A 57144-nucleotide genomic window follows, 5' to 3' on the forward strand; every position below is an offset into this window, starting at 1 on the left:
ATGGCTGGCGCGGCGCCGAGATCGACAACATCCTCCGCTTCGACAAGGACTTTCCCGGCGCCACCATCATCCGGCTGGAACGCAACTACCGCTCCACCGCGCATATCCTGGGTGCTGCCTCTCATCTCATCGCCCACAATGAGGGCCGCTTCGGCAAGACGCTGTTCACCGACCGCGACGAGCCCGAGGACGACAAGGTGCATGTCCACGCCGCCTGGGATTCCGAGGAGGAAGCCCGCGCCGTCGGCGAGACCATCGAGGCCTACCAGCGACAAAAGCATAACCTCAACGACATGGCCATTCTGGTGCGCGCCTCCTTCCAGATGCGCGAATTCGAGGATCGCTTCGTCACGCTCGGCCTCAATTACCGCGTCATCGGCGGCCCGCGTTTTTACGAACGCATGGAAATCCGCGATGCGCTGGCCTTCTTCCGCGTCGTCGCGCAGGGCGCCGACGACCTCGCCTTCGAGCGCATCGTCAACGTGCCGAAGCGCGGTCTGGGCGAAACCACCATCCGCCAGATCCACGACACGGCGCGCGCGCTCCGCGTGCCGATGCTGGAAGCCGCCGCCAAGCTCGCCGAGAGCGACGAGTTGAAGCCGAAGCCGCGCGCCTCACTGCGCGAAGTCGCCGCCAATTTCGAGCGCTGGCAGAAGGCGCTGGAAACCACGCCGCACACCGAACTCGCCGAGACCATCTTGGAAGAGAGCGGCTACACCGACATGTGGAAGAACGACCGCTCGGTCGAAGCCCCCGGCCGGCTGGAGAACCTCAAGGAGCTGATCCGCTCGATGGAGGAGTACGAGTCGCTGCGCTCCTTCCTCGAGCACGTCGCGCTGGTCATGGACGCCGAGCAGAATGCCGAGCTCGACGCCGTCAACATCATGACGCTGCATTCGGCCAAGGGCCTCGAATTCGAGACTGTCTTCCTGCCCGGCTGGGAGGAAGGCCTGTTCCCGCATCAGCGCGCGCTCGATGAAGGTGGTCGGTCCGGGCTGGAGGAAGAGCGCCGGCTTGCCTATGTCGGCCTGACCCGCGCCAAGAAGAACCTGCATCTGTGGTTCGTCTCCAACCGCCGCATCCACGGCCTGTGGCAGTCGACCATCCCGTCGCGTTTTCTCGACGAACTGCCGGAAGCCCATGTCGAGGTCGCCGAAAGCGGCAACAGCTACGGCGGCTATGGCAATTCCTATGGCGGCGGTTCCTTTGCCTCCGGAAGAGGCGGCCGGCAAAACCCCTATGGCGCCTCGCGCTTCGACAATGTCGGCGCCAACACCGAAAAATCCGGCGCCTTCTCCAACACCTACGCAACGCCGGGCTGGCAGCGCGCGCAAGCCAACCGCACCGAGGCGACCGACCGCAACTGGGGCTCGCGCTCCGGCCATCAGGTCGAGCGCATCGGCTATGGCGAGACCGACTCCGGCTATGGCGCCGGCCGCACATCCGTCAAAGGCCGCACCATCGATGGCGAACTGGTCGCCAAATCCGTCGCCGACAAGCCATCACCCTTCAGCGTCGGCGACCGCGTCTTCCACCAGAAATTCGGCAACGGCAACATTTCCGCCATCGAAGGCAACAAGCTGACCATCGACTTCGACAAGGCCGGCCAGAAGCGCGTGCTGGACGGGTTCGTCGCGGCGGTGTGAGCATCCCACCTTCCCGGTTGTCCTACAAGCGACTCGCCCGGCTAATATCTCCGCCCCTCACCGATACCGCGCCTGATTCCATTTGTGGCCGAGCAGCGACAGGATGATGATCAACCCGTTGAAGAACTGGACGTAGAAGCCGCTCAGTCCCGCCGCCACGACGCCGGTCTGGATGAACGACACGGTGACGGCGCCGATGGCGCCGCCGACGACGGTGCCGATGCCGCCCCAGGTCGGCGTGCCGCCGACAAACACCGACGCCAGCACCGGCAAGAGATAGCCGTCGCCGGCAGTCGGCCACCAGGTGAAGTTGATCATCACCGAGAAGCTGCCGGCGATCGCCGCACCAATGCCGACGAAGACGAACACTTTCACCCGCACGCGCTTGACGTCGATGCCCATCTGCTGGGCGCTGTCGGGATTGTCGCCGACCACCCTCACCTGCGCGCCGAAGCGATGCCTGTTGTAGAGCAGCGCCGACAGCACCACGAAGGCGATGGCCCAGAAAATCTGCACCGGGATGCCGTAGAGCTGGCTGGAAAAGATCGTGTAGGCCCGGCTGTCGGCAAGGCTGGTCAGGGCCATTGACTTGCCCTCGTTGATGATCTGGATCAGGCCGCGCAGCAGGAAATTCATGCCGAGCGTAGCAATCAGCGACGACAGCCCGCCATAGACCACCAGCGACCCGACCAGGAAACCGAGCAGCATGCCGGTGACAAGTGCGGCGGCAATGCCGAGGAACGGATCGTAGCCGGCCTGCACGACCAGCGCGAAGACCCAGGAAGCAAAACCCATCGTCGCCGGAAACGATAGGTCGATCTCGCCGCAGGTAACGACGAAGACCAGCGGCACCACCACGAACAGCGCCACCGGCAGCGTGGTCAGCACCGAGCTGTAGAGATACCAGGTGGTGAAGACGGTCGGGTTGGCGATCATGAACACCGCCATCATGACGATGAACACGCCGAGCGTGCCGAGCGAAGCGCGGTTGTCGAGGATGAACCCCCGCATCCAGTGGTCGGATGGGTGTTTCCACTCTTTCTGTGGGCCGGGACGGGGAATGGCGGCGGACGGCTCGCGCAGGTCGGGCTCCATGGTCTTGCTCATCGTGTTGCCTGCTCCGCGTCGCCGTCGTCGTGCAGTCCGGGCAATCCGCCTGGATGTGCGACGTCTTCCATGAAGTTGATGAGGTCTTCGGCCGACTTGACCTCGCTACGGTCGGCGGTGAGCGCGACCTTGCCGCGATCCAGCACCACGAAACGGTCGGCGATGTCGAAGACGTGGTGGATGTTGTGGCCGATGAACAGGATCGAACGGCCGCTCGCCCGCACCTGGCGCACGAAGTGAAACACCTTGGCGGTTTCGGTCAGCGACAGCGCTGTCGTCGGCTCGTCGAGGATGATCAGGTCGGCCTGCTTGTAGATGGCGCGCGCGATTGCAACGCCCTGGCGTTCGCCGCCCGACAGCTGGCCGACGATCGACTGCGGCGTGAACACTTTCGAGGTGAAGCCGATCTCGCGCATCAGCCGGCTCGCCTCCTCGATTTCCTTGTTGACCTTCAGCCAACCGAGAAAGCCGGTGAGCTCACGGCCCATGAAGATGTTGCGCACGATGGTCTGCTGGACGGCGAGCGCCCGATCCTGGAACACCGTTTCGATGCCGGCCTCGCGCGAACGCGCCGCACTCCATCCGGTTACCGGCTTGCCGCGAATGAGGATCTCGCCGCTGGTCGGCTTGACCACGCCGGACAGGATCTTGATCAGCGTCGACTTGCCGGCGCCATTGTCGCCGATGAGGCCGACCACCTCGCCGCGGTCGACGCTGAGACTGACCCCGCCCAGTGCGTAGACGTGGCCATAGGACTTGCTGATATCGCGCAGTTCGATGATGCGTTCGGCCATGGCGGTCCTCGCTTTGTTTTCCAGTGCCGGCGGTGCTACCGGCCGGGTTTCCCGGCCGGTAGCCGAGGTTACAAATCAGCGCAGCGCCTGCTTGGCGAGTTCGGCGACGATCTCGTAATTCTGCGGCGTGACGAAGCCGGCACCGGTGTCGACATTCATCGGCGCCAGACCCAGCACCACCTGCTGGCAGAGGCTGAGGATCGGCAGATAGCCCTGCAGAAACGGCTGCTGGTCGGCCGTCAGTTGCACCCAGCCGCCCTTGAAGCCCTCGACGATCTGCGGGCTGGTGTCGAAGCCGAAGTTGAAGATCTCGCCCGCCTTCCGTCCCGCCGCCTGCATGTAGGTGGGGACGTTGCCGAGCATCTGTCCGCCGGGATAGCCGACCGCCTTGACGTCGGGATTGTTGAGCAGTGCCGCGGTGATCACCGGAATGGCCAGGTTCGGATCGGACGCCCATTCGCCACTCGGCGGTGACGACAGCTGGATCACCTCGACGCCCGCTTCCTTGAGCGCCGCGACCGTGCCGCGCTCGCGCGCGCCGCGGTTCTCGTTCTCGAACGGGCCGATCATGATCGCCTTGTCGCCAGCCTTCAGCTTGGCCAGCTTGAACGCCTCGGCGCCGAGCGCGCGGCCCTGCTGCTCCTGCTGGGCGCCGACATAGCCGCCGCCGAACGCCGCCGTCACCGTCGGCACCGGCACGTTCTGGTACATCATCTTGATGCCGTCCTTATGCGCCTGTTCGGCCAGCGGCATGATCGACGCGTCGCCGGGGTGGCCCATCATGGCGATGCCGCCAGGCTTGACCGCGACCGCTTCGCGCAATTGCTGCACCATCTTTTCGACGTCCCAGCCCGAGAAGATGTAATCGACCTTCGGTCCGAGATCGGCCGCCGCCTGCTTGGCGCCATTGTAGACGATGGTGCCGAAGGCGTCGCCCTCGGCGCCGCCGACGAAGAAGCGGATGTGGACGTCCTTGCACCATTGGGCGTCGAGCGCCTGCGCCGGCAAGGTGGAGATCGCAGCGGCGAGCGTCGTGGCGGCGGCCACGATGGTCGAGCGCAGAAGTGTCCTTCTCATCGTCATGCTCATGCACTTATCCTCCCTTTTTTCCCTGGCTAGGCCCAGGGGTTTTCGACGATCGCTTCGGCAGTGCGCCGCAATCTTGGCTGGCCGGCACCTCCCGCCGGCCCGCTCTCACACCGGATTAGGCAGGTAGCTGGCACCTCCCCGGCATTGCTTCAGATACTCCAGCGCGTGTACTTGGCCGGTAATTTCCAGGTCGCCGCGATAGACCGGGTCGTGCCAGCCCTCGATGTCGATGGCGCCCTTGTAGCCGGCCAGCCGCAATTCGCTGATCACTCGCGCCCAGTCGCTGTCGCCAAAGCCCGGCGTGCGCATCTGCACGAACGGCAAACGACCGAACACGCCATGTTCGCGGATCACATCCCAGCGCACCGTCGCGTCCTTGCCGTGGACATGGAAGATGCGCGGCGCCCATTTGCGGATCTGCGGCAGGGGATCGATCAGGTAGACGAGCTGGTGGCAAGGCTCCCATTCGAGGCCAAGATTGTCATCAGGCAATTCGTTGAACATCAGCTCCCAGGCGTCCGGATTGTGGGCGATGTTCCAGTCGCCACCAGCCCAGTTGCCGTCCATGGCGCAGTTCTCGAAGGCGATGCGCACGCCATTGTCGGCGGCGCGCCTGGCCAGCGGGCCCCAGACCTCTTTGAAGCGCGGCAGGCTTTCGGGCAGCGGCTTGCCGCGGAGGCGGCCGGTAAAGCCGCTCACCATCGAGGCGCCGAACAGATGCGCGTTGTCGATCACCGTTTCCCAGGCCGCGAGCACGCCGCGATCGACATCGCCGCCCTCCAGCGGATTGCCGAACACACCGATCGAGGACACCGTGACATCGGCATCGGCGATCGCCTCGCGGATCTGGCCGGCAAGCCGCGGCAGGTCCTTGCCGCCCAGCGTCTGCCAGAAGAAGGGCTGGATGCTCTCGAAGCCGAGCGGCAGGATCGCCTTGATATAGGCTGCCGGGTCGTCGAGGTTGGCCCGCACCATGGTGCCGATCCTGATGTCGAGAAGCGGGTTTGGCATCATTGTCCTTCCCTCGAGATCGTCACCCGGCGTCCGGTTTCGGCGCTCTCAATGGCACCGAAAACCATGGCCAGGCTCTTGATGTTGTCGGCGCCGCGCGTCTCCGGCTCGGTGCCGGTCTCAATGGCGCGCATAAAATCCTGGATGATGCCGAAATGGCCGCCGATACGGTCGGCGGCATCGAGCGGCGGCACGGCGATCGGCTCGGTACGGTCGAACAGGCCATCACGGGCTGGCAGGACGACCTCTGCCTTCAACTCGTCATTGCCGTCCCAGACCAGGCTGCCGCGCTCGGCGACGATGCGCCAAGTGCTCTCCCAGCTGGTGCGGAAACCGGCGGCGCACCAGGAGCCGGCATAGGTGAAGACCTTGCCACCGCCGAGGTCGAAGACGGCGCTGGCCGATGATCCCTGCCGGTACCAGGAACTCGCCGGCTCCCATTCCTGGCAATAGACGGCGGCCGGCTCGCCATTCACCATGTAGCGGGCGGCGTCGAATGTGTGGATCGCCATGTCGAGCAGCAGGACGTGGGCCATCTCCTCGCGAAAACCGCCGAAATGCGGCGCGACGAAGAAGTCGGCATGGATACTGGTCTCGGCACCGATGGCGCCGGAAGAGAGAAAGCGCCGGATGCGCCTGACATTAGCGACGTAGCGGCGATTCTGGACGACAGCGTGGATGCGCCCGGCGTGGCGGGCGGCCTCGACGATGGCGCGCGCGTTCTCCGGACTGTCGGCGAGCGGTTTTTCCGTCAGGAGATGGCAATGATGGGCAAAGGCGGAAAGCGCAACCTCGCGGCGGGCGGCGGGAACCACCACGTCGAACACCGCATCGGGCCTGGTCTGGTCGAGCACCGCGTCAAGACTGGTGCCGATGACGGCGCTGGTGAGGTCGTATTCGCGCGCCCTCGCCTTCGCCCTGTCGGCGTCGAGGTCGACGAGGCCGACAACGGAAAGCCCGTCGAGCTGCCTCACGGCATCGAGCCACTGCTTGCTCATCGCTCCGCAGCCGGCCAGGACGACATTGATCATCCAGCACTCCTCCTCCGCTCGGTCCCTCCAGACCGATCGTCACGGCATTCACGGCATGACCGTAAACGTTTTTCCGTAAACGTTTACGAGAACACACCCGAAGGCGTAGAATGTCAATTGGCCGCTCACGAAAAATCGTCTTGTCGCCTTGGCCTGAGCGGCTACCGGTGCTAGCCAAGCAAGGGGAGAACAGTCACTTGGCGTCCAGCATTCACGACCTTGCCCGTCACCTGAACATTTCGATCGGCACGGTGTCGCGCGCCCTCAACGGCCGCGCCGACGTCAATGCCGATACGCGCCAGCGCGTGCTCGAGGCCGCCAGGACGCTGAACTATTCGCCCAACCAGTCCGGCCGCAGCCTGCGGCAAGGCGCTACCCATTCGATCGCCTTCATGCTGCAGCCGCATCCGGGCGACCAGCAATATGGCGAGCCGTTCTTCATTCCGTTCCTGATCGGGCTGCAGGCGAAACTCGCTGAGAGCGGGCTCGACCTGATCGTGGTCATGGGCGCGCCTGGCGACTACCAGCAGGAACGCCTGCGCCGTGTCGTCGAGACGCGCCGCGCCGATGCGGTGGTGCTGGCCTGGACGCGGCGCGAGGACGAGCGCATCGACTATCTCACCCAGGCCGGTTTCCCGTTCGCCACGCTCGGCCGCAGCCGCTCTGGGGCCAAGTCATACCCTTCGCTCGACCTCGATTTCGAAAAGGCCGGTGCGGATGCGGTCGACCGCCTGGTGGCGCGCGGCCACCGCCGCATTGCCGCCATCCGCCCGTCGCTCAATCTCAATTTCGCCTATCTGTTCCTCGACGGCTATCGCAAGGCCTTGCGGCGGCACGGCATCGAGGTCGACCCTGAGCTGATTGCGTCCGGCTTCATCAACGAGGCCGGCGGCTACGAGGTGACACCGCAGGTCATGCGCTCCAAGAACCCGCCGACCGCCATCATCTTCAACAACGACGCTATGGCGCTTGGCGGCTGCAAGGCGCTAGCCGAAATGGGGATCAGGCCGGGCCACGACATGGCGGTGACCGTCATCGTCGATACGCCGCTCTGCCGCTACTTCTCGCCGGCGCTGACCGCCTTTCGCCCAGCCCTGGAGCCGATGGGTCAGCGGCTCGCCGAAATGCTGCTGGCTTCGATCCCGGCCTTCGCCGGTCCACAAGGTCCGCGCATTATGCGCGAGGTCTGGCCATTGGAGCTGATGGCGCGCGACAGCGATTGATCTGGCCGAAGCAGAGCCAGATCGGTCACGACCTATCAGGCCTCAATCCACCTTCTTCTCACCCCTCTCGCCGGCCTTGACGATGTCGCCGGTGGTGAACAGGATTTCCTTCAGTTCCGCCCGCCAATCCTTCTTCTGGCGCAGCAGGAATTCGAGATCCATGCCGAAATGCTTGAACTCCTCGCCCTGCGCATTCTTCATGATGGCGCGGGCCTGCGGGTCCTTCTCCACCGAGATGCGCTGTTCGTACCAGCCTATCGCCTCCGCCTCCTCGATCAGCGAGGTGATCATGCGGGCAAAGGTCCGCACCTTCTGCGACAGTTCTTCAGGCGGTTCGTGATACTGGTCGAATCCCATGTCGTCCTCCTGGGGCCATCTCCATGAATGCCCCGGGACGACGCCGGTTCCGCATCATCGCTGCAATTCCGCCAATGCCCTCTGCAGGGGCGCCGGCGAAATCTGGATTGGACCGGAGAACGGCACGTCCATGTCCAAGATCAGGTAAAGCGCCCCGGCGATCAGCACGGCCGAAATCACGCAGGTCGAAATAGTGATCGCGTTGCGGGGTGCCCTGAACCCGAAGCTGGCGAAGATCAGCACCAGCCACGCAACCAGCATGGCGATCAGCGGCCAGGGGATCGCGCCCTCCGACTGCTCGATCAGAATCCAGCGCAACTCCACCACTTTCTGCAAACGCTGACCGGCATCCTGCAAGAGGGAGCTGCGCGCCGCGTCGGCAGGCACTAGCGCACCCAGCCGGGTGCCGATCTCCGTCAGCAGATGTTCGGACAGCCGGTTGGCGTCGACCGGCGTTTCACCGGTCGGCGAGGCATCGCCCGCCACCCTCTGCACATAGACGACCAGCGGTTGGCGCACCACGTCGGTCTCCGGGCCATACCCGCGCAAGACCCTGTCGAGCAGGATCAGCTCCGTCGCATAGGCGTGCACATTGTGATCGATCGATTCGAAGGTGTTCTTGGCCGAGTTGATCATCAGGCCGAGCACCAGCGAGGTCATGACTCCGAACAGGTTGGCGGCGAGCCGAACCACACTGTTCGTATCGTCGTCGCGATGTCTGACCGGCAGCCTGGGCCATATCGCCATGCTGACCAGCGGTGCCGCTGTCAGGCACAGGAAGATCATCACTGCGATCAAAGCTTCGCGCATGCCGCTCATTTCTGCACGGGACGCGCCGATTGCCAATGACCCCGGCACCGATCACGCCGCGAAAGCTGCGTCAGGCGTCTCGCGCGACTGCCCGTGCCTCAGGACACCGGTGCTGCTCCGCCCTCTTGCGTGCGCCGGACGATGAACTCGTCGAGGGCGCCGGCGGTGGCGACAGCCGAAGCCGGCGCCACGAAATCGGCAAGTGTGCGCCTCCAGACACCTGTGGCGCGCTCGCTCGCGGTCTTCGAGCCGCCTTGCGTCCAATTGCCGAAATTCGACCAGTCGGCGACCAGCGGTTCGTAGAATGCGGTGCGGTAGCGCGCCATGGTATGGCCGGCCGAGAAGAAATGGCCGCCCGGCTGTACCTCGGCGATTGCCTCGAAGCCGATGGAATCGCTGTCGCCGGGCGTCGCGGCGCAGAGTTCAGCCACCGTCTGCAACGCCTCGATATCGGTGACCAGCTTCTCGAAGGAAACGCTCAAGCCGCCTTCCAGCCAGCCGGCGGCATGGATGCACATCGTCGCCCCGGCCAGCACCGAGCCCCACAGCGCGAACTGCGTCTCGTGCGCCGCCTGCGCGTCCGAAATGTTGGCCGCGCTGCCGCCGCCGGACCGCCATGGCAGCCCGGTGAAGCGCGCCAGTTGGCCGGCGCCCAACGTCGCCTTGACATGCTCCGGCGTGCCGAAGGCGGGCGCACCCGATTTCATGTCGACATTGGAGGAGAAGGAGCCATAGACAACCGGCGCGCCGGGCCGCACGATCTGCGCCAGCGTCAGTCCCGCCAACGCTTCGGCATGCTGCAGCGTCAGCGCACCGGCGACCGTGATCGGGGCCATCGCACCCGCCAGGCAGAACGGCGTGATGACCGAAACTTGTCCTGCCCTGGCGAAATCGATGATGCCTTGCGCCATCGGAATGTCGAGCTGGCGCGGCGAATTGGTGTTGATGACCGTGTAGCAATGGGCGCCGTCAAGGAATTCGTCCTCGGAGAGTCCGCGCGCCAACCGGATCATCGCAAAACCATCCTCGACCTGCGGCGTGCCGCGCGCGAAGACGAACGGAAGCTTGTCCGACAGCGTCAGCTGCGCGCGGTTGACGGCATAGTGGCGAAAGCGGTTGTCGACGTCCTGCGGCTCGATGCAGGGTCCCAGCATATGCAGCACGTCGAAATGCTGCACCAGCCGTATCAGATCCTCGAAATCGGCCAGCGTCCCCGGCCGCCGGCCGCGCTCGAGATCGGTGACGTTCGGCGCGCCGCATCCGGCCAGGAAGGTCATCGAACCGAGTTCGAGCGTCAGATCGCGGGCACGAGAACCGGCGTGGACGTGGATCGACTTCGGCGCCGAGGCCAGTGCCGCCGTCACCATGTTGCGGCCGATGCGCACCATGTCGGTGTCCGGATCGACCAGGGCTCCAGCGCGGGCGAAATGCTCACGCGCCTGCGGCAGCAGCACCTTGATGCCGAGTTCTTCCAGCACCCGCAGCGCCGTGTCGTGGATGGCGGCGACCTGATCGTCCGAGAAAATCGGCTGCGGCAGGAACGGGTTCTTCAGCGAACGGTAATCGGGCCGGCGGCTGGTTTCCGAGCCGGCTTCACCCGTCCGTCCACGCCGGCGTTCGCGCCTGCTGTCACGTGCCGCGTCATCGACCATCCGAAATCCTCCTCATTGCCGCATCGCCTTGCCCAGGGGGTCGTAGGGCGAGCCCGCGATGACGTGCGCCGGCCGCTCCATGCCAACGACATGCACCGAGAGCGCGGTGCCCTCGCCTGCGAAGCCGCGGTCGACGAGCGCAAGCGCCAGGCTTTTGCCGACCGTATAGCCATAGCCGCCCGAAGTGACGAAGCCGACGCGCCGGCCTTGATGCCAGACCGGCTCGAAGCCGCTGGCGTCGGCGTCGACGGCATCAATCTCCAGCGTCACCAGGCGCTGGCCGCTGCCGGCCTCTCGCTGTTTCAATGCCGCTTCGCGGCCGGTGAAGTCGCCCTTGCCGAACGCGATGAAGCGGTCGAGACCGGTCTGATCGGGTGTGTAGCCCTGCGTGAATTCACGCGACCAGATGCCAAAACTCTTTTCCAGCCTCAGCGCGTTCAGCGCATAATAGCCGATCTCGGCAAGGCCGAGATCCTCGCCGGCGGCCAGCAGCGTTTCGCGCAAGCTGGCATGCATGGTCACCGGACAACTGATCTCAAAGCCGAGCTCGCCGGCGATCGAGAGGCGGGCAACCTGTGCCTGTACCATGCCGATGTCGAATGCGCCGCAGGCCATGAACGGCAGTGCCGCGCCCGACACATCCTGATGCGTCGTTCGGGCCAAGATCGTCCGCGCGTTCGGCCCGGTCAGCAGGAAGCCGCTTATCGTGTCGGAAAGGTCGGTGACGGTGACGCCCTCCGCCGCATGGCTCTCGAACCAGCGCATGTGGAATTCTCTGAGATAGTAGGAGCCCATCAGCCAATAGTCGCCACCGCCCCAGTTGAAGACCGTGAGGTCGCCCTTCAGCCGCCCGTCATGGCCGAGCATTGGCGCCAGCCTCGCCTGTCCCGGCTTCGGCAGCCTGCAGGCAAGCAACTGGTCAAGCCATGCTTCGGCCCCGGGCCCGGAAACCGCATAGCGCGCATAGGCCGAGATATCGACGAGACCGGCGGCACGCCGAACCCGCAGCGCCTCGTCGCCGACGATGTCGAAGGCGTTGGATCGTCGCAGCGTCGTGTTCTCGCGAAACCCCATCGGCGCGAAATAGGCCGGGATTTCCAGACCCCAGGATGCCGTCCATTCGCAACCCGCCGCCGTCATGCCGTCATAGGCGCCGGGGCGCTTCAGCGGCCGGCCGGCGGGCAGTCGCTCATTGGGGAAGGTCATGACGAAGCGGCGCGAATAGAACTGGCGCGTCGTCTGCCTGAGATATTCGCGATTGGCCGCGAAGGCGCCGTAGCGGGCGATATCCATGCCGAAGATGTCGGCCTGCGGCTCGCCATGGATCATCCACTCGGCCAGCGACTTGCCGACGCCGCCGCCCTGGCTGAAGCCGGCCATGACGCCACAGGCAACCCAGTAATTCTTCAAGCCGCGCACCGGCCCGACGATCGGATTGCCGTCCGGTGTGAAAGTGAAAGCGCCATTGACCCATTTGCGGATGCCGGCCGTCCTCAGGCAAGGAAAGCGCTCATAGGCCTTGGACAGTTCCGGGCTGATGCGGTCGATGTCTTCCGGGATCAGCTCGATGCCGTAATCCCATGGCGCACCATCCATGTTCCAGTGCTTCGGGTTCTGCTCGTAGACGCCGAGCAGCACGCCCTTGCGCTCTTGCCTGAGGTAGGAAAAGCCGTCGAGATCGACCGCAAGGCCGAGTTCCTTGTCGAGGGCGGCGACCTCCGGAATGTCCTCGGTGATGAAATAATGGTGCTCCATCGGCGTCACCGGCAGATCGACGCCGGCCATGCGCCCGAGCTGCTTTGCCCACAGCCCGCCAGCATTGACGACATGCTCGGCCACGATCGTGCCTTGCTCGGTGACGACATCCCAGTGCCCGTCGGCCCGCGCCTTCAACGCGACCACCCGATTGCGCAGGATGACGTCGGCGCCACGTTTCTTCGCGGCACCGGCATAGGCATGCGTCGTTCCATAGGGGTCGAGATGGCCTTCGTTGGAATCGTAGAGACCGCCGAGCACACCGCTGACATCGACGATCGGGCAGATCTCCTTGATCTCCTTCGGCGTCACCAGGCGAGCCGTTTCGATGCCGACCGACTGGAACACGGCCCAGGCCGATTTCAGCCACTCCCAGCGCTGAGGGTCGCTCGCCATGTTGACGCCGCCCGTCATGTGCAGGCCCGCGTTCTGGCCGGATTCGGCCTCGATCTCGCGATAGAGCTTGATGGTATAGTCCTGCAGCGCCGCGACGTTGGGGTCGGCATTGAGTGCGTGGAATCCGGCCGCCGCGTGCCAGGTCGAACCGGCTGTCAGTTCGGCACGCTCGATCAGCGCCACATCGCTCCAGCCGAAACGCGTCAGATGGTAGAGCACCGAGGCGCCAACCACGCCACCCCCGATGACGACTGCGCGGTAGTGCGACTTCAAGGCTTCCCCTCCACGGCTGGTCCGAAGGCTGCACCATATACGCACTAGACATAAGTGTCTAGTGCGATGCGGACACACCGCGCTTCGTCGATTTGAGCCTGACGGAGTGATCAATTCTTTCGTGCGACCACACGTTTTTATCGACGTGTGAAGAAGCCGGCGGGCGGGCATCGCGCGCTGTCACGCAAGCATCATGTTCGCGCCGTAGACCGCTTTTCGGGGAGGCGCGCGCGGCATCATCGATGCTGCACCTCTTTCAGCTTTTCGTCCATCGGCCGCTCAGGCACGCTTTGTCACAAAGAGGATTATCCATGAAACACCTGTACCGAACCGCGTCGCTCGGCGTCGCGCTGGCATTGTTCACCGCCTTGACGCCGGCTCTCGCCGACAGCACCGCGACGGTCGGCGGTACCAGCTTCGTCAACAAGGGACTGGTTGGCGTCGGCCGCATCCCGGCCAGCCAGAAGGACAAGTTCGGCGAGACGTTCGGCTCAGGCTCCGGCATGGCGATCGACACCGCCGGCTGGACGCATGGCGCCGACGGCTACAAGGGTTCGCTCTGGCTGCTGCCGGACCGCGGCTACAATGTCGTCGGCACCACCGATTACCGGCCACGCCTCAACACAATCGGCATCGAGTTCGCGCCGACCGCACCTGGTGCGGCACCCGCGGCCGGCCAGGAGCAGTCCGGCGTCAAGGCGACACTCGCCGACACCATGCTCTTGACCGACGACAAGGGCGCTGACGCCACCGGCCTCGACCCGCTCAACGGCGTGCGCGCAGCAAGCGGCGACATGCCGATCCTGCCCGAGGCCAACGGCAAGCTGGCGCTCGACAACGAGGCGATCGTGCGGCTGCCCGACGGCTCGATGTTCATCTCCGACGAATACGGCCCGAACATCTATCGGTTTTCAGCCGAAGGCCGCCTGCTGTCGGCGACCCAGCCGCCGGCCGCCCTCGTGCCGATGCGCCATGGCGCGCCGAACTTCGCCTCGGACAATCCGGGTCCGGGTGCCGCCGAGCCCGATCCGAAGGATCCCGATACCGGCCGCCAGAACAACCAAGGCCTCGAAGGCATCGCGATGACGCCGGACGGCAAGTTCCTGATCGCCGTGCTGCAGTCGGCGCCCCGGCAGGATGGCGGCGATTCCGGCGCGACGCGCCAGAACACGCGTGCGCTGGTCTATGACGCTTCCGACCTCGCCCATCTCAAGCTGGCGCACGAATATGTCGTGCCGCTGCCGGTGTTCAAGGATGCCAAGGGCAAGACCAAGGTGGCCGCGCAGAGCGAGATCGTGGCCCTGTCCGACCAGACATTCCTGATGCTGACCCGCGACAGCGGCAACGGCCAGGGGTTGAAGGGCGATACCTCGCTGCTTCGCCAGATCAACATCGTCGATCTCTCCGCCGCGACCGACATTGCCGGTGGCACCTTCGACGCCGCCGACAAGCCGGTGGCGCCCAAGGGCGTGCTCGACCCATCGGTGACGCCGGCCAAGCTGACGCCGTTCATCGACCTCAACGACAAGGGCGAGCTCGGCCGCTTCGGCCTGCACAATGGCGCGCCGAACGACAACAACAACCTCTCGGAAAAGTGGGAGGCGATGTCGGTGGTCAGCGTGCTCGATCCGAAGCTGCCCGACGACTATTTCCTGTTCGTCGCCAACGACAACGACTTCCTCACCCAGGACGGCTTCCAGGTCGGTGCACCCTACAAAGCCGAGGACGGCGCCGATGTCGACACCATGTTCACGGTCTATCAGGTCACGCTTCCCGGCCTCGCCAAGAAGTAACGACACCATGCAGGCGGACGCGCCAAGCGCGTCCGCCTAGCTCTTCAAGTCGTTTGGCCCTTCAAGTCGTTTGTCGACGATCACCAATGCCGGAAATCCATAATTGTGCCCCATCCTGTGGCACGACGTTAGCCGAGCCGCCCACGGATCGTGAAGGCACTTACTTCAGCATCTCCGCGTCCTTTGGCACGCCCGCATCGATCGGCTCGGCCGTCCTGTTCGACACGGCGGTGATCTTCGCGGCGGCCGAAAGGTTCGCGCGCACGAAGACCGGCGCGGCGCCGTTGACGCGGCCGTAGAGGTCGATGATGTCCTGGTTCATGAAGCGCACACAGCCGGACGAAGCGTTCTTCCCGATGGAATCCCACTCCGGCGTGCCGTGCAGCCGGTACATCGTGTCCTTGCCGTCGCGGAAAAGATACAGCGCGCGGGCGCCTAGCGGGCTCTGCGGTCCGGGCGGCATGCCGTCCCTGTATTTCGCCAGTTCCGGCCGGCGCTGGATCATCTCCGGCGGCGGCGTCCAGACCGGCCACTTCTTCCTCGCCTGAACCACGGCGCTGCCGGTCCATCCGAAACCGGCCTTGCCGAGGCTGACGCCATAGCGGATAGCCTTGCCGCCGTCGCGCACCAGATAGAGGAAGTGCTCGGAGACATCGACGACGATCGTGCCGGGCTTTTCTCCGGTCGGGTCGGACACGACCTGGCGCACGAACTTCGGATCCATCTTGGCCACCGGGATTGCCGGCAGCTGATAGCCCTCGTCGACGCGCGCCGCATACATGCTTGCGACATCGCCGAAAGCCGGATCGCTTGGCGGCTCTGCCACTGGCGGCGTCACCACCTCCGTCGTGGTGCACGCCGAAAGAGCCACGGAGGCCGCGCCCATAGCGGATGCACCGAGAAACGCGCGCCGGTTCAGGCGCTCAAAAAACAGCGGAATATCGGACATGAACCCCAGCTAACCCATAAGATTTAATGGAATGCGGCCCCACGCGTCAGGATCAATATCCGATTTCGGAGGCTTTGAGAACATGATTAGATCAAGGCACGGACTGAGATAAGCCTTCGCCGAGTTGCCTGCCATGGACGACAAGATGCCCACGCGCCGCCGCACCGGCGACCTGACCAGCGGCCCGATCCCGCGAACGCTGCTGCTGTTCGCCCTGCCCGTGCTCGGCTCCAACGTGCTGCAGTCGCTCAACGGGTCGATCAACGCCGTCTGGGTCGGCCGCTTTCTCGGCGAATCCGCGCTGACGGCCACCTCCAACGCCAACCTCGTCCTGTTCCTCATCCTCGGCACGGTGTTCGGCATCGGCATGGCAGCCACCATCCTGGTGGCACAGTCGGTCGGCGCCCGCGACCTGCCCGAAGCGCGCCGCATCGTCGGCACCAGCGCCACCTTCTTCTTCCTCATCTCGGTTATCTTCGCGGTCTGCGGCTGGATCTGGGTCGACGCCATCCTCAACACGCTCGGCACACCGGCCGATGCCTTGCCGCTCGCGCGCTCCTATCTGCGCATCATCTTTGTCGCCGTGCCGATGATGAACCTTTTGTCGTTCGTCATGACAGTGCTGCGCGGTGCTGGCGATTCACGCACGCCCTTCTTCTTCATGGCGCTCGCCGTCGTCCTCGACATCGTGCTCAACCCGCTGCTGATCCGCGGCATCGGGCCCTTCCCGGAACTCGGCATCGCCGGATCGGCCACCGCGACGCTGATCGGCCAGACGGTGAGCGTGATCGCCATTCTCGTCGTGCTTTATGCCGGCAAGCATCCGCTGCGGCTGGCCGGCGCCAACCTCGCCCTGCTGCGGCCCGACCCCGCTTTGCTGCGCATCATCGTCTTCAAGGGCGTGCCGATGGGCCTGCAGATGATCGTCATCTCGGCGGCCGCGCTGACGGTGATGGGCATCGTCAATTCCTACGGTTCGCAGGTCGCCGCCGCCTACGGCATTGCCGCGCAGCTATGGACCTACATCCAGATGCCGGCGCTCGCCATCGGTGCCGCCGTCTCCTCGATGGCGGCGCAGAATGTCGGCGCCGGCCGTTGGGACCGGATCGGCCGCATCGCCGCCTCCGGCGTCGGCTTCAACCTGGTGCTGACCGGCGCACTGGTTGCCGTGTTGTCCGTTTTCGACCGTTCGGTGCTGAGCCTGTTCCTGAGCAGCGACAGCGCCGCGATCGACATCGCCGCCCACATCAACAATGTCGCGTCCTGGTCGTTCATCCTGTTCGGCATCACCATCGTGCTGTTCGCCACCGTGCGCGCCACAGGCGCGGTGATGCCGCCGCTGATCATCCTGGTGATCTCGGTGCTGATCGTGCGCACCGGCTTTGCCTACTTCATGCGCGGCGTGATCGGCGAGGAAGCGCTGTGGTGGAGTTTCTCGGCCGGCTCGATCACCTCGCTTATGCTGGCCGCGGCCTACTACCGCTTCGGCCGCTGGCGCACCATGCACATGATCGAGAACAGGCCGGCCGCCGGCGAGCCGCCGGACACCGGCCTTGGCGTGCCGCGCCAGCGCGCGAATATGACGCCTGAGACGCCGAATGGCTGAAAGATTTGGCACCCTGGCCAGCGTTTGTCGACGGCTGGTCAGGCGAAACGCGGTGCCTTCGGCGGTTCGCCTGAACCGGCTTGTTTTGCTTCCGCTCGAAACGCCCGGGAGTCCAACAGATCCACGGACGCCGCATGTCTGGGCTTTCCTGCCACCGCTGAACACTGTGCCGACTACCTCCGGTTCGCCCAGCCACATGGCCGGTAGCCGCCCGTCCCGCCATCGCGTAGATTTCGCCGTTAGAGGGGGAGAATCCATGGGCAAAAGCAGGGTCGAGGCATTCACCGATGGCGTGGTGGCCATCATCATCACCATCATGGTGCTCGAGCTGAAAGTGCCGCATGGCGAGGATGTTTCCGCCCTGTTGCCGTTGTGGCCGATCTTCTTCTCCTACGTACTGTCCTTCATCAATGTCGGCATCTACTGGAACAATCTGCACAACATGTTCCATACCGTGCAGCGCGTCGACGGCCGCGTGCTGTGGGCGAACCTGAACATGCTGTTCTGGCTGTCGCTGGTGCCGGCGACGACGGCGTTCATGGGCGAGAACCACTTTGCGCCGGTGCCGGTCGCCGTCTATGGCGCCGATCTCGCGCTATGCGCCATCGCCTATAATATTCTGGCGGCCGCGCTGCATCGCCTGCACGGCAACGACACAGCCTTTGCCAAGGCGCTGGGCAATGACCGCAAGGGCAAGCTTTCGCTGGCTGTCTACATCGCAGCCGTCCTGCTGACCTTCGTCAATCAGTGGATCGGCGTCGCGCTTTACGTGCTGGTCGCGATGGTCTGGCTCGTGCCGGATACGCGCTTCGCGCGGGTGATCGAAAAGTAGCTGTTATCTACGTGTTTGACGCAATTCCCAAGGGAAAGCGCTATGCGCTTTTCCCGGGAAAACCGCTACACATCTTTCCTGGAATTGCTCTATTTGCGCATCGCCTTCAGTTTTTCCGCCACTGAAGCGGCAAGGTCGGCATAGCGCTCCTCCAGCCGTTCCGCCGCCTTGATGATCGAGAAATCATGGCCAAACTTCTCCAGCGCCATGCGCAGCTTCTCGACGAACTCGGCTTGTTTCTCCAGGGCGGAAAAGAGCGTCTTCACCTGCGCTTCGCTGATGTCGGGGTTGACCAGCATCTGCGGCACCTCGCGGCTCATCTGATCGCCGGTGGCTGTCTGTTCCTTCAGAATTGCGACCCAGTCCGTCAATCAGGAAATCTCCATTTCTCACGGCAACATGCGCAGCCTCGGCCGGGCTGGTCAACCCGGCCGAGGCATCTCGCCCGAAAGCGCGCAGCGGTTTTGGGACAACGACATGCATGAAAACAAGACCTTGAGCGCGCCGCATGTTTCCCTTCAAACGCGATGCGCTTTAGGCGCAGAGAGGCTTGCGCAAGCCCGTTCCAGCGCTAAGTTCGGCGCCATCGAAAGAAGGAAGCCATCGCCCATGATCACCGACGCCGAAATCCAGACCGCCCTGCCCGCGCTTGGCCCGGGCAACACCGCCGTCATCACTGGCGCCGCCAGCGGTATTGGTCTTGCGGCCGCCAAGCGGCTTGCATTGATGGGCATGAAGATCGTGCTGGCGGATATCGGCAGCGCGCGCCTTGACGACGCCTCCCGCGTCGTCGCTGCGATTGCGGGCGAGGATGCCGTGCTTGCCGTCGCCGCCGACGTATCGAACGCGGATGAGGTGGACCGTCTCGCCGAAAGAGCGTTCGGCGCCTTCGGCGACGTGTCGCTGCTGATGAACAATGCCGGCGTCGGCAACAACCCCGGAAAGCCTTGGGAAAACCGCGATGCCTGGAAGCGGCTTCTGGACATCAATTTCTGGGGCGTCGTGCACGGCGTCGAGGCCTTCGCGCCGCGCATGCTGGCCTCGGCCAAGCCGGGGCTGATCATCAATACCGGCTCCAAGCAAGGCATCACCACGCCGCCCGGAAACCTTGCCTACAATGTCTCGAAGGCCGGGGTGAAGACCTACACCGAAGGCTTGGCGCATGCGCTGCGCAACGAACCCGGCGCCCATCTCGCCGCCCATCTGCTGATCCCCGGCTTCACCTTTACCGGCCTAACAGAGGGCGCGACGGAAAAACCGGCCGGCGCCTGGACTGGCGAACAGGTCGTTGATTTCATGCTGGAATCCCTGACCAGGGGCGATTTCTACATCCTGTGCCCGGACAATGAAGCGGCGCGGCCGCTGGATGAAAAGCGCATGGCCTGGGCGATCGGCGACATCATCGAGAACCGACCGGCTCTGTCGCGCTGGCATCCGGACTACAAGGAGCCTTTCGCGGCCTACATGAAGCGCTGAGCGTTCTCGGAGACTGGTCCTGAATTTTCAGCCTTTCAGGCCGCGTGCTTTTTCGGCCCGCGCTTCTGCGCCACGGCCTTCTTCGCAGTCACGGCGGCGATCTTCTCGTCATGCCGCTTGGCCGCACGCTCGCATTTGTCGCGGATCTCCTCGACTTCGGATTCGGTCAGATGTTCGATGCCGATGAAGTTGTTGTGGCCCTCGCTGACCCGGATCAGTTCGTCGAGCTTGGCCTGGATCGCCGCGCCGTCGCGATTCTGGGTGTTCTGGATGAGAAAGACCATCAGGAAGGTGATGACGGTCGTGCCGGTGTTGATGACGAGCTGCCAGGTGTCCGAGAAGCCGAAGAACGGCCCGCTCACCGCCCAGACCGCGACGATCAGGCAACAGACGGCAAATGTCAGCGGCAGGCCGGTTATATGGGCGACCCTGTTGGCGATCGTAGTGAAAAGCTTTTCCATCTATCGAAATCCCTCAACGCCGCGGCACAATGAGAAACAACCGACGACCGTTTCAGGTTCCCGGCGCAAACAAATACGTCAGGCACAATTGGATACACGCATAAAGAGAACAAGGTGGCAAACACACCTTATGGCTTCAATGTCACAGTAACCGTGCAGGCAAGAGAACCTGCTCCTTCCGCTTCACAGCGGTATACCTCCGGCCCCTTCCGCTGCGCCACCCCCGCATGGCGGAAGGGGTTTCAGTCCGGTCAGATGGCGTCGTTTTCCCAGCGGTCGAGGAAAGCCTCGATCGGCATTTCCTGCATGTCGGGAACCGCCCTGGCGAGCTTTTCGACCGGCCAGTCCCACCAGGCGAGCGCTTCGATCCGTGACGCGACAGCGGCAGGAAAGCGTGGCCTGAGCGGTCTGGCCGGCACCCCGGTGACGATGGCGTAGGGCGGCACATCATGCGTCACCACCGCATTGGCGCCGATGACGGCGCCATTGCCGATGGTGACCCCGGGCATGATCACCGCACCGTGGCCGATCCAGACATCATGGCCCATGGTCACGGCTTTCGCCTGCCGCCGCGCGCGGAATGCGGCGTCGACGCCCAGCCAGCGAAAATACTCGTTCGGCCGGTAACTGACCTTATGCTGGGTCAGCCGCTCGATCGGGTGCTCCAGCGCGTTGATGCGGCTGTTGGAGGCGATCGAACAGAATTTGCCGATCGTCGTGTAGATCGCTTCGGCGTGGCGCTCGAAATAAGAGAAGTCGCCGACCGTCACCTCGCGCAGCACCACCCGCTCGCCGATCGAGGCATAGCGGCCGAGCTTGCAGGCCTTCAGTTCCGCGGTCGGATGGATGCGCGGCTCGGAATCCTTCGGGACGAGATTTTCGGAACGGTCCATGCGGCGGCTTTACCCCCGAGCGATTGGTCCCGCAAGCGGCACCAATCGTCCGTCAGACCAGTTCCGGGAAAGAGTTGGAACCAACTATTTCGGCTTGCCGTTGGTCCACACCACGTTCTGGCCGTAGAGCGGCACGGTGGTGACCGACATCTTGGCCGAGCCATTCTGCACCTGGCGCGAATGCGACAGGTAGATCAGCGTCTCGTTGGCCTTGTCGTAGATGCGGTTGACCACTTGCTTCTTCCAGATCAGGCTGATGCCCTGCTTGAACACTTCCTCGCCGCCTTCGCTCATGTCGATGTCCCCGATGGTGATGGGACCGGTCTGGCGGCAGGAGATCGAGGAATCGGAGGGATCCTCGAACCAGTTGCCCTTGTGCAGACGATCGATGATGCCGCGATCGAAATAGGAGACGTGGCAGGTGACGCCCTCCACCTTCGGATCCTTGATCGCCTCGACGATGATGTCGTTGCCGAGCCAGTCGACACCGACCTTGCCGACTTCATCGGCGACGGCCGCGCCGGCGCCAAGGACAACGCACGCGGCCAACGCGCCGCCGATCAGTTTTCGCCCAATCAGTCCTTGCAACATAGCCTCCTGCGGTTCGAGTTGCCGGTCACAGGTGGGGCGATCAGCCCGGCTTTGCAAGCAGATACGTCAACACCAATGCGGTTGCGGCAACGCGGCACTTTGCCTGGGCGGGGTAGAACCGCTAAGAGACTGTTTCGAAATTCGCTCTGGCGAGTCATATGGTGGTGATTTCGAGAACCGTAGCGCAGCGGACATTTGGTCCGTGAGCAACGGAAGCGCAGAAAACGCCATCAGATGGCCACCAGAGTAGAATTTCCAAACAGGCTCTAAGACTGTCGTGCTGGCGCGGCATGTGGCCGGCGCCCCGATGATTTCTGCGGACGGACCATACTGATGATGCGTTCTATTCTGGTCGGCATTCTCGTCCTGATGGCGGCCGGCATCGGCTGGCTGACCTTCGACTGGTACCGCGGCCACTATGGTGGCGAGCCCTTCGGCGCCGCCTTTACGCTGGTCGACCAGAAAGGCGCGCCGATCACCGAGGCCGCCTTCAGGGGCCAGCCCAGTGTCGTCTTCTTCGGCTTCACCCATTGCCCCGAGGTCTGCCCGACCACGCTGTTCGAACTGGCCGGCTGGCTGAAGACGCTCGGCGACGACGGCAAGAACCTGCACGCCTATTTCGTCTCGGTCGATCCGGAGCGCGACACGCCAGATGTCATGAACAGCTATGTCAGCAATTTCTCCGACCGCATCGTCGGCATCACCGGCGACCCGGACAAGGTCCATGCCATGGCCAAGTCGTTCGGCATCTACTGGAAGAAGGTCGACACCGGCGACGGCGACTACACGATGGATCACACCGCCTCGGTGCTGCTGCTCAACGCCAAGGGCGACTTTGCCGGCACCATCGCCTATGGCGAAAGCCCTGACACCGCCATTGCCAAGTTGAAGCGATTGGCCGCGGGCTGACGCATGATCCCGAACCGAAGGACCGCGTCAGCGAAAAGTGGGAACCGGTTTTCGGACAAGATCATGCTCAAACAAGACACATATCCATGACCCAGACGCGGCTTCATTTCATTACCGGAAAGCTCGAGGCGGACAGCATTTTCGCGGCGTTCGAGGCGGCCTTCGAGGATGAAGGCCTGCCGATCGCCGTGCTGGAGGTCGACGAGGATCGCGACATCTACGAAGTGTCGCTCTATGCCGATGGCGACGTCGATGCGGTCGAGGCGCGGGCCAAGGACATCCTTGTCGGCCTTTCCATAGCGAAGCCTATCGAGCGCGAATCCCTGCCCGATATCGACTGGGTGGCGCGCTCGCTGGAAGGCTTGAAGCCGGTGCGCGCCGGCCGTTTCTTCGTCCACGGCGCGCATGACCGCCGGAAGCGCCACAGCGGCGAACTTGCCATCGAGATCGAGGCGGGTCTTGCCTTCGGCACCGGCCACCACGGCACCACCGCCGGCTGCCTGGAAATGCTGGAAAAGGTCATGCGCCGCGAGCACCCGCGAAATGCGCTCGACCTCGGCACCGGCAGCGCGGTGCTGGCCATCGCCGTCGCCAAGCTGGCGCACATTCCGGTGCTAGCCACCGACATCGACCCGGTGGCGGTCAGGGTGGCTGCCGCCAATGCGCGGCTCAACCACGTCAAGGCGCTGGTGGAGACGGTGACCGCGCCGGGCTTTCACCATCCGATCTTTGGCAAACGCGCGCCTTTCGATCTCATCGTCGCCAACATATTGGCGCGGCCGCTGATGCGGTTGGCGCCGCAAATGGCCGATCACATCGCGCTTGGCGGCTCGATCGTGCTGTCAGGTATCCTCGAGCGCCAGCGCGACGCCGTCGTCTCGGCCTATGTCGGCCAGAACTTCCGCCACGTGCGCACCTTGCATCGCGAGGGCTGGGTGACGATCCACCTCAAGCATTGAGGCAGACAAGCCGGCAACGACCGCGCTTGGACCAAGCCCAGCCGGTTGTCAGTCAAGCGACGCTGTAGCAGGTTGCGCCAGCTGGAAATCGATTCCGATTTTCGGGGTCATGCGCTACGGTCGCGCCGAATTCAGGGAGGCCACAATGTTCCAGACCTTCGATTCCGCGGGTGACCCGGCAGTCGGCAAGCCGCGTGTTGCGCTGCTGCGCCAATGGCTGGCGGCCAACGGGCTGGACGGCTTCATCGTGCCGCGCGCCGACGAGCACCAGGGGGAATATGTCGCCGATCGCTCGGCGCGGCTGAAATGGCTGACCGGTTTCAGCGGCTCGGCCGGTGTCGCCATCGTTCTGCGCGACCGCGCCTTTGTCTTTGTCGACGGGCGCTACACGCTGCAGGTGCGCCACGAGGTCGATCTCAACATCTTTTCGATCGAAAGCCTGGTCGACAACCCGCCAGCCGCCTGGCTTAAGGACAATGTCGGCAAGGGCGCGCGGCTCGGCTTTGACCCGTGGCTACACACGATCAGCGAGCTCAAGGCGCTGCAAGCCTCGGCCGACAAGACCGGCGCTGTGCTGGTGCCGCTCGACAAGAACCCGATCGACATCATCTGGAAGGATCAGCCGGAGGCGCCGGCGGCGCCGGTCGAACTCCACCCGATCGGCTTTGCCGGCGAGCTCGCCAAGGACAAGCTGGCGCGGCTGGCAACGGCGATCGCCAAGGACGGCGCCACCCATGCGGTGCTGACCGACCCCTCCTCCATCGCCTGGGCCTTCAACATCCGTGGCGGCGACGTGCCGCACACACCGCTGGCGCTCGGCTTCGCCATCCTCGCTGCCGACGGATCGCACCAGCTTTTCATGGACCGGCGCAAGTTCTCGCGCCAGGTCGCGGCCTATCTCACGCAGCTCGCCGAGCCGCATGAGCCCGGCGAATTCGAAGCGGCGATCGTGGCCCTTGCCAAGGGTGGCGCGAAAATCGCGCTCGACCCGGTGCTGGCGGCCGACAGGCTGCGCATACTGGTCGAAGACAATGGCGGCACGGTGGTTGCCGCAGCCGACCCCGCCCGCATTCCGCGCGCCACCAAGAACCAGGCCGAGATCAACGGTTCCCGCGCCGCGCATCGCCGCGATGGCGCCGCGGTGGCGAAGCTTTTGTGCTGGCTGGAGCGCCAGAAACCCGGCTCGCTCGATGAGATTACCGTTGTGACCAAGCTCGAAGAGGCGCGCCGGCAGACCGGCGAGGAAACCCAGATGCCGCTGCGCGACATCTCCTTCGACACCATTTCCGGCGCCGGCCCGAACGGCGCCATCATGCATTACCGCGTTTCGCGCGCCACCAGCCGCAAGCTGCAGGCCGGCGAATTGTTCCTGCTCGATTCCGGCGGCCAGTATCAGGACGGCACCACCGACATCACCCGCACGGTGCCTATCGGCCAGCCGACCGAGGAAATGCGCGAACGCTTCACGCTGGTGCTGAAAGGCATGATCGGCATCTCGACGCTGCGTTTCCCCGCCGGCACGCGCGGCTCGGAAATCGACGCCGTCGCCCGCATGGCGCTGTGGAAGCACGGCTGCGACTTCGCCCACGGCACCGGCCATGGCGTCGGCTCCTATCTGGCCGTGCATGAGGGCCCGCAGCGCATCGCCCGCACCGGCACCGAAAAGCTGCTCGAAGGCATGATGCTGTCCAACGAGCCGGGCTACTACAAGGAAGGCTCCTACGGCATCCGCATCGAGAACCTGATCCTGGTGACGCCGGCGGAAGAGGTCGAGGGTGGCGACATCGCCATGCACGGCTTCGAGACGCTGACGCTGGCACCGATCGACAAGCAGCTGGTGCGCACCGATCTCTTGACGCGCGACGAGCTGCACTGGCTCGACACGTACCATGCCCGCGTGCTGGCCGAGATTGGGCCGATGCTCGACGGCGAAACGCTGGCCTGGCTGGAAAAGGCCACCGCGCCACTGCCGCATGACGCGAAGATTTGAAGACGTGCCGGCGTGGAGTCCGTGTCCGATAGGACGCGGCGCTTAACCGACCAGATGCCGGCCAATGATCAACACGGCTGCACCAACCAGAAACATTGGCAGAAGCCCACCGCGCAGCGATACTGCGCCGGCGAGCCCCAGCGCAGCCCATTCCACCGGCCCGGCCCCGAGCGCGGCCGGCGCCACCAGCGTTGTCAGCACTGCTGCTGGTACGGCGTTCAAACCCGCCTCGACGCGCGGATGCACATGTTCGAAACGCGAGAGCACGAGGTGCCCGCCTACGCGCGTGGCATAGGTGACCAATGCACCCGCGAGTATGATCCACAGTGTCGTGCTCACAGCGCCGCTCCACGCTTCGGCATTGCAGCGGCAAACACAATTCCAGCGGCGGCACCAATCGACACATGCCAGGGTGAGCCGACAAATTTGTAAGCCAGGATAGAGGCGGCAGCGCTTATCAGGACGACCGGCAACCAAAGCGGCCGGTCACGAAATTCGGTCACCAGTCCGAGAAAATAGATGGGAAGCAGGAAGTCGAGGCCAATCGCATGCGGGTTGGGTATCAAGCCGCCAAACGCCGCGCCCGCTGCCGACAGCGCCACCCAGAGCATGTAGATCGGCAGCGCCATGCCCATATACCAGACGAACGTCACTTCTTCACCGCGCTCGCTCTTGACCTCCGCCTCGGCATATTGCGGATCGACGAGGAAGAAGTAGGCGATCGCTTGCTTGATCGGCGGCCAATGCGCGAGGCGCGGGCCAACCGATGCCGAATAAAGCACGTGCCTGAAGTTTACCGCGAAGATCGAAAGCACGATCAGCCAAGGCGCGACCTGATGGCCGAACAGCTCAATGCCGACCATTTGACTGGCGCCGCCATAGATCGTCGCACTCATCAGCGTCGCTTCAGTCACGGACATGCCATTGTCAACCGCGAGCGCACCAAAGAGCAACGCAAAGGGCGAAGCCGCAACCACGGTCGGAATGCTTGCCCGGACGCCAAGCCAAAAATCGCTGGCCGGAGAATTTTCGGTCAAGGTCTCTGCTGACATCTCACGTTCCTAGGTCGCGCCGACATGTAGGTGTTTGCGATTGAAAAGTCAGACGAATTCGCTTGAGCCGATAAATCAGCGAAACTGATGTCATGGACCAACGCTCAGCATTGGCTCAAACAAGCAGAAGCTGTACGGTTCTTCGGTCGTTTGACCGGAACAAACCGTCGTCTGTTGAGGGCAGGCCCATGAACGGCATAAACCACCTCGTTTTGGCAGCTCACGATCTCGACGCGCTTCGTTCTGCCTATCGCGAACTCGGTTTTACTCTGACCCCGCGCGGTCAGCACCCATTCGGCACCGGCAATTCGATCATTCAGTTGCACGGCAACTATCTGGAACTTCTGTCAGTCACGATTCCGCAGGACGTTGTCGAGCATGGAGAAGGCAAATTCTCCTTCTCGGCTTTCAATCGCGACTATCTGGCCCGACATGAAGGATTCTCGATGACGGTGCTGGATACGTCGGATGCCGCCGCCGACAGAGCGGCCTGGATGGCAGAAGGGTTGCGGACATATCAGCCCTTCGAATTCTCCCGCATGGCAAAGATGCCGACCGGCGAGGACGTTCGCGTCGGCTTTTCGCTGGCTTTCCTGTCAACGCCGGCGGCACCGTGGTTCGGCCATTTCGCTTGCCAGCATTTCCGGCCGGAATATTACGCGCAGCCACAATATCTTGGGCACGCCAACTCGGCGCAGACCGTTCGCGACGTCTGGCTTTCGGGCAAAGATGCACTTGATCTTGCTGAGCATGTGCGGGCTTTTACGGGCGTGGCTGCAGAAAAGGGAAGCGCAGGCAGCATTGTCTTCAATACCCACACAGGGGCCATCATTTTGGCCAACCCGCAGGCTTTTGAAGATGCCTTCGGCATGTCACCTCCCCATCCTGATGACGGCCCCCATCTTGCCGGACTGACCATCAGGTGCCGAACGCTCGAAACCTTCACCGATCTCGGGCTGCCGTGGGCCGGCAGTCGGCTCGTCCTGTCGCCGACGCGGGGCTTCGGAACGGCGGTCGCCTTTTCGACTTAACAGCGCCCTGCAAGCGGTATGACTCATCTGATCCGTCTCGGCATCAGCTGACGACGAGCGAAGAAATATGAAATGTGGGTTGTCTATTTCTCGGGGACCTTGCCCTCGATCGCCCTGCCCCAGTCGAGCAGCGGCCTGGCGCGCACGGTGAAATCGACGAGTTCGTCGACCAGCTCCGACGTATGGATTCCCGCTGGGTCGATCACGTGCTGGACGACAAAATGCCGGTTGCGGATGGCGTCAGTCAGATCGGGTTCGCTGATATGTTCGAAGCCGCGTGGCGTACGCTTCATGCGGCCTTCCGTCTCGAGTTCAAGACGGTTCTTCTTCAATGCCTTTACCACGGCGCGGAATTTGTCGGGTTGCGTCGCGATGGTTTTGCGCATCGCCAGCAGCAGCGCCGGCTCCGGCTGCCACCAGGCGACGTCGGCAAAACAGCGCTCCAGCCCGATATGAACGTAGAACACGCCCTGCTCCATCTTGGTGCCGTCGGGCGACAGGATTGCCGACAAATGCCGGTTGTAGGGCCGCTTGTCCTTGGCGAAGCGCACATCGCGGTTGATGCGGAACAGCGACTTCTTGCGATCGCCGCGCAGACCGAGCCCGGCCTGCGCGAAACGCTCGGTGAGCGTTTCGACCAGATCGCCGAAGGGGTCGCGCATCTCCTTTTCGAACAGGTCGCGGTTTTCCAGGAACCACTCCCGGCTCTGATGGAAATCCAGCGCTTTCAGGAACGGAATGGCCTTCTGGCCGAAACCTTTGAATGCACCTTCCATCACGCCTTGCCGATCCGCACCAGCCAGGCGTCCTCGTCGATCACTTCGACGCCGAGTTCGCTGGCGAGCTTAAGCTTGGAGCCGGCACCCGGCCCGGCGACCACCAGATCCGTCTTCGCCGAAACCGAGCCTGCGACCTTCGCGCCGAGACGTTCGGCCATCGCCTTGGCTTCGGGGCGCGTCATCTTTTCCAGCGTGCCTGTGAACACGATCGTCTTGCCGGCGACCGCGCTGTCGGCCGAGATGGTCACGACATACGGCTTCGGCTTGACCTGCTTGAGCAGCGCATCCAGCACGTCGTCATTGCGCTCATTGCCGAAGAAATCGCGAAGCGCGTCGATCACCGTGTCGCCGATGCCGTTGACCGATGGGAAAACGGTATGCGGATCGTCGGCTGCCGCTGTCTCCTTGCCGACGCGGATCAACTCCTCAATGGTCGAGAAGGTTTTGGCAAGCACCGCGGCCGTCGTTTCGCCGATATGGCGGATGCCGAGCGCGAAGATGAAGCGGTCCAGTTCCGGTTCACGGCGCGAATCGATGGCAGCGAACAGCTTGTCGAGGCCTTCGTAATTGCGGTCCTCGACGCTGCGCACATTCTTGCGCGTCTTGCCCGATGCGGCCTCGCGCTGCCTGGCCTGCTCCTCACGCCGCTCGGCAAGCGCCTTGGTGACGGCAGGACGGCGATCCCTGAGCGTGAAGATATCGGCGGCTGTCTTGATCAATCCCGCGTTGAAGAAGGTGTCTATGTTTTCCGCGCCGAGGCCTTCGATGTCCAAGGCACCGCGAGACACGAAGTGGCGCAATCCTTCCACGGCCTGCGCGGGGCAGATCAGTTCGCCGGTGCAGCGGCGGCGGGAATCTTCCTTGCCGGTCTTCTCGTTGATCTCGCGCGTCGCCGGCGAGCCGCAGATCGGACAGGTGTGCGGGAACTCGTATGGCACGGCATCGGGCGGACGCTTGTCGATGACGACGCTGACGATTTGCGGTATGACGTCCCCTGCCCGCTGGATCACCACCGTATCGCCGATACGCACGTCGATGCCGTCGCGGATCGGCTGGCCCGTGCTGTCCAGACCCTTGATGTAGTCCTCATTGTGCAGCGTGACGTTTTCGACCACGACACCGCCAACCGTGACCGGCGCCAGCCGCGCAACCGGCGCCAGCGTGCCGGTGCGGCCGACCTGGATGTCGATCTTCTGCACCGTCGTCATCGCCTGTTCGGCGGGGAATTTATGCGCAACCGCCCAGCGCGGCTCGCCAGTGACGAAACCCCATCTGCGCTGCAGCTCCAGCTGGTCGACCTTGTAGACGACGCCGTCAATGTCATAGCCCAACGAGGAGCGCTGCTCCTCGATCCGATGATAATGCGCGATCAGCTCCTCGGCCGACTTCGCCCGCACCATCAGCGGACTGATCGCGAAACCCCAATCCTTGAACTTCTGCACAGAGCCGTACTGGGTCGGAGCGGGATCCTCCGACGTATAGCCCCAGGCATAGGCGAAGAATTTGAGGTTGCGGCTGGCGGTGACAGATGGATCCTTCTGGCGCAAGGAACCGGCTGCCGTGTTGCGCGGATTGACGTATTCCTGGCCGCCAACCGCCGCCGAGCGTTGCTTCAGCGCCTCGAATTCCGCGTAGGTCATATAGACCTCGCCGCGTATCTCGATGACCTCTGGCCAGCCCGAGCCCTTCAGCTTCGCGGGAATGTCGGCGATCGTCCTGAGATTGGCGGTGATGTCCTCGCCGACGGCACCGTCGCCACGCGTTGCGCCCTGCACGAACACGCCGCCCTCATAGCGCAGCGAAGCCGACAAACCGTCGATCTTCGGCTCGGCCGTGAAGGCGATGTCGAGATCCTTGTCGCGATCGAAGAACCGCCGGCCGCGTTCGATGAAATCGGCGACATCCTCGTCGGTATAGGCCTTGGCGAGGCTGAGCATCGGCACCGCATGGCGCACCTTGGCGAAGCCTTCCGCCGGCGCAGCGCCGACCCTGCGCGACGGCGAATCCTCGCGCACCAGCGCCGGAAAGCGCTGCTCGATGGCAAGGTTGCGCCGTGTCAGCGCATCATATTGCGCGTCGGTGATTATCGGCGCGTCCTCGGTATGGTAGCGCCGGTCATGCTCGGCGATCTCTTCCGCCAGGCGCTTCAGCTCGGCTTCGGCTTCGCTTTCTGTCAGGGCATCGGCTGGTTTTTCGGACATGGTTTCAGACCCGGCTCAACAGTGTATGTCGCCCAAAAGTGCGCAGCAGTTTTGGGACAACGACATGCATAGAAACAAAGACCTAAAGCGCGTCGCGTAAATCCGATTCGACGCGACGCGCTTTAGTGGTCCGCGACCATAGATCAGCTTTCGGATTCAAGGGAGCAAAATTCTGATAAAACCGCGCCGAAACAGCGGGATGGCGCCACAAGCTGACTCTGTTGCCAAGTCCGGATTTTGCCAGCCTGGCGAACCGTGCACCGTCAGGACGCGGCGGTGTTCTCGCGCAGCAGCCGCTCGGCCGCCGCACGCGCCTCGTCGGTGATGGTGGCGCCGGCGAGCATGCGCGCGATCTCTTCCTGCCGCGCCGGACGGTCCATCTCGGCAATGCCAGTCGCGACGCGGTCGGCGCCGCCCGACTTGGAGATCAGGAAATGCGTCGCCGCGCGCGCCGCCACCTGCGGCGCATGCGTGACCGACAGCACCTGGACGCGCTTCGACAGCCGCGCCAGTCGCTGGCCGATGGCGTCGGCGACAGCGCCGCCCACGCCGGTGTCGATTTCATCGAAAACCAGCGTCGGCGCCGAACCACGGTCGGCCAGCGCCACCTTCAGCGCCAAAAGGAAGCGCGAAAGCTCGCCGCCGGAAGCCACTTTCATCATCGGCCCGGGCCGCGTGCCTGGATTGGTGCGCACCCAGAACTCGATCTGGTCGATACCCTCTTCCATGCGGCTCTCGGCCTCGCTCTCCATCTCGACGATGAAGGCGGCGCGTTCGAGCTTCAGCGCCGGCAATTCGGCCATGACGGCCTTGGTCAGACCGACCGCCGCCGCATGACGAAGCGAGGACAGCTGTGCGGCGGCAATGTCATAGGTCTCGCGCGCCGCGGCAGCCTGCTTTTCCAGCCCGTGCAAGCGTTCCTCGCCGGCATCGAGATCGGCGAGATCGGCCGACATCGTGTCGCGCAATTGCGCCAGGTCGTCGACGGCCACGGTGTGCTTGCGTGATGCGGCGCGCAGCGAAAACAACCGCTCCTCCGCCTTCTCCAGCCGCTGCGGATCATATTCGGTGGCGCGCAGTGCTGCCTCGACCCCCGATTGCGCGGCGTCGAGCGACAGCATCGCCTCGTCGAGCGACTTGACCACGTCGTCGAGCAGGCCCGGCGCTTCGGTCACCTTGCGTTGCAAGCGTCTGAGCAGGCTCGCCAGTTGCGGCAAGGGCGAGGACGGGCCGGACAGCACATCTTGCGCATCATGGATTTCGGAAGCGATCTTCTCCGCCCGCATCATCGATGCGCGCAGCTCGGCGAGATCGGTCTCCTCGCCCGGCTGCGGATCGAGCTTCGTCAGCTCAGCCACCGCCGCACGCAGATAGTCGGCCTCGCGCGCGGCCGCCGCCACCTTGGCGCGGTGACGCGACAGTTCCTGCTCGCAGGCGCGCCAGTGCCGCCATGCCTCGCCGGTCGAGCGGACAGTGCCGAGATGGCCACCGAAGGCGTCGAGTACATCGCGGTGCGCGCCGGGATCGACCAAAGCGCGTTCGTCGTGCTGGCCGTGGATTTCGACCAGCGCGCGGCCGACATCGCGCATCAGCGTGACGCTCGAGGGCTGATCGTTGACGAAGACGCGAGTGCGGCCATCGGCCGTCTGCAGGCGGCGCAGGATGATGTCGCCGTCATCGTCGATGGCGTTTTCGGCAAGCAGTGTACGGGCCGGATGGTTGCGCGGCACGTCGAAGACGGCGATCACCTGGCCCTGCGCCGCGCCATGGCGTACCAGCGACGCGTCGCCGCGCGCGCCGAGCGCCAGCGACAGGGCATCGAGCAGGATGGACTTGCCGGCGCCGGTTTCGCCGGTCAGCACGGAAAGACCCGGCTGAAAGTCGATATCCAGCTTCTCGATCAGGACGATATCGCGGATCGACAGTCTGGAAAGCATCAGAACCCGGACCTATTGCATGTCGCCCAAAAGTGGACCCGGTTTTGGGAGAACGACATGCACAAAAACAAAAGACTTAAAGCGCGACGCGCCTTAAAGCGGCACGCGACCATCTGGAGTCGCAGCGCCGCACTATCTTTTTGTTTGAGCGCCGGATCAATCCGAAAAAGCGCTTCGCACGCTTCGGTCCAATGCTCTGGGTCAGGCGCCGCCGGTGATCATCTTCCCGGCCTTGGATATCCACGAGCCGGCATTCTCGCGCGGCGCAAGCCCATTGCTCTGCAGCAGCTTGTAGGAATCCTTGTACCACGGGCTGTCGGGGTAGTTGGTGCCGAGCACGGCGGCAGCGGTCTGCGCCTCCGAGGTCAGGCCCATCGCGTAATAGCTTTCGGTCAGGCGGGCCAGGGCTTCCTCGACATGACGCGTGTTGGAGTAGTTCTCCACCACGGTGCGGAAGCGCTTGACGGCGGCGATGTATTCGCGGCGCTCGAGATAGTAGCGGCCGATCTGCATTTCCTTGCCGGCCAGCTGATCGTTGGCGAAGCGCATCTTTTCCTTGGCGTCGTCGACATATTCCGATGTCGGCCAGCGCGTTACCAGGTCCTGCATCGTCTGAAGGGTCTGGCGCGCTTCCTTCTGGTCTTGCGTCACGTCCTTGATCTGGCGGTAGTAGCTCAAGCCGATGATGTACTGCGCATAGGCGGCATCATCGGTCGACGGATAGAGCGTGAGATAGCGCTTGGCCGAGCCGATCGCCTCATCGTAATTGCCCTGGCGATAGTCGGCGAAAGCGCCCATCACCATCGATTTGCGGGCGAATTCCGAATAGGGATGCTGGCGGTCGACGGCATCGAATTTGCGGCTCGCCTCTTGCAGGCGTCCGGCATTCAGATTGGCAAGGCCCTGATTGTAGAGAACATCGGCCGGCTCGGTCTGGTCGACATAGGTCGACAGGTCGATATCTTTCTCCGACGACATGCAGGCCGACAGGAAGAGCGATGGAACAACCACCGAAAGCGCCAGGAAAACAGCCCGCTGCGGCGCTTTCGATTGACCAACTCGCTTGAAGAACATGATTGGATTCCGCCCTTTCGGCGTTATTTCAATGCGTGTTGCATGCCGTTGTCCCAAACTTGGTCCCCACTTTTGAGCGACATGCACTAATCGAAGGCAGCAGCCATAAACCATAACCGCCTTGCCCGGCAACGCTATCGCCGGCCAATCGCACATTTTTGTGGCGATCGGACGCTGCTTGAAAATCCGTGCAATTTCACCAACAGGTGGTGCATTCGTGCAACACCTCTACCCGCCATGGAATCCGAAAAAAGTTAAGAAAATCAAATCATCCAAGGCGCGTAGAGCGGCGCGTTGACGGCGTTCATCTCGGCGCTGCGGCCACGCTCGCGGCGTGTCGTCTCGACGATCTCGAATGCCGTGCGATCCGACAGCAGCCGGCGCAGCGCAGCGGCATTCATCCTGTGGCCGCCGCGATAGGAGCGGAAGCAGCCGATGAAACGGGCGCCGGCCAGCGCCAGGTCGCCCATGGCATCAAGCGTCTTGTGGCGCACGAACTCGTTGGGATAGCGCAGGCCGCCCATGTTGATGACGCGGTTGTCGTCACCGATCACCAGCGAATTCTCCAGCGAGGAGCCGAGGGCGTAGCCGGCGGCCCACAGCCGCTCGACATCCTTCATGAAGCCGAAGGTGCGGGCGCGCGCGAGGTCGCGGCGGAAAATATCGGCGTTGAGGTCGGACGCGAACAGCTGCCGGCCGATCGCCGGGCTTTCGAAGTCGATCTCGATCTCGAAACGGGTGCCGTCATAAGGCTTGAACTCCGCCCACGAGGCGCCGTTCTCGATGCGAACCGGCTTGATGACCCTGATATAGCGTCGCTTGACCGACAGCGTCTCAACGCCTGCCTGGTCGATGGCTTCGACGAACGCCATGGCGCTGCCATCGAAGATGGGAACCTCGGAACCGTCGATCTCGATGGCGACATTGTCGATGCCGAGCCCGAACAGTGCTGCCATGATGTGCTCGACCGTGGCGATGTGTTCGCCAGCGGGATCACCAAGCATGGTGCACAGGTCTGTGGCGCCGACTTCGGAAACCAGGGCGCGGAATTCGCGGCCCTGCTCTGCGCCATTGAAAAGCTGGAAGACGATGCCGGTGTCGGCATCGGCCGGCATAAAGCTGATGGAAACTTCCTTGCCGCTGTGAACGCCGGTGCCGGTAAGCGACACGCGCGTCTTCACTGTCGTCTGATAGTCGTGCAAGACAATCCCCATAAGCCCGTAATGCCTAGGTCCGCTTCTCCAGCCCGAGGGCGCGGCTCTTGTTGAAATCGGCAGGCAGGGCGACTTTCCCCCGAAAACCCGGCAAACCGACCATGGTAGGCAGCGAAGATAGTGTCGAGGGAGGGAGACTCCAAATCACGGTTTCTTACTCTTTGTAACCGCGAACCGGATCCTGCGCCTCTCTGTAAGTGATTGAAATCACAATACTAAAAACGTTAACAGGCAAGCAATTCCTTGCCTGCCTGTTAACAATCGTTAAAGCTCGTTTACCGATCAGTTGGCCTGGCGGCGCAGGAACGCCGGAATCTCCAACTGATCGTCATCCTGAGTCGGCCTGACCTGCGGAGTCAGGCGGCCCTGCTCGTCCAGTTGACCGCGGCGCGGCGCGTAGAGCTGCGCGTCCTGGCTGGCAAGTCGGCGCACTTCGGGCGCTGCCTGGCGCAGCTTGGGTTCGCGCGGCTGCGCCGGCTGCAGCCGTGCAGGCTCTTCCTCGCGACGGGTCAGGCCGTTGGTCAGGCGCTTCAGAAGGCCCATCGGTCCGCTGTTGTTCTCGTGGTCGACCGGGCGGCTCTTGGCATCCACCTCGGCCTTGACGACCGGCGGAAAGTCCTCGACGCGCGGCATCCGCTGCGGCGCCATCGCAACCGGCTGCGGAGCTTCACGCTGCAGCATTTCGCGCGGCTGCTGAGCCGGCTGCACCACTGGCTGCGGCATCGGCTGTGCTGGCGGCGCTTGGAAGATCTTGCTCTGCGGGCGGAAATCCTCTGCGTGGGCAACGGGAGCCGGACGAGCCTGCGCCATGGCCGCTGCATTTGCTTCGGCCAGCTGGATGGCCTCGGCGACCGGGTCGACGGCGCGCGGTTCGTAAGCTGCCTGCTGGACCGGCGCCGGGCGGCTTTCCACCGCGGCGACGGCCGGCCGGCTGACCGGCTTCGGCGGTGCGGTGCGGATCGATATCGGCGCTGCGGCGATTTCAGCCGCCGACTTGTCGATGCCGGTGGCAACCACCGAGACGCGGATGACGCCTTCGAGTTCTTCGTCGAAGGTGGCGCCGAGGATGATGTTGGCATCCTGGTCGACTTCCTCGCGGATGCGGGTCGCCGCTTCGTCGACTTCGAACAGGGTCAGGTCGCGGCCGCCGGTGATCGAGATCAGCAGGCCCTTGGCGCCCTTCATCGAGGTCTCATCGAGCAGCGGGTTGGCAATGGCAGCCTCAGCGGCGGCCATCGCGCGGCCCTCGCCCGAAGCCTCGCCGGTGCCCATCATCGCCTTGCCCATCTCGCGCATGACCGAGCGGACGTCGGCGAAGTCGAGATTGATCAGGCCTTCCTTGACCATCAGGTCGGTGATGCAGGCAACACCGGAATAGAGCACCTGGTCGGCCATGGCGAAGGCGTCGGCGAAGGTGGTCTTGTCATTGGCCAACCGGAACAGGTTCTGGTTGGGGATGACGATGAGGGTATCGACGCATTTCTGCAGCTCTTCGATGCCAAAATCCGCCGTCTTCATGCGGCGCTGGCCTTCGAAATGGAACGGCTTGGTGACGACGCCGACGGTGAGGATGCCCTTTTCGCGGGCGGCACGCGCCACGACCGGAGCAGCACCGGTACCGGTGCCGCCGCCCATACCGGCGGTGACGAAGCACATATGGGTGTTGGACAGATGATCGATGATCTCGTCGATGCATTCTTCCGCCGCCGCGCGCCCGACTTCCGGCTGCGATCCGGCACCAAGGCCTTCGGTGACATGGGCGCCGAGCTGGATCAGCCGATCGGCTTTCGACATTGTCAGCGCCTGCGCGTCGGTGTTGGCCACCACGAACTCGACACCGCGCAGACCGGCGGTGATCATGTTGTTGACGGCATTGCCGCCGCCGCCGCCGACACCGAACACGGTGATGCGCGGCTTAAGCTCGGTGATGTCCGGCTTCTGCAGATTGATGGTCATTGTCTCCGTCCTTTGCCTTTCACGCCGCTTCGCCGCAGCGGCCGCCTATGGGGCTGTCCCCGTCAATTAGAAACTGTCTCTCAACCACTGACTCATGCGATGCAGTTTTCCGCCCGTTCCGGTCATCCTGAGACCGGAAATTCCTTTCGCCGGATGGCTCTCGAAGCTTGCCATCTGCGGATAGATCAGAAGCCCCACCGCGGCCGAGAAGGCCGGTCCCTTTGCCGCTTCCGGCAAGCCGGCCACGCCGAGCGGGCGGCCGATGCGCACATTGCGTCCGAGGATCCGGCGCGCCGCCTCCGGCAGGCCGGCAAGTTGGCTGGCGCCTCCGGTCAAGACAACACGCTTGCCCACCGCATTGCCGTAGCCGGATTTGTTCAGCCGGTCGCGCAGCAGTTCGAGCGTCTCGTCGATGCGCGCGCGCACGATGCGCGTCATCACCGAGCGCGGGATCTGCAGCGGCACGTCACCGTCGTCGCCGATCGGCTGGATCGAGACCAGGTCGCGGTCGTCGGCGCTGCCCGGCAATGCCGAGCCATGCATCACCTTCAGCCGCTCGGCAGCGTCGAGTGAGGTCGACAGGCCCTTGGCCATGTCCAGCGTGACATGGTTGCCGCCGATGGCAATGGCATCGCCATGGACGAACTTGCCTTCCGAAAACACCGAGATGGTCGTCGTGCCGCCGCCCATGTCGATGCAGGCCGCACCCATTTCGAGTTCGTCATCGACCAGGGCAGCCAGCCCGCTGGCATAAGGCGTCGCCACCATGCGCTCGACCGAAAGGTGCGAACGGTTGATGGAAAGCTCCAGATTGCGCATCGGCGCGGCGTCGCCGGTCAAGACATGCATGTCGACACCGAGTGCGTCGCCGACCATGCCGCGCGGATCACGCACGCCGCGCTCGGCATCGAGCGAGAAGCCGACGGGGAGCGAATGGATCACCTCGCGTTCGGCCTTGAGTGCCTGCTTGGCGCCGGCGCCGAGCACTCGCTTGATATCGGCCTCGTCTGCCTCGTGGCCGCCAAGGTTGATGGTGGCCGAGAAGGCTTCGCTCTTCAGCCGGCCGGCGGTCATGTTGACGATCAGCGAATCGACCGTCAGCCCAGCCATGCGCTCGGCCGCGTCGACGGACAGACGGATGGCATGCTCGGCGCGGTCGAGATCGACGACGACACCCGATTTCACGCCTTGCGACTTCTGATGGCCGATGCCGATCACCTGGATCCGGTGCGAACGGCCGCGCAACAGCTTGCCGTCATCGCTCGGCTTCAGCTTGGCCACCATGCAGCAGACCTTGCTCGAACCGACATCCAGCACCGTCAGGGTGCCGGACCGGCGCGACGAGGCATCGCCATGACCGCCAAGCCAGCTCATATCTTCGTCTCCGGCTTGCGCTTCAGGCTTTTCGGTTTTTCGTTGAGGGCGGCTTCGCGCTGCGTCGCCGCCTCCGGCGTCAGCTGCACGACCAGCCTGTCCGTCAGGCGCATGTCGACGGCAGCGATGTCGCGCGACAGCAGCCCCTTGTCCTGGTCCATCTTGACGAGTTCGGCGATCGCCTGGTCCTCGCCATCCTCGGGAAGCTTGACGGTGATGCCATTGTCCAGCTTGAGGTCCCAGCGCCGTTCACCGACGCGGACATAGCCTTTGATCCGGCTCGCCAGATCTGGGTATTTTTCGACCTTGGCCAGGAAGTCCGGCGCCTTGGCCGGCGCGCCGACCCCGATCAGCAAAGGCAACAGCACCTGCTTGCCGCCGGAGAACGGCGCGATCACGGCGCCATTCTTCTCGATAACCGAGAGCTCATCGCCCAGCTGCCAGAGAGCAAAGGGCGCGCGCTCCTCGACACGCACTTCCAGCGTGTGCGGATAGACCTTGCGCACCGCCGCGACCTCGATCCAGGGCAGACCGGAAATCCGTTCGCGCGCCGCCTCGGCGTCGAAACCGATCAGCGAGGTCCAGCCGTCGAGTTCGAGCCTGTCGAGGATGTCGATCTCGGATGTCTGGCGATTGCCGACCACCTTGACCTGATCGACGGCAAAGCCGGTGCGAGCAGTGATGCTCTGCACGATGCCGTCGACGTGGCCGCCGAGATAGGCGCCATAGGCACTGCTCGAGGCAAGCAGTACGGCAGACATCATGGCCGCGGAGAAGCGCGGCGCCTGGAATTCACCAACCCCCAGGCGCGCCAGAACGCGCACCGGGCGGCGAAGCACACGCGGCAGCACGAAATGGTCGAACGACAACGGCAGGCCGAACAGCGCCGGCCCGGCCGCGCCCTTCCCCTCACCTTGTCCCCATTTCAACGCAGACACGAAGCGTCCTCCACCATCCAACTCAACAAATCGCCAAACGAGTACCCGGCCTGGGCGGCGATTTCAGGCACCAAGGACGTCGGCGTCATACCCGGCTGGGTGTTGACCTCGAGCCAGACAACCTCGCCGTTTTCGGAATGCCGATCGTCATAACGGAAGTCCGACCGGGAAACGCCCCGACAGCCGATCGCTTGGTGAGCCTTGAGCGCCAGTGTTTGTATTTTTTGGTAAATATTCGGTGAAACTTTTGCGGGGCATTCGTGCTTTGATCCCCCAGCGACATATTTTGAATCATAGTCGTAGAAGGAATGACCGGTCGGGATGATCTCGCAGACCCCCAGCGCCACATCGCCCATTACGGCGCAGGTCAGCTCGCGGCCGTGGATGTAGCGCTCGACCATGACGGTATCGCCATATTTCCACTCGGACGAGCCGATGATCTGCGGCGGATGCGACTGCCCCTCATGCACGATGACGACACCGAAGCTTGAGCCCTCATTGACAGGCTTGACCACATAGGGCGGCTTCATCGGGTGCTTGCTCTGGATGGCGAAGCGGCTGGCGACCTTCGATTCGGCAACAGGGACGCCGACCGACTTGGCAACCCGCTTGGCCTGTTCCTTGTTCATGGCCAGCGCCGAGGCGAGCACGCCGGAATGAGAATAGGGAATGCCGAGATATTCGAGGATGCCCTGGATGGTGCCATCCTCGCCAAACGGGCCGTGCAGCGCATTGAAGGCGACATCGGGCCGGAGTTCGGCAAGCACAGAGCCGACATCGCGCCCGACATCGACGCGCGTGACCTGGTAGCCTTCCTTCTCGAGCTCATCGGCACAAGCCTTTCCCGAGGACAGGGACACGGGCCGCTCGGACGAGAAACCACCCAGCAGGACGGCCACATGCTTGCTTTTCATTCCCCGTCATCCCCTCTCACGGCGGACCAAAAACCAAGATTTCCGCAACATTGAGTCCGAGTCTCCCGGCAGGTTGCCCCCCAGACGGAAAAACGCGGGTAACGCGTCGAACGACTCAAATCAGGAAACGCTTTGGAGCAGAGAATCAGAGAGTTGATTCACTGGCAAGTGCTTACGATTCCGAGAGATTCACTTTCTGAGAAAATGGATGCGAAAACCGCGTCGTTGAGTCTTTGCGGCAACGGTCGTGGGCTATTTTCGGCCTCGTTGAAGTTCATGCATCACGTGAACTTCAACACGCGTTAGAGGAGCTGCCCGAGAAACTCCTGGACCGCATGCCCGGGCCGGAAATTGCCGATGCGTTTGATTTCCCATTGCAGCCGGATGCCGGAATTTTCCAGTACACGCGTGCGCACCGTCTCGCCGAGATATTCGAGGTCGTAGCCGGTCGCGGTTCCGGTGTTGATCATGAAGTTGCAGTGCATCGGCGACATCTGCGCACCGCCGATCATCAGGCCGCGGCAGCCCGCCTTGTCGATCTCCTTCCAGGCTGACGTGCCTTCGGGATTCTTGAAGGTCGAGCCGCCGGTCTTCTCGCGGATCGGCTGCACGGTCTCGCGGTGGTTCTGCACCGCATCCATCGCCGCCTTGATTGCTGTCTTGTCCTCGGCAAAGCCCTCGAACACGGCCGAGGTGAAGATCAGCCCGGACGGTGCCGCCGAATGGCGATAGCCATAGCCCATCTCGGCATTGCTCAGCGTTTGCACATTGCCCTTGCGGTCGAGCGCACGCACCTCGACGACGCGCTCGCGCGTCTCGACGCCATTGGCGCCGGCATTCATCCGCAGCGCGCCGCCGATAGCGCCCGGAATGCCGTGATAGAAATGGAAGCCGCCAATGCCGGCTTCGAGCGCCACAGCGGCGACGCGCTTGTCGGGCGTCGCTGCCCCCGCCTTGATTGTGGTCGGCGAAATAATTTCGGCCTCGCCAAACCCCTTGGCCGAAAGCCTGACAACAAAACCCGGAATGCCACCGTCCCGGACCAGAAGGTTCGAGCCGACGCCGACTATGGTCAGCGGGATCTCTTCGGGAACGGCTTTGAGGAACGCCGCGAGGTCGTCCTCGTCGGCCGGCTGGAACAGCACCTCGGCCAGCCCCCCGGCGCGAAACCAGGTGATCTTGTCCATCTCGGCATTCGGCGTCAGGCGGCCACGCAGGCCGGCAAGCCGGTCGCCAAGTCTGTCGATCAGGGCCTGGCCGTGCATCATGAGACCGTCCCGCCAAGCTCCTTGGGCAGCGCATAGGCCCATTGGGTGATGTTGCCGGCGCCGAGGAAAACGACGAAGTCGCCTGGCTTTGCCAGATCACGGATGATTGGCGCGATTGCTGCCGGACCTTCGATGTAGCGCGCGTCGCGATGGCCGCCGGCGCGAATGCGCGACACCAGCGCATCCGATGTCACGCCTTCGATCGGCTCTTCGCCGGCCGCGTAGACCGGCGCCACCATCACCGTGTCGGCGTCGTTGAAGCAGGTGGAAAACTCGTTGAACAGATCGTGTAGCCGGGTGAAGCGATGCGGCTGGGCAATGGCGATGACGCGGCCCTTGGTGGCGCTGCGCGCCGCCTTCAGCACCGCCGAGATCTCGACCGGGTGGTGACCGTAATCGTCGAACACATCGACGCCGTTCCACGAACCGGTATGGGTGAAGCGGCGCTTGACGCCGGCGAAGGACGACAGGCCCTTCTTGATCGCCTCGGCGGACAGGCCGAGCTCATGCGCGACAGCGATCGCCGCTGTCGCGTTGGAGACGTTGTGACGGCCGGGCATCGGCAGGCGCAGGCCGGCGATCGTCGTCTGGCCACCGCTCTTGCGGTTGCGGATCACCACGTCGAATTCCGAGATGGCACCCACCATCCGGTGGTTGGTGAAGCGCACATCGGCCTGAGCATTCTCGCCATAGGTGATGACGCGGCGATCCTCGATGCGACTGACCAGCGCCTGCACTTCCGGGTGATCGGTGCACATCACGCCAAAACCGTAGAACGGCACGTTCTCGACGAACTGCCGAAACGCCTCGCGCACCTTGTCGAAGCTGCCATAGTGGTCGAGATGCTCGGGATCGATGTTGGTGACGACGGCGATCTCGGCCGGCAGCTTGAGGAAGGTGCCGTCGCTCTCGTCGGCCTCGACCACCATCCACTCGCCGTCGCCCATGCGGGCATTGGTGCCATAGGCATTGATGATGCCGCCATTGATGACGGTCGGATCGAGCCCGCCGGCGTCGAGCAGCGTGGCAACCATGGAAGTCGTCGTCGTCTTGCCATGCGTGCCGCCGATCGCCACCGCCTGGCGAAAGCGCATCAGCTCGGCAAGCATCTCGGCACGGCGCACGATCGGCAGCAGCTTCTCGCGCGCGGCCTTCAGCTCGGGGTTGGTTTTCTTGATCGCCGTCGAGACGACGACAACCTCGGCATCGCCGAGATTTTCGGCCTTGTGGCCGACGAAACATTCGATGCCCTTGTCGCGCAGTCGCTGCACATTGGCGCTGTCGGCATGGTCGGACCCCTGCACCCTGTAGCCGAGATTGTGCAGCACTTCGGCAATGCCGCTCATGCCGATGCCGCCAATACCGATGAAATGCACAAGGCCGATGGTCTGCGGCATCTTCATACGTGCGTCCCCTTCCTGAAGTCTGAAACGGTTTTTTGGGACGCAATAGCCTCTGTGAGATCGGCGAGCAACCGTGCCGCGTCGGGCCGGCCGGCCGATTTCGCTCCTGCCGCCATGGCCGCCAGGCGCTCAGGGCTGTCCATCAGCCCGCCGAGGAGGGTCGCGATGCGCTCGGGCGAAAGCGAGGATTGCGGGTGCACTTCGCCACCTCCGGCGGCGGCAAGGGCCGCCGCATTCGCCGCCTGGTCGTGGTCGAGCGCATAGGGATAGGGCACAAGCAGCGCCGGCCGACCGATGACAGCGATCTCCGAGACGGTCGAGGCGCCGGAGCGCGAGATCACCAGATGCGCCGTCGCCATGCGCTGCGCCATATCGGTGAAGAAGGGCGAGACTTCGGCGGCGACGCCAAGTGCGGCATAGGCCGCCTTCACCCGCGCAACGTCATCGGCGCGTGCCTGCTGGGTGATCACCAGCCGTTTGCGCTGCGCTTCGGACAGCATGGCGATGGCCGCCGGCACTGCATCGGAAAAGAACTGGGCTCCCTGGCTGCCGCCGAACACCAGCAGCTTGAACGGCTCCTCCCCGGTCGATGCCGCATAAGGCGTCTTGGCCGCTTCCAGCACGGGAGGCCGGACCGGATTGCCTGTCGTCACCGTCTTGGCGCCGGCTGCACTGGTGTCCTGCGGCAGGAACCCGCCGGCAATCGCGTCGACACGCCCGGCCAGCGCCCGGTTGGCGCGCCCCATCACCGCGTTCTGCTCATGGATCAGCGTCGGCACCTTGCGCCGCGTCGCCGCATAGAGCGGCGGCAAGGTCGGGTAGCCGCCAAAGCCGACGACGGCATCCGGCTTGATCCTGGCGATGACGGCGGAGGCCTGGCGTACGCCGCGCCAGATTTTCCAGAAGGCACCAAGCAGGGCGATGGGATTCTTCGAGCCCATCGTCGCCGACCGGATCGGATGGATGGCGGCCGCCGGGAAATGGGCAGCGAACCGCTCGGCGCGGTCGTCGGTGGCCAGATGCACCGTCCAGCCGCGCTCGTTCAGCTCGTGCGCCAGGGCTTCAGCCGGGAAGAGATGCCCCCCGGTTCCACCCGCAGCGAGAAGGATGACACCCCTCGCCATATCACTCCGCCGGCAGGGCGCGCTGCGAGAGGGCAAAGCCCATCTGCTTGCGCTTTTCGGGCCGCTTGCGCGTCAGCGCCAGCACCATGCCCATCGAGATGGCGATGGCGATCTGCGAGGAGCCGCCATAGGAGATGAAAGGCAGCGTCATGCCTTTGGCCGGCACCAGCTGTAGGTTGACGCACATGTTGATGACGGCCTGCAGGCCGAAAACCGTGACCAGCCCGCCGACCGCGTAGCGGGTGAAGTCGTCATGCTCCTTCAGTGCCGTGTTGAGGCCGCGCAGCACGATGAAGGCGAAGATCGACATGATGAAGAAGCACATGATCAACCCGAATTCCTCGCCGGCGACCGAAAAGACGAAGTCGGCATGGCTGTCCGGGATGACCCGCTTGACCGTGCCCTCGCCCGGCCCGACACCGAACCAGCCGCCATTGATCAGCGCCTCGCGGCCCATGTCGACCTGGAACGTGTCGCCTTCGCCGGTGAGGAACTTGTCGATGCGCAAGGCAACGTGCGGAAACACCGAATAGGCGGCGAACACGCCACCGACGCCTGCGCCACCAAGCGCGATGATCCACAGCCATGGCAGCCCGGCCATGAAGAACATCACACCCCAGGTGCCGGTGACCAGCATGGTCTGGCCGAGATCCGGCTGCGCGACCAGCAGCGAGACGACCAGCGCAAGCAGCAGCATGGCAAACAGATTGCCCGGAATGTCAGGCTGGCGCTTGTGTTCGGCGAACAGCCAGGCGCACATGATAACGAAGGCGGGCTTGAGGAATTCCGACGGCTGGATCGACAGGCCGGCAAGCGAGACCCAGCGCCGCGCGCCCTTCACCTCGACGCCGATATAGAGCACCGCCACCATCAGCACCAGCATCAGGCACAGCATGATCAGCGCCATGCGCCGGATCTGCCTGGATTCCAGGAAGGACACCGCCAGCATCACGCAGAGCGCCGGCACGGTGAAGATGATCTGCCTGGTGGCAAAGTGGAAACTGTCGAGGCCGATGCGCTCGGCCACCGCCGGGCTGGCAGCGAAGGACAGCACGATGCCGAGCCCCATCAGCGACAGGAACGCCGCCAGGAACCAGCGATCGATCGTCCACCACCAGGTCGCAACCGGACTTTTGTCGAGACGGCTCTGCATTATCGTGCCCCTCCGATGGGTTTCACACCCTCGATAGCATTCGCAGCTTGCCTGAAGGCTTCGCCGCGGACTTCGAAATTCTTGAATTGGTCGAAACTGGCGCAGGCCGGCGACAGCAGCACCACCACTTCGCTGCTGTCGTCTTGAGCCGCGTCATGCGCGGCATGTTCGACCGCAGCGGCCAGTGTGCCCGATATTTCGTAGGGCACGGCCTCGCCCAAGGTTGCCGAAAAGGCGGGCGCCGCCTCGCCGATCAGATAGGCCTTGGCGATGCGCGGGAAGAAGCCGCGCAACGGCTCGATGCCGCCCTCCTTGGGCAGGCCGCCGGCGATCCAGTAGATGCGCGGAAAGCTCGACAAAGCCGGTGCTGCCGCATCGGCATTGGTCGCCTTGGAATCGTTGACGAACAGCACATGGTCCTTGCGGCCGACCTGCTCCATGCGGTGCGCAAGGCCGGGAAAGCTTTCCAGTCCGGATTGGATTTCGCCAAGGTCCAGCCCGACCTTGAGGCAAGCGGCAACCGCCGCCAGCGCGTTTTGCGCATTGTGCTGGCCGCGCAGCGAGCCGATGCCTTGGAGGAAAGCGACGCGGCTGTAGCGGCCGTGCACCGCCTCCATCAGGTTGCTGCCGTCGGCGAAATAGCCGTCGGTGAGCGGCAGCCGCTTGGAAATGCGGATGACATGCCGCCCCGCCCGCTCCAGCCGCTCGGCGATCTGCGCGCACCAGGAATCGTCGATGCCGATGATCGCCGTCTCGCTGCCAGCCACCAGCCGCTCCTTGATCGAGGCGTAGTGCTGCATGGTGCCGTGGCGATCGAGATGGTCGGGCGTCAAATTGAGCAGGATGCCGGCCGTCGGGTTGATCGAGGGCGCGAGATCGATCTGGTACGACGAGCATTCGACGACATAATGCCGATTGGGCTCAGGCGGATCGAGCGTCATCACCGCGCGGCCGATATTGCCGCCCATCTGGGTGTCGCGTCCCGCCGCCGTCAGGATATGCGCGGTCAGCGCGGTCGTCGTCGACTTGCCGTTGGTGCCGGTGATGGCGATGAACGGTGCTGCCGGCGCGGCGAGCATCCGCTCACGGCAGAAAAGCTCGATGTCGCCGATGATCTCGACGCCGGAACCACGCGCCAGCTCCACCGTCCAATGCGGCTTGGGATGCGTCAGCGGCACGCCCGGCGACAGCACGAAAGCTGAGAACTTCGCCCAGTCGGCACCACGCAAGTCGCCGGTTGCGATGCCGGAAGCCGCCGCCTTGGCAACGCTGTCGGGGTTGTCGTCCCAGGCCAGCACGTCCGCCCCGCCGGCGATCAGCGCGCGCGCCGTCGCGATCCCCGAGCCACCGAGCCCGAAGAGCGAAACGCGCTTGCCTGCGAAGGATGCGGCGGGGATCAAGCGGCCTCCTATCTCAACTTCAGGGTGGACAGGCCGACCAGCGCCAGGATGACGGCGATGATCCAGAAGCGGATCACAACCTGGCTTTCGGTCCAGCCCAGCTTTTCGAAATGATGATGGATCGGCGCCATCAGGAACACCCGCTTGCCGGTCATCTTGAAATAGCCGACCTGAATGATGACCGACAGGATTTCCACGACAAACAATCCGCCAACAATGACCAGCACGATCTCGTGCTTGGTGGCGACCGCGACCGTGCCGATCAGGCCGCCCATCGCCAGCGAGCCGGTGTCGCCCATGAAGATCGCGGCCGGCGGCGCGTTGAACCAGAGAAAGCCGAGGCCGGCGCCGATGACCGCGCCAAGCACGACCGCCAGTTCGCCGGTGCCGGGCACGAAATGGATCTGCAGATATTCGGCGAACACGGCGTTGCCGGAGAGATAGGCGATGACGCCGAAGGACGCCGCCGCGATCATGATCGGCACGATCGCCAGCCCGTCAAGCCCGTCGGTCAGGTTCACCGCATTGCCGGCTCCGACGATGACGAAGCAGGAGAACGGAATGAAGAACCAGCCGAGATTGATGATGAATTCCTTGGCGAAGGGGAATGTCAGCGACGACGAGAATGGCGCCTGGCCGTTGTGCATGATCACCCAGGCGGCGATGCCGGCAATGACGAATTCAAGTGCCAGCCGCGCCTTGCCGGAAAAGCCGAGATGCGACTGCTTGGTCACCTTGAGATAGTCGTCATAGAAGCCGATCGAGCCGAAGCCGAGCGTCACCAGCAGCACGACCCAGACATAGATGCTCGACAGGTTCGCCCACAGCAGCGACGACCCGATGATGCCGGACAGGATCATCAGCCCGCCCATCGTCGGCGTGCCGGCCTTCTTGAAATGCGTCTGCGGCCCGTCGGCGCGGATCGGCTGGCCCTTGCCTTGCCGCAGCCGCAGCGAATTGATGATCGTCGGTCCGAAGATGAAGACGATCAGCGCCGATGTGATCAGCGCCCCGCCGGTGCGGAAGGTGATGTAGCGGAAGACATTGAAGACCGAGATCTTGTCCGCAAAATCGACGAGCAGTGTGAACATGCGCTTATCGTCCCCCGACCTAGGTCTGTTTGCTGGTTGTCGTTTCAGCCGGGAACTTACCCAGCAGCGCATCGACCAGTTTTGCAAAACCGATGCCCTTCGACGATTTGATCATCACCACGTCGCCTGGCTTCAGCGCGGCAAGCAGCACCGGCTTAAGCTCCTCGACACCGGCGCGGTATTCCGTCTTGATCTCGGCTGGCAGCCTCTCGGCCAATGCCCGCATTTCCGGGCCGCCCAGAAAGACGGTCTGCGTCCCGGTGCCGACGATGAGGTCGGCAAGGGCGGCGTGAAGCTTGGCCGAATGGTCGCCGAGTTCCAGCATGTCGCCGAGCACGGCGATGCGGCGGCCCTCGCCTGTCACCGGCGTCGCGTTGAGCAGCGCCATCGCTGCACCCATCGACGCAGGATTGGCGTTGTAGCTCTCGTCGATCAGCGTGATCGGCCCGCCGGGGTGGCTCGAAGTCGAGCCACCGGGGTGGCGCAGCACATGGCGCTTGCCGCGCCCGCGCTCAGCCGAAAGATCGGCCAGCGCCAGCGCCACTCTGTCGAGATCGGCGCCGACCAGATGCGCCGCGCCCAGCACCGCCAGCACGTTCTGCACCATGTGGCGCCCGGGCGCGCCGATCCGGGCAGTCACCTCATGGCCGCCGATCCTGGCGGTGATGTCGGAATGGTCGGCGTGAAGTTCGCATTTGACCAGCTTAAAGGTCGAGCGCGCATTCTCGCCGAAGCCGTATACGTGCTCGACCCCAGCGGCATGCGCCATCTTGTCCAGAAGCTTCCAGCGCGCGTCGTCGCGGTTGAGGATGGCCGCGCCGTCAGGTTCCAAGCCTTCGAAAATCTCGGCCTTGGCTCTGGCGATCTCGTCGAGATTGCGAAAGAAGCCAAGATGCGCCGCCGCGATCATGGTGACGATGGCGACATGCGGCCTCACCATTTTGACCAGCGGCCGAATCTCGTCTGGGTGATTCATGCCGATTTCGAACACGGCGTAGTCGCAATCGACCGGCATGCGCGCCAGCGTCAGCGGCACGCCCCAGTGATTGTTGAAGGACTGCGCCGAGGCATGCACCTTGCCGACCGCCGACAGCACGTGGCGCAGCGCTTCCTTGGTGGTGGTCTTGCCGGCCGAACCGGTCACTGCGATGATCTTGGCCCCAGAGCGGGCGCGCGCCGCGACACCAAGCTTTTCAAGTGCGGCCAGCACATCTTCGACGACGATGATCGGCGCCGTCAGCCGGCCGAGCGACGGCAGCTTGCCTTCCGCCACCACCAGCACGCCGGCGCCGGCCTTGATGGCGGCGGTGGCGAAGTCATGGCCGTCCATCGCCTCGCCCTTGATGGCGAAGAAGGCGTCGCCCGGCTGCAGGCTGCGGCTGTCGATCGAAATGCCCGATATGCCTTCCGGCATTGGCCCGAGCGGCCGCCCGTCCATGGCGGCAACCAGCGCCTCGGAGGTCCACAGCAAGCTCATGCGACACGCTCCCGCAGTGCGGCGCGAACTTCCTCATGATCGGAGAAATGTAGGGTTTCGGTGCCGATCGTCTGGCCTTCCTCGTGGCCCTTGCCGGCCACGATCAACGTGTCGCCGGCATGCAGCATTGCGACCGCCTCGTGGATCGCCTGGCGACGATCGCCGATCTCGATGGCGCCTGGCGCGGCGGCAAGGATGGCGGCGCGGATCGTTTCCGGCACTTCCGAGCGTGGATTGTCGTCGGTGACGATGACGACATCGGCAAGCCGGGTCGCGATCTCGCCCATGATCGGCCGCTTGCCGCGGTCACGGTCGCCGCCGCAGCCGAACACGACGATGACGCGGCCGGTGGTGAACGGGCGCACCGAGGCCAGCACGTTTTCGAGCGCATCGGGCTTATGGGCATAGTCGACATAGACCGGCGCACCGTTGGTGGTGGTGCCGACAAGGTCGAGCCGGCCCGGTGCGCCCTTCAGTTTCTCCAACGCCATCAAGGCCTTGGCGACAAGTGTTCCGGTGGAAATAGCAAGCCCCGCCGAAACCAGCGCGTTCGAAATCTGGAAATCGCCGGCCAGCGGCAGGTCGACCTCGTAGAGCACGCCGCCAGCCTCGACCTCGGCGCGCTGGCGATGGCGCTCGTGCTCAACCCGCTTCAGCCTGAGGAAATCGCCATGGCGGCCAACCGTCAGCACCTCGAGCCCGGCAGCCTGCGCCGCCTGGATCGTCGGCGCCGACCACGGATCGTCGGCGAAGATCACGGCCGGCGCGCCTTTCGGCAGCAGCGTGTCGAACAGGCGTAATTTGGCGCGGTGGTAGTCCTCGATGGTCGGATGATAGTCCATATGGTCGCGGCCGAGATTGGTGAAGCCGCCGGCTGCCAGCCTCACGCCGTCGAGGCGGCGCTGGTCGAGCCCATGGCTGGAGGCTTCCATCGAGGCGTGGGTGACGCCGGCATCCGCCAATTCCTTGAGCAACTGGTGCAAGGCGACCGGATCGGGCGTCGTCAGCGAGCCATAGTCGTTGCGGCCCGGCGCCACCACACCGGTGGTGCCGATCGAAGCGGCGGCATAGCCGGTCTGCTCCCAGATCTGCCTGGTGAAGGCGGCGACCGATGTCTTGCCGCTGGTGCCGGTCACCGCGACCATGGTCTCAGGTTGCCTGCCGAAATAGCGGGCCGCACTCAGCGCCAGCGCCAGACGCGGATCATCGACCGCCAATACCGGAACCGACAGCCCGGCGATGGCGCTGCCCGCGACGATTGCGGCGGCACCACGCCGGGCAGCGTCGGCAGCATAGGTCACGCCATCCGCCTTGGTACCGGCGAGCGCGAAGAAGACGACGCCCGGTTTTACCTGGCGAGAATCCGACGAAATCCCGGTAACCTCCAGATCGGCGGAAGCTGTTCCTTCGACTGGCAGGATACCGGCTAGATCTCTGAGCTTCATCGAGTCCCGTTCACTGCAACAAAATAGCGCGCAGTTGCCGGCGCGCCCCAAGAATCACTGATAGGAAACCAGCGTTGCACCATTTTCATGGCTGAAATCTGGCTTCACGCCAAGCATGGCCGCGGAACGCCTGATGATATTACCGGCCATAACCCCCGCATTCGAGGCCGCGACGTCTGTCATGCCAGGCTTTTCCGGGTGCGGGGCGTCGGCAATCGTAAACACGAGGTATTGCGGATCGTCCATCGGGAAGGCGGCGACGAAGGTATTGAAATTCAATTCCTTCGAGTAGCGGCCATTGATGACCTTCTCGGCTGTCCCGGTCTTGCCGCCAACGCGGTAGCCGGGGACTCTGGCGTTTCTGGCCGAACCCTTCTCTGCGTTAAGCGTATAGAGGTAGCGCATGCCATCGACCGTCTTGTCGCCGACCACTTTCTTAGCCACCGCCATCGCTTCTGCCTGTGTGCGGATCAGGAAGGTAGGGTTCATCAGGAAGCCGCCATTCATCAGCGCCGCGCAGCCGACAGCTGCTTGCAGAGGCGTCGTCGACACGCCATGGCCGAAGGCGATGGTGAACGAATTGACCTGTTTCCAGACCTTCGGTTCAGTCGGGCGGGCGACTTCCGGCAGTTCGGTCTGCATCTTGTCCAAAATTCCAAGGCGATGCAGGAATTCGCGGTGCCCCTCGATGCCGACCATCTCGGCCTCCCTGGCCGACCCGATGTTGGACGAATAGAGGAACACCTCCGGTAACGACAGCACACGGTTCTTGCCGTGGAAATCGTGAATGGCCTGATGGCCGACCCGGATTGGATGCGAAGCGTCGAAGCGGCTCGCCATCGTCGCCTTGCCGGAATCGAGCGCCATGGCTGAGGTGAAGCTCTTGAAGGTCGAGCCCATCTCATAGAGACCGGCCGACATGCGGTTCAACCGGTCCTTGTCCTGTGCATTATAAGGATTGTTCGGATCGAAGTCCGGCACCGAGGCCATCGCCACCACTTCGCCGGTCTTGACGTTGAGCACAACGGCGCCAGCGCCCATGGCGCGATAGCGCTCCAGGCCGGCGGCGATCTCGTCGCGCACCACGTGCTGGACGCGCAGATCGATCGAAAGCTTCACCGGCTTCAGATCCTTGGCCACAGCCAGGCCCGATGCCTGCAGGTCGCTCAAGCCCTGCTCGTCGACATATTTCTCCATGCCGGAGATGCCCTGGTTGTCGATGTTGGTGAGCCCGACAATGTAGGACGAGGTTTCGCCGCTCGGATAGAAGCGGCGCTTCTCGGTGCGGAAGCCGAAGCCGGGAATGCCGAGCTGCATGATGTCGGACTGCTGCTTGGGCGTCAGCTGCCGCTGCAGCCAGACGAAGCCGGCGCCGCTCTTCAGCTTGTGGTAGGTCTGCTCGTAGTCGATCTCGGGAAGCACCGTCGACAGCTTCTCGATCGCTTCGTCGGCGTCGACGATGCGGCGCGGCTCGGCGAACAGCGAGGCCGTCTTGATGTCCGTCGCCAGCACTTCACCGTTGCGATCGACAATGTCGGGCCGCGATGCCGTCACCCGGCTCTGCGGGCCGCCCGACATGTCGGGGGTCTGGAAGCCGAGATAGACCAGGCGCCCGGAAATGGTCGCGAAGATGCCGAAAAACACCGCCATCGTCATCACGATGCGCGTCCGGCCCTTGCCACCGGTCGCCTTGCGGGCGCCCTCGACCACGATCGTCCCGCCTTCGCCGGCCCTGGTGCTGCGCTTCAGCAGTTTGCCGATCATTGGGCGATGCCTCCGGTCACGACGGGATCCTTGTCGCCCGGAGGCGCCTTATCGGAATTGTCGGCCATGCCGTCCTGGCGTCCTTTCAGGATGTCCTGAATGTCCAGGGCTTTGGCCGGCAGATCGCCGATGCCGACGATCTGGCGGGCGCTGACCGGCTGGAGTTCGAGCTGCGACTTGTAAAGGTCGGCCAGCTTCTGCAGCCGCGACGGCTGGGTGAGCAGGCTCCAGTCGGCCTTGAGCAGGTCGATCGTGTCCTCCTCATAGCGGATCTGTGCATGGATCTTCTGCACCGCCGCCAATTGTTCCTCGGCCTCGCGCTTGGTCTTGTAGGTAAGGGCCGCCGCCGAAACCATGACGGCGATCAGGACGATGTCGCTGGTACGAAACACGTGCTTACCTCTCCCCCGGCCGGTCGATGCCGGGAAGCTTTGGAAGGCCGAAAATCGAAAAATCGCTGCTGCGCGCCGGCGCGTCGGTGCGAATGGCAGCGCGCAGCCTGGCCGAACGGGCGCGCGGATTGGCCGCGACCTCGGCGTCGCCGGCAGTCACGCCGCCACCCGCCTTGCGGAAGGTCGCGGCGCGCGCCTGTGCCTCTGGCATATGGCGCGAGCCGGTCACGGCGTCGGCGCGATCGGCGATGAAGCGCTTGACGATGCGGTCTTCCAGCGAATGGAACGTCACCACGGCGAGCCGTCCGCCCGGCTTCAGCGCGCGTTCGGCGGCCAACAAGGCCTTGGCCAATTCGCCAAGCTCGTCATTGACGAAGATGCGCAATGCCTGGAAGACGCGCGTAGCCGGATGGATCTTGTCCTTCGGCGCGCGGCCGACGTGGGTCTCGATGGCGTCGGCGAGTTCCAGCGTGCGCTCGAACGGCCGCTTTTCGCGGCGAGCCTCGATCATGCGGGCGATGCGTCCGGCATGACGATCCTCGCCGAGGAAGCCGAAGATGCGGGCGAGATCGCCCGGCTTGAAGGAATTGACGACATCGGCGGCGCTGAGGCCCGCTTGCGCCATGCGCATGTCGAGCGGCCCGTCGGCGCGGAATGAAAACCCGCGCTCGGCCTGATCGAGCTGCATCGAGGATACGCCAATGTCCAGCACGACGCCGTCGGCGCTCTCGACATGTTCGTCCAGCGTCGAGAACGGCGCCTGCACCAGCCTCAATCGGCCGCCTGATTGCGCCTCGAGATCGCGCCCGGCCGCGATGGCATCCGGATCGCGATCGATCGCCACCACGGAAGCGCCCGTCGCCAGAATGGCCTTGGTGTAACCGCCGGCGCCGAACGTGCCGTCGATGATGATGTCGCCCTTCGCCGGCGCCAGTGCTTCGAGCACTTCGCCAAGGAGGACCGGAATGTGGCGGGCCGATCCGCCAACGGCGTGAAGGTCATCGCCGTGGCCCACCGTCATTCCGGTCGCTCCCCAGGCTTCGTCCCCTGCCGAAGCTGCAAAAGCCGGGCCCGCGCCTGCGCCCCATAGGCGGCTAGCCGTCCTGGCTCCCAAATCTGAAAGAAATTGCCACGCCCGACAAAGGCCACCTCCGCCGAAATGCCGGTGTGCTCGCGAATGAAATCGCTCATCGTGATGCGGCCGTCCTGATCGAGCTTCAGGAAGGCACCATCGCCATGGCAGAAGAATGACATGTCGTCCGCCGTCTGCAGGAAGGGATCTTCGAGCGCGATGCGCTGCTCGTAGCGGTCGAGCAGGTCGAGCCCGCCGACATCCATCGCCGGCTGGTCGAGGCAACGCAGCGCATAGAGTTCCGAATAGCCGCGCTTCTGCACGACGGCACGAAAATGCGCCGGAACGGAAACCCGCCCCTTGGCATCGATCCTGCTCACCGTGTTTGATAGAAACCGGTCCATTAAACGTCACAGCCGCTTGCGCCGCCGCACCCCTCTCCATCTTGTCGCACGCGCCGCCGCGGCGCGTCCCCTGACCCGAACCCACCTCGTCCATACGGGCAAAGACCGGCAAACGCGCAGCCGCCGCGGCTGCCCGATTGGCGTACGCTTTACCCTGACGCGGAACGAAGGCTTGAGTATCGAAATGGGATATCATGGGGCACTATGGGCGTCAACGGGAATGGCTTCACAAACACGCGCGCCGCGACCAATGAGAGCAGCCTTGACGGCACGTCTCCTCTTTATGGTCCATTAAGCCTAACGAAGCGTTTAGAGCCGCCTGGCCCAACCGGACGCGCCTTGCCGCCAGCCAGTGCCCGGCATAGCGTTTCGCCGCATCCGGTCAGTCACCAAGAGGGTTTGAGAATCGATGTCTGAAACAGCGAACGCACGCGCTGCGGCACTTCCCCATCTGCGCGACAGTGGGCTCGCCAAGGGCGACCCGATCCCCCTGCCGCTGACCATGGCTGCAATCTATCACACGCCCGGCGACGCCACCGGCTTCGACGAGTATGGTCGCTTCAGCAACCCGACCTGGGATGCGGTCGAACATATGCTGGCGCATCTGGAAGGTGCGCCCTGCGTCGCCTTTCCGTCCGGGATGGCTGCAATCTGTTCGCTGTTTTTCGCCCTGCTCAAGACCGGCGACCGTATCCTGCTGCCTTCGGATGGCTATCACACGACAAGAGCCCTGGCCGATCGCTTCTTGAAGCCATTTGGCGTCACCTATGATGTGAGGCCGACATCGACCTTCCTCGACGGCGGCTTCGAAGGTTACCGCCTTGCCTTTGTCGAAAGCCCCGCCAATCCGGGACTGGATATCTGCGATATCGCGGCCGTCGCCAAAGCCGCTCACATGGCCGGTGCGCTCCTTGCCGTCGACAACACGACGATGACGCCCTTCGGCCAGCGACCGCTCGACCATGGCGCCGATATCGTCGTTGCCGCCGACACCAAGGCACCCAATGGCCATTCCGACGTGCTGTTCGGCCATGTCGCCAGCCGCAATGCCGATATCATCACCGCCGTGACTGGCTGGCGCGAAATCTCCGGCAGCATTCCCGGGCCGTTCGAGGCATGGCTGGTGCATCGCGGCCTCGAAACGCTGGATGTGCGCTTCGACCGTATGTGCTCTTCGGCGGAAGTGATCGCGCGGCGGCTGAAAAGCCACCGGTCAATCAGCGGCCTGCGTTTTCCCGGGCTGGAAAGCGACCCGTCGCACAACCTTGCCCGCGCCCAGATGGAGCGCTTCGGCTTTCTCATCTCTTTCGAACTCGCCTCGGAGGACAAGGCCGAGGATTTCATCAACAACTGTGCCTTGATGCAGGCCGCGACATCCTTCGGCGGCGTCCACAGCTCCGCTGAACGCCGTTCAAAGAGAGGCGACGCGGTTCCCCTCGGTTTCGTTCGCCTATCGGTCGGCTGCGAGCCGGTGGAAGAGCTCTGGAAGGCGATCGAGGCGTCGCTGGACAAGATCAGCGGCTGACCGGATCGATCATGAACCGAGGTCGTCGGCTTCGATCTTGCGCTTGCCGTGCAGCACGCGGACGATTTCGATCGCGTCGTCACCGACCCGGTACAAGGTGAGGTAGTCGCCGACCACCAAGTGGCGGATGCCGGGCGCAATATCGTCGCGCGGCGCGCCTGAGAAGGGATAGATCGCCAGCTGCTGCGACCGTGCCTCGATGCGATCGAGCAACCGGTCGGCCGCAGCCTCGCTGTCGCGTGCAACATGAAGCCAGATCGCGATTAGATCGTCTTCTGCGCGTGCGTTCCGAACGATGGGCAGCAAATTCATGCTGCGTCGTCAGATCGCAAGCGTCTCCGCGCCTCAGCCTTGATTTCATCCATCGACGCAAATCGTCCCGGCCCGCTGTCTAGGCCTTCCTGCACCAGCTTGCGCAACTCCTCGACCGTGTAGCCGTGGAGGTCGCGCCGGTCCTTCCATTGCCTGAGCGCATCGCGGATCACCTCGCTCGCCGAAGCGTATTCGCCGGCTGCGACCACATCGTCCACCGCCCGTGCCAGTTCCGGCGACAGCGTGATGCTGCGTTTGTCGACCTGTCCCATGATAGGCTCCTGATGCCACTCGCTATCCCATGGTACGATTTAATCGCACCAATTTCAAGCAATCGGTCGTCTCCCGCTGCGGCGGTAAATGGCTGAATGGCTTGAATCATCAGGCGCGCCCGAGGGCGCAACCTGCTGATCTCAAAAGACTTCTTTTCGATGTCGTGGAGAGAGTTGCCAGCTGGCCTGTAAGCCGGGTTCTGTATGGCCCTCGCCCCTTGCGAGGCGAGAACGTGGCGGCCATTCATCTTGGGCGCATGTTGCCATGCGCCTCACGCAACCTACCCGGACGGTGAGCCGGAAACAGCCCTCGAGGGTTTCCCCTCGCACCGCCCCTATTCGGTCTTGCTCCCGGTGGGGTTTACCGTGCCGCTCCTGTTGCCAGTCGCGCGGTGGGCTCTTACCCCACCCTTTCACCCTTGCCACGGTAGACCATGGCGGTTTGCTTTCTGTGGCACTTTCCCTGGGGTCGCCCCCGCCGGCCATTAACCGGCACCGTGTTTCCATGGAGCCCGGACTTTCCTCACCCGCGGCCTTTCGGCTGTTGCGGGTGCGGCCGCCCGGCCAGCTGGCAAGGCGTATAAAGGGGTTCACGCTCGAAAACGCAAACGAAAAAGCCGGCCGCTCCGGCCGGCTCCACAGACAGTCGGCTACAGCGCCGCCATCTGCACCTTGACCTTGCTGCAATAGGCGGCCGACACCGGGTTCATTCGCGTTGCGGCGTGGCCTGCATTGTATTTCAGGATCGTGCCGCAGGTGGTGCCGCCGCCGAGATCCTGCGCCATGGCGAGGTACTTCATGCCGTATTTGATGTTGGTGTCGGGATCGAAGAGTCCCTTGGCCGAACCGTTGTAGCCCATCATCCGCGCCGTCGCCGGCTTGATTTGCATCAGGCCGATTTCGCCGGCGCCGCCGACCATGTTCGGCCGGTAGTTGCTCTCGACCCGGATGACGGCGTGAGCGAGCGAA

General features: G+C 63.9%; 51 protein-coding genes and 1 other RNA gene (2 of these 52 running past the window's edge). 11 read left to right on the forward strand and 41 right to left on the reverse strand.

The features are described from left to right. Positions 1-1646, forward strand: partial view of an ATP-dependent helicase gene (locus ACFFNA_RS02395; RefSeq protein WP_378915295.1) — the 3' portion only. 1012 nt of this gene lie to the left of the window's left edge; only the last 1646 of its 2658 coding nucleotides appear in the window; its start codon lies off the left edge, out of view; its stop codon occupies positions 1644-1646. Positions 1647-1703: 57 nt separating this feature from the next. Here the strand turns inward: ACFFNA_RS02395 and ACFFNA_RS02400 are convergent, their stop codons facing one another. The 5 genes from ACFFNA_RS02400 to ACFFNA_RS02420 form a co-directional block, all read right to left on the reverse strand. Next, the gene (locus tag ACFFNA_RS02400) at positions 1704-2753 is read right to left on the reverse strand and encodes an ABC transporter permease (RefSeq protein WP_378915296.1); all 1050 of its coding nucleotides are present in this window, start codon (positions 2751-2753) and stop codon (positions 1704-1706) included. Next, the gene (locus tag ACFFNA_RS02405; RefSeq protein WP_378915297.1) at positions 2750-3547 is read right to left on the reverse strand and encodes an ATP-binding cassette domain-containing protein; all 798 of its coding nucleotides are present in this window, start codon (positions 3545-3547) and stop codon (positions 2750-2752) included. Before ACFFNA_RS02405 ends, ACFFNA_RS02400 begins: the two co-directional genes overlap by 4 nt. A 75-nt stretch (positions 3548-3622) precedes the next feature. Further along, on the reverse strand, positions 3623-4636 hold the full coding sequence (locus ACFFNA_RS02410) for a substrate-binding domain-containing protein (protein WP_378915298.1): 1014 nt from the start codon (positions 4634-4636) through the stop codon (positions 3623-3625). A 105-nt stretch (positions 4637-4741) separates the two neighbouring features. Beyond that, complete coding sequence (locus tag ACFFNA_RS02415) at positions 4742-5647, reverse strand: sugar phosphate isomerase/epimerase family protein (protein ID WP_378915299.1); 906 nt, start codon at positions 5645-5647, stop codon at positions 4742-4744. Continuing rightward, on the reverse strand, positions 5647-6678 hold the full coding sequence (locus ACFFNA_RS02420; protein WP_378915300.1) for a Gfo/Idh/MocA family protein: 1032 nt from the start codon (positions 6676-6678) through the stop codon (positions 5647-5649). Before ACFFNA_RS02420 ends, ACFFNA_RS02415 begins: the two co-directional genes overlap by 1 nt. Before the next feature lie 197 nt (positions 6679-6875). On the opposite strand from ACFFNA_RS02420, the gene ACFFNA_RS02425 reads away from it, so the two are divergent. After that, a complete protein-coding gene (locus tag ACFFNA_RS02425) occupies positions 6876-7901 on the forward strand; it encodes a LacI family DNA-binding transcriptional regulator (RefSeq protein WP_378915302.1) in 1026 nt (341 codons plus the stop codon). Positions 7902-7943: 42 nt separating this feature from the next. Here the strand turns inward: ACFFNA_RS02425 and ACFFNA_RS02430 are convergent, their stop codons facing one another. The 4 genes from ACFFNA_RS02430 to ACFFNA_RS02445 all read right to left on the reverse strand — a co-directional run bounded on the left by ACFFNA_RS02430 (position 7944) and on the right by ACFFNA_RS02445 (position 13144). Next, positions 7944-8258 (reverse strand): ferritin family protein, encoded by a 315-nt coding sequence (locus ACFFNA_RS02430; RefSeq protein ID WP_095087016.1) that lies wholly within the window; start codon positions 8256-8258, stop codon positions 7944-7946. A 54-nt stretch (positions 8259-8312) separates the two neighbouring features. Continuing rightward, positions 8313-9068 (reverse strand): bestrophin-like domain, encoded by a 756-nt coding sequence (locus tag ACFFNA_RS02435; RefSeq protein WP_378915304.1) that lies wholly within the window; start codon positions 9066-9068, stop codon positions 8313-8315. Positions 9069-9166: 98 nt separating this feature from the next. Beyond that, entirely contained in the window at positions 9167-10720 is a 1554-nt protein-coding gene (locus ACFFNA_RS02440; protein ID WP_378915306.1) for a trimethylamine methyltransferase family protein, read from the reverse strand. A 12-nt stretch (positions 10721-10732) separates the two neighbouring features. Further along, complete coding sequence (locus ACFFNA_RS02445) at positions 10733-13144, reverse strand: GcvT family protein (protein WP_378915308.1); 2412 nt, start codon at positions 13142-13144, stop codon at positions 10733-10735. A 311-nt stretch (positions 13145-13455) separates the two neighbouring features. On the opposite strand from ACFFNA_RS02445, the gene ACFFNA_RS02450 reads away from it, so the two are divergent. Continuing rightward, positions 13456-14937: an esterase-like activity of phytase family protein gene (locus ACFFNA_RS02450; protein WP_378915310.1), complete on the forward strand. Its 1482-nt coding sequence runs from the start codon at positions 13456-13458 to the stop codon at positions 14935-14937. Between the two features lie 160 nt (positions 14938-15097). Here the strand turns inward: ACFFNA_RS02450 and ACFFNA_RS02455 are convergent, their stop codons facing one another. Beyond that, a complete protein-coding gene (locus ACFFNA_RS02455) occupies positions 15098-15886 on the reverse strand; it encodes a L,D-transpeptidase (protein ID WP_378915312.1) in 789 nt (262 codons plus the stop codon). A 133-nt stretch (positions 15887-16019) separates the two neighbouring features. On the opposite strand from ACFFNA_RS02455, the gene ACFFNA_RS02460 reads away from it, so the two are divergent. Both ACFFNA_RS02460 and ACFFNA_RS02465 read left to right on the forward strand, forming a co-directional pair. After that, on the forward strand, positions 16020-17492 hold the full coding sequence (locus ACFFNA_RS02460; protein ID WP_378915314.1) for an MATE family efflux transporter: 1473 nt from the start codon (positions 16020-16022) through the stop codon (positions 17490-17492). A 256-nt stretch (positions 17493-17748) separates the two neighbouring features. Beyond that, on the forward strand, positions 17749-18324 hold the full coding sequence (locus tag ACFFNA_RS02465) for a TMEM175 family protein (protein WP_378915316.1): 576 nt from the start codon (positions 17749-17751) through the stop codon (positions 18322-18324). An 89-nt stretch (positions 18325-18413) separates the two neighbouring features. Here the strand turns inward: ACFFNA_RS02465 and ACFFNA_RS02470 are convergent, their stop codons facing one another. Next, positions 18414-18695, reverse strand: coding sequence for a hypothetical protein (locus ACFFNA_RS02470; RefSeq protein WP_111543681.1), 282 nt, complete (start codon positions 18693-18695; stop codon positions 18414-18416). A gap of 238 nt (positions 18696-18933) precedes the next feature. Between ACFFNA_RS02470 and ACFFNA_RS02475 the strand changes: the two genes are divergently transcribed. After that, positions 18934-19800 (forward strand): SDR family NAD(P)-dependent oxidoreductase, encoded by an 867-nt coding sequence (locus ACFFNA_RS02475; protein WP_378915319.1) that lies wholly within the window; start codon positions 18934-18936, stop codon positions 19798-19800. A gap of 35 nt (positions 19801-19835) precedes the next feature. On the opposite strand, the gene ACFFNA_RS02480 is transcribed toward ACFFNA_RS02475, so the two are convergent. The 3 genes from ACFFNA_RS02480 to ACFFNA_RS02490 form a co-directional block, all read right to left on the reverse strand. Then, the gene (locus ACFFNA_RS02480; protein ID WP_378915321.1) at positions 19836-20261 is read right to left on the reverse strand and encodes a low affinity iron permease family protein; all 426 of its coding nucleotides are present in this window, start codon (positions 20259-20261) and stop codon (positions 19836-19838) included. 251 nt (positions 20262-20512) lie between these two features. Next, the gene (locus tag ACFFNA_RS02485; protein ID WP_378915323.1) at positions 20513-21154 is read right to left on the reverse strand and encodes a DapH/DapD/GlmU-related protein; all 642 of its coding nucleotides are present in this window, start codon (positions 21152-21154) and stop codon (positions 20513-20515) included. Positions 21155-21238: 84 nt separating this feature from the next. Further along, complete coding sequence (locus tag ACFFNA_RS02490) at positions 21239-21742, reverse strand: CreA family protein (RefSeq protein WP_378915325.1); 504 nt, start codon at positions 21740-21742, stop codon at positions 21239-21241. Positions 21743-22078: 336 nt separating this feature from the next. Between ACFFNA_RS02490 and ACFFNA_RS02495 the strand changes: the two genes are divergently transcribed. The 3 genes from ACFFNA_RS02495 to ACFFNA_RS02505 all read left to right on the forward strand — a co-directional run bounded on the left by ACFFNA_RS02495 (position 22079) and on the right by ACFFNA_RS02505 (position 25603). Beyond that, the gene (locus tag ACFFNA_RS02495; protein WP_111543677.1) at positions 22079-22654 is read left to right on the forward strand and encodes an SCO family protein; all 576 of its coding nucleotides are present in this window, start codon (positions 22079-22081) and stop codon (positions 22652-22654) included. 86 nt (positions 22655-22740) lie between these two features. After that, positions 22741-23613 carry a 50S ribosomal protein L11 methyltransferase gene (locus tag ACFFNA_RS02500; RefSeq protein WP_378915327.1) on the forward strand — a complete coding sequence of 291 codons (873 nt, stop codon included), beginning with the start codon at positions 22741-22743 and terminating at the stop codon, positions 23611-23613. Between the two features lie 145 nt (positions 23614-23758). Then, positions 23759-25603: an aminopeptidase P family protein gene (locus ACFFNA_RS02505; protein ID WP_378915329.1), complete on the forward strand. Its 1845-nt coding sequence runs from the start codon at positions 23759-23761 to the stop codon at positions 25601-25603. Positions 25604-25645: 42 nt separating this feature from the next. Here ACFFNA_RS02505 and ACFFNA_RS02510 read toward each other — a convergent pair whose 3' ends face one another. Then, positions 25646-25942, reverse strand: a complete 297-nt coding sequence (locus ACFFNA_RS02510) for a branched-chain amino acid transport AzlD family protein (protein WP_111543674.1) — start codon at positions 25940-25942, stop codon at positions 25646-25648. Next, positions 25939-26655: an AzlC family ABC transporter permease gene (locus tag ACFFNA_RS02515; protein ID WP_378915331.1), complete on the reverse strand. Its 717-nt coding sequence runs from the start codon at positions 26653-26655 to the stop codon at positions 25939-25941. Before ACFFNA_RS02515 ends, ACFFNA_RS02510 begins: the two co-directional genes overlap by 4 nt. Positions 26656-26747: 92 nt before the next feature. Between ACFFNA_RS02515 and ACFFNA_RS02520 the strand changes: the two genes are divergently transcribed. Beyond that, positions 26748-27686 carry a VOC family protein gene (locus ACFFNA_RS02520; RefSeq protein WP_378915333.1) on the forward strand — a complete coding sequence of 313 codons (939 nt, stop codon included), beginning with the start codon at positions 26748-26750 and terminating at the stop codon, positions 27684-27686. An 83-nt stretch (positions 27687-27769) separates the two neighbouring features. On the opposite strand, the gene ACFFNA_RS02525 is transcribed toward ACFFNA_RS02520, so the two are convergent. The 21 genes from ACFFNA_RS02525 to mraZ all read right to left on the reverse strand — a co-directional run bounded on the left by ACFFNA_RS02525 (position 27770) and on the right by mraZ (position 54066). After that, the gene (locus ACFFNA_RS02525) at positions 27770-28462 is read right to left on the reverse strand and encodes a DUF2461 domain-containing protein (RefSeq protein WP_378915335.1); all 693 of its coding nucleotides are present in this window, start codon (positions 28460-28462) and stop codon (positions 27770-27772) included. After that, entirely contained in the window at positions 28462-30666 is a 2205-nt protein-coding gene (gene ligA, locus ACFFNA_RS02530) for an NAD-dependent DNA ligase LigA (RefSeq protein WP_378915337.1), read from the reverse strand. The genes ACFFNA_RS02525 and ligA overlap by 1 nt, the downstream gene beginning before the upstream one ends. 263 nt (positions 30667-30929) lie before the next feature. Next, complete coding sequence (recN, locus tag ACFFNA_RS02535; RefSeq protein ID WP_378915339.1) at positions 30930-32603, reverse strand: DNA repair protein RecN; 1674 nt, start codon at positions 32601-32603, stop codon at positions 30930-30932. Between the two features lie 201 nt (positions 32604-32804). Further along, a complete protein-coding gene (locus tag ACFFNA_RS02540; protein WP_111543668.1) occupies positions 32805-33677 on the reverse strand; it encodes an outer membrane protein assembly factor BamD in 873 nt (290 codons plus the stop codon). 263 nt (positions 33678-33940) lie between these two features. Further along, on the reverse strand, positions 33941-34891 hold the full coding sequence (lpxC, locus tag ACFFNA_RS02545) for a UDP-3-O-acyl-N-acetylglucosamine deacetylase (protein WP_378915341.1): 951 nt from the start codon (positions 34889-34891) through the stop codon (positions 33941-33943). Positions 34892-35173: 282 nt separating this feature from the next. Then, entirely contained in the window at positions 35174-36847 is a 1674-nt protein-coding gene (ftsZ, locus tag ACFFNA_RS02550) for a cell division protein FtsZ (RefSeq protein ID WP_378915343.1), read from the reverse strand. 66 nt (positions 36848-36913) lie between these two features. Beyond that, positions 36914-38221 carry a cell division protein FtsA gene (ftsA, locus tag ACFFNA_RS02555; RefSeq protein ID WP_023757015.1) on the reverse strand — a complete coding sequence of 436 codons (1308 nt, stop codon included), beginning with the start codon at positions 38219-38221 and terminating at the stop codon, positions 36914-36916. Continuing rightward, positions 38218-39159: a cell division protein FtsQ/DivIB gene (locus ACFFNA_RS02560; RefSeq protein WP_378915345.1), complete on the reverse strand. Its 942-nt coding sequence runs from the start codon at positions 39157-39159 to the stop codon at positions 38218-38220. The genes ftsA and ACFFNA_RS02560 overlap by 4 nt, the downstream gene beginning before the upstream one ends. Next, entirely contained in the window at positions 39147-40073 is a 927-nt protein-coding gene (locus ACFFNA_RS02565) for a D-alanine--D-alanine ligase (RefSeq protein WP_378915347.1), read from the reverse strand. The genes ACFFNA_RS02560 and ACFFNA_RS02565 overlap by 13 nt, the downstream gene beginning before the upstream one ends. 302 nt (positions 40074-40375) lie before the next feature. Next, positions 40376-41341, reverse strand: a complete 966-nt coding sequence (gene murB, locus ACFFNA_RS02570; RefSeq protein WP_378915349.1) for a UDP-N-acetylmuramate dehydrogenase — start codon at positions 41339-41341, stop codon at positions 40376-40378. Beyond that, positions 41338-42744 carry a UDP-N-acetylmuramate--L-alanine ligase gene (gene murC / locus ACFFNA_RS02575; RefSeq protein ID WP_378915351.1) on the reverse strand — a complete coding sequence of 469 codons (1407 nt, stop codon included), beginning with the start codon at positions 42742-42744 and terminating at the stop codon, positions 41338-41340. Before murC ends, murB begins: the two co-directional genes overlap by 4 nt. Further along, entirely contained in the window at positions 42741-43868 is a 1128-nt protein-coding gene (gene murG / locus ACFFNA_RS02580) for an undecaprenyldiphospho-muramoylpentapeptide beta-N-acetylglucosaminyltransferase (RefSeq protein WP_378915353.1), read from the reverse strand. Before murG ends, murC begins: the two co-directional genes overlap by 4 nt. A gap of 1 nt (position 43869) precedes the next feature. Next, a complete protein-coding gene (gene ftsW, locus ACFFNA_RS02585) occupies positions 43870-45021 on the reverse strand; it encodes a putative lipid II flippase FtsW (protein ID WP_111543659.1) in 1152 nt (383 codons plus the stop codon). Further along, a complete protein-coding gene (gene murD, locus ACFFNA_RS02590) occupies positions 45021-46421 on the reverse strand; it encodes a UDP-N-acetylmuramoyl-L-alanine--D-glutamate ligase (protein WP_378915355.1) in 1401 nt (466 codons plus the stop codon). Before murD ends, ftsW begins: the two co-directional genes overlap by 1 nt. An 8-nt stretch (positions 46422-46429) precedes the next feature. After that, complete coding sequence (gene mraY / locus ACFFNA_RS02595; protein WP_023765130.1) at positions 46430-47512, reverse strand: phospho-N-acetylmuramoyl-pentapeptide-transferase; 1083 nt, start codon at positions 47510-47512, stop codon at positions 46430-46432. 19 nt (positions 47513-47531) lie between these two features. Further along, a complete protein-coding gene (locus tag ACFFNA_RS02600) occupies positions 47532-48989 on the reverse strand; it encodes a UDP-N-acetylmuramoylalanyl-D-glutamyl-2,6-diaminopimelate--D-alanyl-D-alanine ligase (protein ID WP_378915357.1) in 1458 nt (485 codons plus the stop codon). Next, positions 48986-50434, reverse strand: a complete 1449-nt coding sequence (locus ACFFNA_RS02605; RefSeq protein ID WP_378915359.1) for a UDP-N-acetylmuramoyl-L-alanyl-D-glutamate--2,6-diaminopimelate ligase — start codon at positions 50432-50434, stop codon at positions 48986-48988. The genes ACFFNA_RS02600 and ACFFNA_RS02605 overlap by 4 nt, the downstream gene beginning before the upstream one ends. A 54-nt stretch (positions 50435-50488) precedes the next feature. Further along, complete coding sequence (locus ACFFNA_RS02610) at positions 50489-52198, reverse strand: peptidoglycan D,D-transpeptidase FtsI family protein (RefSeq protein WP_378915361.1); 1710 nt, start codon at positions 52196-52198, stop codon at positions 50489-50491. Further along, positions 52195-52590: a cell division protein FtsL gene (gene ftsL, locus ACFFNA_RS02615; protein ID WP_111543654.1), complete on the reverse strand. Its 396-nt coding sequence runs from the start codon at positions 52588-52590 to the stop codon at positions 52195-52197. The genes ACFFNA_RS02610 and ftsL overlap by 4 nt, the downstream gene beginning before the upstream one ends. A 4-nt stretch (positions 52591-52594) precedes the next feature. Beyond that, positions 52595-53611 (reverse strand): 16S rRNA (cytosine(1402)-N(4))-methyltransferase RsmH, encoded by a 1017-nt coding sequence (gene rsmH, locus ACFFNA_RS02620; protein ID WP_378915363.1) that lies wholly within the window; start codon positions 53609-53611, stop codon positions 52595-52597. Continuing rightward, positions 53608-54066, reverse strand: coding sequence for a division/cell wall cluster transcriptional repressor MraZ (mraZ, locus tag ACFFNA_RS02625; protein WP_111543652.1), 459 nt, complete (start codon positions 54064-54066; stop codon positions 53608-53610). Before mraZ ends, rsmH begins: the two co-directional genes overlap by 4 nt. Before the next feature lie 409 nt (positions 54067-54475). Here mraZ and ACFFNA_RS02630 point away from each other — a divergent pair, with 409 nt between their 5' ends. Continuing rightward, positions 54476-55591, forward strand: a complete 1116-nt coding sequence (locus ACFFNA_RS02630; protein ID WP_378915365.1) for a cystathionine gamma-lyase — start codon at positions 54476-54478, stop codon at positions 55589-55591. 9 nt (positions 55592-55600) lie between these two features. Here ACFFNA_RS02630 and ACFFNA_RS02635 read toward each other — a convergent pair whose 3' ends face one another. From ACFFNA_RS02635 to ACFFNA_RS02650, 4 genes are all read right to left on the reverse strand, one after another. Then, the gene (locus ACFFNA_RS02635) at positions 55601-55903 is read right to left on the reverse strand and encodes a type II toxin-antitoxin system RelE/ParE family toxin (protein ID WP_378915367.1); all 303 of its coding nucleotides are present in this window, start codon (positions 55901-55903) and stop codon (positions 55601-55603) included. Next, positions 55900-56175, reverse strand: coding sequence for a type II toxin-antitoxin system ParD family antitoxin (locus ACFFNA_RS02640; RefSeq protein WP_378915369.1), 276 nt, complete (start codon positions 56173-56175; stop codon positions 55900-55902). The genes ACFFNA_RS02635 and ACFFNA_RS02640 overlap by 4 nt, the downstream gene beginning before the upstream one ends. Positions 56176-56348: 173 nt before the next feature. Continuing rightward, an RNA gene (gene rnpB, locus ACFFNA_RS02645) (RNase P RNA component class A) lies at positions 56349-56747 on the reverse strand. Positions 56748-56825: 78 nt separating this feature from the next. Next, positions 56826-57144: the end of a lytic transglycosylase domain-containing protein gene (locus ACFFNA_RS02650; RefSeq protein WP_378915371.1), read on the reverse strand. It continues 383 nt past the right edge of the window; only the last 319 of its 702 coding nucleotides appear in the window; its start codon lies beyond the right edge, outside the window — the gene reads right to left on this strand; its stop codon occupies positions 56826-56828.

The sequence above is a fragment of the Mesorhizobium kowhaii genome (assembly GCF_042431665.1).
Lineage (GTDB): Bacteria > Pseudomonadota > Alphaproteobacteria > Rhizobiales > Rhizobiaceae > Mesorhizobium > Mesorhizobium kowhaii.

Bases quoted from the DNA above. Each gene is read 5' to 3' on its own strand.
- ACFFNA_RS02400 (WP_378915296.1), bottom strand. From the start codon at position 2,753: ATGAGCAAGACCATGGAGCCCGACCTGCGCGAGCCGTCCGCCGCCATT.
- ACFFNA_RS02405 (WP_378915297.1), bottom strand. From the start codon at position 3,547: ATGGCCGAACGCATCATCGAACTGCGCGATATCAGCAAGTCCTATGGC.
- ACFFNA_RS02410 (WP_378915298.1), bottom strand. From the start codon at position 4,636: ATGAGCATGACGATGAGAAGGACACTTCTGCGCTCGACCATCGTGGCC.
- ACFFNA_RS02415 (WP_378915299.1), bottom strand. From the start codon at position 5,647: ATGCCAAACCCGCTTCTCGACATCAGGATCGGCACCATGGTGCGGGCC.
- ACFFNA_RS02420 (WP_378915300.1), bottom strand. From the start codon at position 6,678: ATGATCAATGTCGTCCTGGCCGGCTGCGGAGCGATGAGCAAGCAGTGG.
- ACFFNA_RS02430 (WP_095087016.1), bottom strand. From the start codon at position 8,258: ATGGGATTCGACCAGTATCACGAACCGCCTGAAGAACTGTCGCAGAAG.
- ACFFNA_RS02435 (WP_378915304.1), bottom strand. From the start codon at position 9,068: ATGCGCGAAGCTTTGATCGCAGTGATGATCTTCCTGTGCCTGACAGCG.
- ACFFNA_RS02440 (WP_378915306.1), bottom strand. From the start codon at position 10,720: ATGGTCGATGACGCGGCACGTGACAGCAGGCGCGAACGCCGGCGTGGA.
- ACFFNA_RS02450 (WP_378915310.1), top strand. From the start codon at position 13,456: ATGAAACACCTGTACCGAACCGCGTCGCTCGGCGTCGCGCTGGCATTG.
- ACFFNA_RS02455 (WP_378915312.1), bottom strand. From the start codon at position 15,886: ATGTCCGATATTCCGCTGTTTTTTGAGCGCCTGAACCGGCGCGCGTTT.
- ACFFNA_RS02460 (WP_378915314.1), top strand. From the start codon at position 16,020: ATGGACGACAAGATGCCCACGCGCCGCCGCACCGGCGACCTGACCAGC.
- ACFFNA_RS02465 (WP_378915316.1), top strand. From the start codon at position 17,749: ATGGGCAAAAGCAGGGTCGAGGCATTCACCGATGGCGTGGTGGCCATC.
- ACFFNA_RS02475 (WP_378915319.1), top strand. From the start codon at position 18,934: ATGATCACCGACGCCGAAATCCAGACCGCCCTGCCCGCGCTTGGCCCG.
- ACFFNA_RS02480 (WP_378915321.1), bottom strand. From the start codon at position 20,261: ATGGAAAAGCTTTTCACTACGATCGCCAACAGGGTCGCCCATATAACC.
- ACFFNA_RS02485 (WP_378915323.1), bottom strand. From the start codon at position 21,154: ATGGACCGTTCCGAAAATCTCGTCCCGAAGGATTCCGAGCCGCGCATC.
- ACFFNA_RS02495 (WP_111543677.1), top strand. From the start codon at position 22,079: ATGATGCGTTCTATTCTGGTCGGCATTCTCGTCCTGATGGCGGCCGGC.
- ACFFNA_RS02500 (WP_378915327.1), top strand. From the start codon at position 22,741: ATGACCCAGACGCGGCTTCATTTCATTACCGGAAAGCTCGAGGCGGAC.
- ACFFNA_RS02505 (WP_378915329.1), top strand. From the start codon at position 23,759: ATGTTCCAGACCTTCGATTCCGCGGGTGACCCGGCAGTCGGCAAGCCG.
- ACFFNA_RS02515 (WP_378915331.1), bottom strand. From the start codon at position 26,655: ATGTCAGCAGAGACCTTGACCGAAAATTCTCCGGCCAGCGATTTTTGG.
- ACFFNA_RS02520 (WP_378915333.1), top strand. From the start codon at position 26,748: ATGGACCAACGCTCAGCATTGGCTCAAACAAGCAGAAGCTGTACGGTT.
- ACFFNA_RS02525 (WP_378915335.1), bottom strand. From the start codon at position 28,462: ATGGAAGGTGCATTCAAAGGTTTCGGCCAGAAGGCCATTCCGTTCCTG.
- ligA (WP_378915337.1), bottom strand. From the start codon at position 30,666: ATGTCCGAAAAACCAGCCGATGCCCTGACAGAAAGCGAAGCCGAAGCC.
- recN (WP_378915339.1), bottom strand. From the start codon at position 32,603: ATGCTTTCCAGACTGTCGATCCGCGATATCGTCCTGATCGAGAAGCTG.
- ACFFNA_RS02540 (WP_111543668.1), bottom strand. From the start codon at position 33,677: ATGTTCTTCAAGCGAGTTGGTCAATCGAAAGCGCCGCAGCGGGCTGTT.
- lpxC (WP_378915341.1), bottom strand. From the start codon at position 34,891: ATGGGGATTGTCTTGCACGACTATCAGACGACAGTGAAGACGCGCGTG.
- ftsZ (WP_378915343.1), bottom strand. From the start codon at position 36,847: ATGACCATCAATCTGCAGAAGCCGGACATCACCGAGCTTAAGCCGCGC.
- ftsA (WP_023757015.1), bottom strand. From the start codon at position 38,221: ATGAGCTGGCTTGGCGGTCATGGCGATGCCTCGTCGCGCCGGTCCGGC.
- ACFFNA_RS02565 (WP_378915347.1), bottom strand. From the start codon at position 40,073: ATGAAAAGCAAGCATGTGGCCGTCCTGCTGGGTGGTTTCTCGTCCGAG.
- murB (WP_378915349.1), bottom strand. From the start codon at position 41,341: ATGATGCACGGCCAGGCCCTGATCGACAGACTTGGCGACCGGCTTGCC.
- murC (WP_378915351.1), bottom strand. From the start codon at position 42,744: ATGAAGATGCCGCAGACCATCGGCCTTGTGCATTTCATCGGTATTGGC.
- murG (WP_378915353.1), bottom strand. From the start codon at position 43,868: ATGGCGAGGGGTGTCATCCTTCTCGCTGCGGGTGGAACCGGGGGGCAT.
- ftsW (WP_111543659.1), bottom strand. From the start codon at position 45,021: ATGCAGAGCCGTCTCGACAAAAGTCCGGTTGCGACCTGGTGGTGGACG.
- mraY (WP_023765130.1), bottom strand. From the start codon at position 47,512: ATGTTCACACTGCTCGTCGATTTTGCGGACAAGATCTCGGTCTTCAAT.
- ACFFNA_RS02600 (WP_378915357.1), bottom strand. From the start codon at position 48,989: ATGAGCTTGCTGTGGACCTCCGAGGCGCTGGTTGCCGCCATGGACGGG.
- ACFFNA_RS02605 (WP_378915359.1), bottom strand. From the start codon at position 50,434: ATGAAGCTCAGAGATCTAGCCGGTATCCTGCCAGTCGAAGGAACAGCT.
- ACFFNA_RS02610 (WP_378915361.1), bottom strand. From the start codon at position 52,198: ATGATCGGCAAACTGCTGAAGCGCAGCACCAGGGCCGGCGAAGGCGGG.
- rsmH (WP_378915363.1), bottom strand. From the start codon at position 53,611: ATGACGGTGGGCCACGGCGATGACCTTCACGCCGTTGGCGGATCGGCC.
- mraZ (WP_111543652.1), bottom strand. From the start codon at position 54,066: ATGGACCGGTTTCTATCAAACACGGTGAGCAGGATCGATGCCAAGGGG.
- ACFFNA_RS02630 (WP_378915365.1), top strand. From the start codon at position 54,476: ATGTCTGAAACAGCGAACGCACGCGCTGCGGCACTTCCCCATCTGCGC.
- ACFFNA_RS02635 (WP_378915367.1), bottom strand. From the start codon at position 55,903: ATGAATTTGCTGCCCATCGTTCGGAACGCACGCGCAGAAGACGATCTA.
- ACFFNA_RS02640 (WP_378915369.1), bottom strand. From the start codon at position 56,175: ATGGGACAGGTCGACAAACGCAGCATCACGCTGTCGCCGGAACTGGCA.